This window comes from Metabacillus litoralis (assembly GCF_020524045.1).
Classification (GTDB): Bacteria; Bacillota; Bacilli; order Bacillales; family Bacillaceae; genus Metabacillus; species Metabacillus litoralis_C.
Window position 1 is genome coordinate 57672 of record NZ_JAIVKL010000009.1, and the last position, 57671, is coordinate 115342.

The 57671-nt window shown below is 34.5% G+C and carries 51 protein-coding genes and 1 pseudogene (1 of these 52 only partly in view); 35 read left to right on the forward strand and 17 right to left on the reverse strand.

The genetic code is table 11. The annotated features are described in order from the left end of the window. The 4 genes from LC076_RS14940 to LC076_RS14955 form a co-directional block, all read left to right on the forward strand. Positions 1-731, forward strand: partial view of a basic amino acid ABC transporter substrate-binding protein gene (locus LC076_RS14940; RefSeq protein WP_226669906.1) — the 3' portion only. Its footprint begins 94 nt before the window's first position; 731 of the gene's 825 nt are visible here — the last part of the coding sequence; its start codon lies off the left edge, out of view; its stop codon occupies positions 729-731. A 151-nt stretch (positions 732-882) separates the two neighbouring features. Next, complete coding sequence (locus LC076_RS14945) at positions 883-1539, forward strand: amino acid ABC transporter permease (protein WP_226669907.1); 657 nt, start codon at positions 883-885, stop codon at positions 1537-1539. After that, positions 1536-2258 (forward strand): amino acid ABC transporter ATP-binding protein, encoded by a 723-nt coding sequence (locus tag LC076_RS14950; protein ID WP_226669908.1) that lies wholly within the window; start codon positions 1536-1538, stop codon positions 2256-2258. Before LC076_RS14945 ends, LC076_RS14950 begins: the two co-directional genes overlap by 4 nt. 725 nt (positions 2259-2983) lie before the next feature. Beyond that, positions 2984-4345 (forward strand): aspartate kinase, encoded by a 1362-nt coding sequence (locus LC076_RS14955; protein WP_226669909.1) that lies wholly within the window; start codon positions 2984-2986, stop codon positions 4343-4345. A gap of 253 nt (positions 4346-4598) precedes the next feature. Here LC076_RS14955 and LC076_RS14960 read toward each other — a convergent pair whose 3' ends face one another. Then, complete coding sequence (locus LC076_RS14960) at positions 4599-5315, reverse strand: hypothetical protein (RefSeq protein ID WP_226669910.1); 717 nt, start codon at positions 5313-5315, stop codon at positions 4599-4601. Beyond that, complete coding sequence (locus LC076_RS14965) at positions 5308-6060, reverse strand: hypothetical protein (protein WP_226669911.1); 753 nt, start codon at positions 6058-6060, stop codon at positions 5308-5310. Before LC076_RS14965 ends, LC076_RS14960 begins: the two co-directional genes overlap by 8 nt. Positions 6061-6544: 484 nt before the next feature. On the opposite strand from LC076_RS14965, the gene LC076_RS14970 reads away from it, so the two are divergent. The 5 genes from LC076_RS14970 to LC076_RS14990 all read left to right on the forward strand — a co-directional run bounded on the left by LC076_RS14970 (position 6545) and on the right by LC076_RS14990 (position 13724). Further along, a complete protein-coding gene (locus LC076_RS14970; RefSeq protein ID WP_226669912.1) occupies positions 6545-7531 on the forward strand; it encodes a LacI family DNA-binding transcriptional regulator in 987 nt (328 codons plus the stop codon). Positions 7532-7675: 144 nt separating this feature from the next. Next, entirely contained in the window at positions 7676-9103 is a 1428-nt protein-coding gene (locus LC076_RS14975) for a sucrose-specific PTS transporter subunit IIBC (protein WP_226669913.1), read from the forward strand. Between the two features lie 106 nt (positions 9104-9209). Continuing rightward, positions 9210-10673, forward strand: a complete 1464-nt coding sequence (locus tag LC076_RS14980; RefSeq protein ID WP_226669914.1) for a sucrose-6-phosphate hydrolase — start codon at positions 9210-9212, stop codon at positions 10671-10673. A 17-nt stretch (positions 10674-10690) separates the two neighbouring features. Next, positions 10691-11665, forward strand: coding sequence for a carbohydrate kinase family protein (locus tag LC076_RS14985; RefSeq protein ID WP_226669915.1), 975 nt, complete (start codon positions 10691-10693; stop codon positions 11663-11665). Between the two features lie 286 nt (positions 11666-11951). Continuing rightward, complete coding sequence (locus LC076_RS14990) at positions 11952-13724, forward strand: diguanylate cyclase (protein ID WP_226669916.1); 1773 nt, start codon at positions 11952-11954, stop codon at positions 13722-13724. Between the two features lie 388 nt (positions 13725-14112). On the opposite strand, the gene LC076_RS14995 is transcribed toward LC076_RS14990, so the two are convergent. Together LC076_RS14995 and LC076_RS15000 are read right to left on the reverse strand one after the other, a co-directional pair. Continuing rightward, entirely contained in the window at positions 14113-14250 is a 138-nt protein-coding gene (locus LC076_RS14995) for a hypothetical protein (protein ID WP_226669917.1), read from the reverse strand. Between the two features lie 18 nt (positions 14251-14268). Next, positions 14269-14493 carry a hypothetical protein gene (locus LC076_RS15000; protein WP_226669918.1) on the reverse strand — a complete coding sequence of 75 codons (225 nt, stop codon included), beginning with the start codon at positions 14491-14493 and terminating at the stop codon, positions 14269-14271. A 585-nt stretch (positions 14494-15078) separates the two neighbouring features. On the opposite strand from LC076_RS15000, the gene LC076_RS15005 reads away from it, so the two are divergent. The 3 genes from LC076_RS15005 (at position 15079) to LC076_RS15015 (ending at position 17619) form a co-directional block, all read left to right on the forward strand. Next, positions 15079-15777, forward strand: coding sequence for a Na-translocating system protein MpsC family protein (locus LC076_RS15005; protein ID WP_226669919.1), 699 nt, complete (start codon positions 15079-15081; stop codon positions 15775-15777). Positions 15778-16072: 295 nt separating this feature from the next. Beyond that, positions 16073-16489, forward strand: coding sequence for a hypothetical protein (locus LC076_RS15010; protein ID WP_226669920.1), 417 nt, complete (start codon positions 16073-16075; stop codon positions 16487-16489). Positions 16490-16938: 449 nt separating this feature from the next. Then, positions 16939-17619, forward strand: coding sequence for a Na-translocating system protein MpsC family protein (locus tag LC076_RS15015; RefSeq protein ID WP_226669921.1), 681 nt, complete (start codon positions 16939-16941; stop codon positions 17617-17619). 242 nt (positions 17620-17861) lie between these two features. On the opposite strand, the gene LC076_RS15020 is transcribed toward LC076_RS15015, so the two are convergent. After that, positions 17862-19031, reverse strand: a complete 1170-nt coding sequence (locus tag LC076_RS15020) for a 3D domain-containing protein (protein WP_226669922.1) — start codon at positions 19029-19031, stop codon at positions 17862-17864. Between the two features lie 101 nt (positions 19032-19132). Beyond that, a complete protein-coding gene (locus LC076_RS15025; RefSeq protein ID WP_226669923.1) occupies positions 19133-20380 on the reverse strand; it encodes an MFS transporter in 1248 nt (415 codons plus the stop codon). A gap of 184 nt (positions 20381-20564) precedes the next feature. On the opposite strand from LC076_RS15025, the gene LC076_RS15030 reads away from it, so the two are divergent. The 5 genes from LC076_RS15030 to LC076_RS15050 all read left to right on the forward strand — a co-directional run bounded on the left by LC076_RS15030 (position 20565) and on the right by LC076_RS15050 (position 25953). Then, positions 20565-21029, forward strand: a complete 465-nt coding sequence (locus LC076_RS15030) for a hypothetical protein (RefSeq protein WP_226669924.1) — start codon at positions 20565-20567, stop codon at positions 21027-21029. Positions 21030-21621: 592 nt separating this feature from the next. Further along, positions 21622-23298, forward strand: a complete 1677-nt coding sequence (gene ilvD, locus LC076_RS15035) for a dihydroxy-acid dehydratase (protein WP_226669925.1) — start codon at positions 21622-21624, stop codon at positions 23296-23298. Between the two features lie 325 nt (positions 23299-23623). Continuing rightward, complete coding sequence (locus tag LC076_RS15040) at positions 23624-24502, forward strand: sulfite exporter TauE/SafE family protein (RefSeq protein ID WP_226669926.1); 879 nt, start codon at positions 23624-23626, stop codon at positions 24500-24502. 354 nt (positions 24503-24856) lie between these two features. Further along, the gene (locus LC076_RS15045) at positions 24857-25147 is read left to right on the forward strand and encodes a CD3324 family protein (RefSeq protein ID WP_413465996.1); all 291 of its coding nucleotides are present in this window, start codon (positions 24857-24859) and stop codon (positions 25145-25147) included. A gap of 155 nt (positions 25148-25302) precedes the next feature. Continuing rightward, a complete protein-coding gene (locus LC076_RS15050) occupies positions 25303-25953 on the forward strand; it encodes a FusB/FusC family EF-G-binding protein (RefSeq protein WP_226669928.1) in 651 nt (216 codons plus the stop codon). A gap of 355 nt (positions 25954-26308) precedes the next feature. Here LC076_RS15050 and LC076_RS15055 read toward each other — a convergent pair whose 3' ends face one another. Continuing rightward, complete coding sequence (locus LC076_RS15055; protein WP_226669929.1) at positions 26309-27475, reverse strand: ABC transporter permease; 1167 nt, start codon at positions 27473-27475, stop codon at positions 26309-26311. Next, positions 27472-28215 carry an ATP-binding cassette domain-containing protein gene (locus tag LC076_RS15060; RefSeq protein ID WP_226669930.1) on the reverse strand — a complete coding sequence of 248 codons (744 nt, stop codon included), beginning with the start codon at positions 28213-28215 and terminating at the stop codon, positions 27472-27474. Before LC076_RS15060 ends, LC076_RS15055 begins: the two co-directional genes overlap by 4 nt. Before the next feature lie 165 nt (positions 28216-28380). Between LC076_RS15060 and LC076_RS15065 the strand changes: the two genes are divergently transcribed. Beyond that, positions 28381-29082, forward strand: coding sequence for a LytR/AlgR family response regulator transcription factor (locus tag LC076_RS15065; RefSeq protein ID WP_226669931.1), 702 nt, complete (start codon positions 28381-28383; stop codon positions 29080-29082). A 12-nt stretch (positions 29083-29094) separates the two neighbouring features. Continuing rightward, on the forward strand, positions 29095-30090 hold the full coding sequence (locus LC076_RS24395; protein WP_226669932.1) for a sensor histidine kinase: 996 nt from the start codon (positions 29095-29097) through the stop codon (positions 30088-30090). Between the two features lie 228 nt (positions 30091-30318). Here the strand turns inward: LC076_RS24395 and LC076_RS15075 are convergent, their stop codons facing one another. The 3 genes from LC076_RS15075 to LC076_RS15085 form a co-directional block, all read right to left on the reverse strand. Next, positions 30319-30867 carry a CBO0543 family protein gene (locus tag LC076_RS15075; RefSeq protein ID WP_226669933.1) on the reverse strand — a complete coding sequence of 183 codons (549 nt, stop codon included), beginning with the start codon at positions 30865-30867 and terminating at the stop codon, positions 30319-30321. Positions 30868-30964: 97 nt separating this feature from the next. After that, positions 30965-32152, reverse strand: coding sequence for a chromate transporter (locus LC076_RS15080; protein ID WP_226669934.1), 1188 nt, complete (start codon positions 32150-32152; stop codon positions 30965-30967). Between the two features lie 12 nt (positions 32153-32164). Continuing rightward, positions 32165-32473, reverse strand: coding sequence for a PadR family transcriptional regulator (locus LC076_RS15085; protein ID WP_146949947.1), 309 nt, complete (start codon positions 32471-32473; stop codon positions 32165-32167). 232 nt (positions 32474-32705) lie between these two features. Between LC076_RS15085 and LC076_RS15090 the strand changes: the two genes are divergently transcribed. From LC076_RS15090 to LC076_RS15140, 11 genes are all read left to right on the forward strand, one after another. Then, the gene (locus LC076_RS15090) at positions 32706-33155 is read left to right on the forward strand and encodes an EbsA family protein (protein WP_226669935.1); all 450 of its coding nucleotides are present in this window, start codon (positions 32706-32708) and stop codon (positions 33153-33155) included. A gap of 1111 nt (positions 33156-34266) precedes the next feature. After that, positions 34267-35118, forward strand: coding sequence for an aldose epimerase (locus tag LC076_RS15095; RefSeq protein ID WP_226669936.1), 852 nt, complete (start codon positions 34267-34269; stop codon positions 35116-35118). 36 nt (positions 35119-35154) lie between these two features. Next, the gene (locus LC076_RS15100) at positions 35155-36882 is read left to right on the forward strand and encodes an ABC transporter ATP-binding protein (RefSeq protein ID WP_226669937.1); all 1728 of its coding nucleotides are present in this window, start codon (positions 35155-35157) and stop codon (positions 36880-36882) included. After that, positions 36863-38674, forward strand: coding sequence for an ABC transporter ATP-binding protein (locus LC076_RS15105; RefSeq protein WP_226669938.1), 1812 nt, complete (start codon positions 36863-36865; stop codon positions 38672-38674). Before LC076_RS15100 ends, LC076_RS15105 begins: the two co-directional genes overlap by 20 nt. Before the next feature lie 496 nt (positions 38675-39170). Then, complete coding sequence (locus tag LC076_RS15110; RefSeq protein WP_226669939.1) at positions 39171-39779, forward strand: glycerol-3-phosphate responsive antiterminator; 609 nt, start codon at positions 39171-39173, stop codon at positions 39777-39779. A 40-nt stretch (positions 39780-39819) separates the two neighbouring features. After that, a complete protein-coding gene (locus LC076_RS15115) occupies positions 39820-40944 on the forward strand; it encodes an ABC transporter ATP-binding protein (RefSeq protein ID WP_226669940.1) in 1125 nt (374 codons plus the stop codon). Then, positions 40941-41879 carry a carbohydrate ABC transporter permease gene (locus LC076_RS15120; RefSeq protein ID WP_226669941.1) on the forward strand — a complete coding sequence of 313 codons (939 nt, stop codon included), beginning with the start codon at positions 40941-40943 and terminating at the stop codon, positions 41877-41879. The genes LC076_RS15115 and LC076_RS15120 overlap by 4 nt, the downstream gene beginning before the upstream one ends. After that, entirely contained in the window at positions 41876-42688 is an 813-nt protein-coding gene (locus LC076_RS15125) for a carbohydrate ABC transporter permease (RefSeq protein WP_226669942.1), read from the forward strand. The genes LC076_RS15120 and LC076_RS15125 overlap by 4 nt, the downstream gene beginning before the upstream one ends. A gap of 56 nt (positions 42689-42744) precedes the next feature. Next, positions 42745-44121, forward strand: coding sequence for an ABC transporter substrate-binding protein (locus LC076_RS15130; RefSeq protein ID WP_226669943.1), 1377 nt, complete (start codon positions 42745-42747; stop codon positions 44119-44121). 410 nt (positions 44122-44531) lie between these two features. Beyond that, positions 44532-45260: a glycerophosphodiester phosphodiesterase gene (locus LC076_RS15135; RefSeq protein ID WP_226669944.1), complete on the forward strand. Its 729-nt coding sequence runs from the start codon at positions 44532-44534 to the stop codon at positions 45258-45260. 156 nt (positions 45261-45416) lie between these two features. Further along, the gene (locus LC076_RS15140) at positions 45417-46871 is read left to right on the forward strand and encodes an alanine/glycine:cation symporter family protein (RefSeq protein WP_226669945.1); all 1455 of its coding nucleotides are present in this window, start codon (positions 45417-45419) and stop codon (positions 46869-46871) included. An 89-nt stretch (positions 46872-46960) separates the two neighbouring features. Here the strand turns inward: LC076_RS15140 and LC076_RS15145 are convergent, their stop codons facing one another. Continuing rightward, positions 46961-47239 (reverse strand): hypothetical protein, encoded by a 279-nt coding sequence (locus LC076_RS15145; protein ID WP_413465995.1) that lies wholly within the window; start codon positions 47237-47239, stop codon positions 46961-46963. 169 nt (positions 47240-47408) lie between these two features. On the opposite strand from LC076_RS15145, the gene LC076_RS15150 reads away from it, so the two are divergent. After that, on the forward strand, positions 47409-47564 hold the full coding sequence (locus tag LC076_RS15150; RefSeq protein ID WP_226669946.1) for a hypothetical protein: 156 nt from the start codon (positions 47409-47411) through the stop codon (positions 47562-47564). Positions 47565-47586: 22 nt separating this feature from the next. Here the strand turns inward: LC076_RS15150 and LC076_RS15155 are convergent, their stop codons facing one another. From LC076_RS15155 to LC076_RS15165, 3 genes are read right to left on the reverse strand one after another with little or no spacing between them, the layout of a single operon-like run. Beyond that, a complete protein-coding gene (locus tag LC076_RS15155) occupies positions 47587-49614 on the reverse strand; it encodes a hypothetical protein (RefSeq protein WP_226669947.1) in 2028 nt (675 codons plus the stop codon). Further along, positions 49589-50491 (reverse strand): ABC transporter ATP-binding protein, encoded by a 903-nt coding sequence (locus LC076_RS15160; protein WP_226669948.1) that lies wholly within the window; start codon positions 50489-50491, stop codon positions 49589-49591. The genes LC076_RS15155 and LC076_RS15160 overlap by 26 nt, the downstream gene beginning before the upstream one ends. Then, positions 50488-50874, reverse strand: coding sequence for a GntR family transcriptional regulator (locus tag LC076_RS15165; RefSeq protein ID WP_226669949.1), 387 nt, complete (start codon positions 50872-50874; stop codon positions 50488-50490). Before LC076_RS15165 ends, LC076_RS15160 begins: the two co-directional genes overlap by 4 nt. A 610-nt stretch (positions 50875-51484) precedes the next feature. Between LC076_RS15165 and LC076_RS15170 the strand changes: the two are divergent. Then, positions 51485-52690: pseudogene (locus LC076_RS15170) on the forward strand (methyl-accepting chemotaxis protein); the annotation flags it as partial. A gap of 377 nt (positions 52691-53067) precedes the next feature. On the opposite strand, the gene LC076_RS15175 reads toward LC076_RS15170, so the two are convergent. Then, positions 53068-53271 (reverse strand): hypothetical protein, encoded by a 204-nt coding sequence (locus tag LC076_RS15175; RefSeq protein ID WP_264191573.1) that lies wholly within the window; start codon positions 53269-53271, stop codon positions 53068-53070. A 142-nt stretch (positions 53272-53413) separates the two neighbouring features. Between LC076_RS15175 and LC076_RS15180 the strand changes: the two genes are divergently transcribed. From LC076_RS15180 to LC076_RS15190, 3 genes are all read left to right on the forward strand, one after another. Continuing rightward, positions 53414-55303: an ABC-F family ATP-binding cassette domain-containing protein gene (locus LC076_RS15180; protein ID WP_226669952.1), complete on the forward strand. Its 1890-nt coding sequence runs from the start codon at positions 53414-53416 to the stop codon at positions 55301-55303. Positions 55304-55503: 200 nt separating this feature from the next. Beyond that, on the forward strand, positions 55504-56223 hold the full coding sequence (locus tag LC076_RS15185) for a 5-formyltetrahydrofolate cyclo-ligase (protein ID WP_226669953.1): 720 nt from the start codon (positions 55504-55506) through the stop codon (positions 56221-56223). An 85-nt stretch (positions 56224-56308) separates the two neighbouring features. After that, a complete protein-coding gene (locus tag LC076_RS15190; protein ID WP_226669954.1) occupies positions 56309-57406 on the forward strand; it encodes a nitric oxide synthase oxygenase in 1098 nt (365 codons plus the stop codon). 54 nt (positions 57407-57460) lie between these two features. Here LC076_RS15190 and LC076_RS15195 read toward each other — a convergent pair whose 3' ends face one another. Beyond that, complete coding sequence (locus tag LC076_RS15195) at positions 57461-57592, reverse strand: YflJ family protein (protein WP_146949925.1); 132 nt, start codon at positions 57590-57592, stop codon at positions 57461-57463. Between the last annotated feature and the right edge of the window lie 79 nt (positions 57593-57671).

Here is a 57671-nt window from a genome sequence, read left to right on the forward strand (position 1 = left end):
ATGGAGCTGCAGATACTGAGAAAAAGGAAAAATTACGAGTTGTGACAGATGCTGCTTATGCACCTTTTGAGTACATGGACAAGGGTGAAATTGTTGGGTTTGATGTTGATTTCGTTGAAGCTGTTGCAAAAGAAGCTGGCTATGAAGTTGAGATTGTCAATGTTGGTTGGGATCCAATTTTCGTAGAAATTAAAGATGAAATTGCTGACTTTGCTGTGTCAGCTATAACAATCAATGACGATCGTAAGCAAACGTACGATTTTACTTCTCCATATTTCTTATCTACGAATAAGATTCTTGTACCAGAGGGTAGTGATATTAAAACGGCAGAGGATTTAAAAGATAAAGTTGTTGCCGTTCAAGCTGGTACAACAGGTCAAGAAGCAGTTGATGCATTATTAGGTAAAAACAGCTCAAATATTAAAAAGTTTGAGAATAATAATTTAGCAATTATGGAGCTTACTAGTGGTGGAGCAGATGCAGTAGTAGCTGATAACACAGTTGTTGAAGAATATGTAAAAAATAATCCAGATCAAAAATTAGTGGTTATTGAAGACGCGGACAGCTTTGATGCTGAATATTATGGTTTGATGTTTCCTAAAGGCAGCGAACTGAAAGCTGATTTTGATGAAGCAATTAATACAGTATTAGATAATGGTAAATATGCTGATATATATAATGAATGGTTTGGTTCAGATCCAGATGTTGAGAATTTAAAAGCACAACAATAAAAGAAAACTTTGCGTACCACTAAATAAATAGTGATACGCAATTTTTCCTTTTTAGAGAAATTGTTTGATAAAATCACTTAGTAAAAGCAGTCGTATTAAGCAAATGATGCTACCCTAGGTTGTATACGCTTTTGTTTAGGAGGAAAAATAAATGGATTTTAGGTTTGATATTATTGTTGAATACGCGCCGTTTTTATTGAAAGGAACTCTACTAACAATTGGTCTATCCTTCGCTGGTATTCTTTTAGGTACAATTTTGGGCCTGGGAATTGGTCTGGGAAAAATGCTCAATAACAAATTGCTAGCGCTTCCTTTTAGGATGTACATTACATTCTTTAGAGGGACACCTTTGTTTGTGCAAATCCTTTTAATCCATTTTGGCATTGTTCCACTTTTTACTGGTGAAACGAATGGAATTGCTGCAGCTATTATTGCGCTTTCGTTAAATGCTGCTGCGTATATTGCTGAAATCTTTAGAGGTGGTATTCAATCCATTGATCGTGGACAAATGGAAGCTGCTAGGTCTTTAGGAATGAATCATGTGCAAGCAATGACACATGTGATTTTGCCGCAGGCCTTTAAACGAATGATTCCTCCATTTGGAAATGAGTTTATTGTGTTAATAAAAGAATCTTCTTTAGCAGCTGTAGTAGCAGCACCTGAAATCATGTATTGGGGAAGAGCCATGTCCACTCAATATTATCGTGTGTGGGAGCCATACTTAACTGTTGCTGTCATTTATTTAATCTTAACTGTATCGCTAAGCTTCCTACTTAATAAACTAGAAAGAAGGCTGACGACAGAATGATTACCGTAAAACAATTAAAGAAATCGTTTGGAGACAATCAAGTTCTTAAGGATATTAATGTAACAATACAGCCTCAGGAAGTTGTCGTTGTTATCGGACCATCAGGATCTGGAAAATCAACGTTTTTACGCTGTTTAAACTTACTTGAATCAACTTCTGGTGGACAAGTTTTGATTGATGGTGTTGATTTAACAGCGAAGAAAACAGATCTTAATAAAATTCGTGAAGATGTTGGAATGGTTTTTCAACAATTTAACTTATTTCCACATAAAACAGTACTTGAAAATATTACTCTAGCTCCAATGAAAGTGAAAAAGCTAAGTGAAGAACAAGCTAAAGATCGAGGAATGAAGTTGCTTCAAAAAGTTGGCTTAGCGGAAAAGGCTCAAGCTTATCCTAGTTCATTGTCTGGTGGACAAAAGCAAAGGGTAGCCATTGCTCGAGCACTTGCTATGGAACCGAAAATTATGCTTTTTGATGAACCCACATCAGCTCTTGATCCAGAAATGGTCGGAGAAGTTCTTGAAGTAATGAAGCAGCTAGCAAAAGAGGGAATGACAATGGTTGTTGTTACTCATGAAATGGGCTTTGCAAAAGAAGTAGGTGATCGAGTTCTTTTCATGGATGGTGGATATATAGTAGAAGAAAACGTCCCAAGCGAGTTATTTGATCACCCTCAGCAAGAACGAACAAAGGCCTTTTTAAGTAAAGTTCTTTAAAACAAGACTCTTTTGAGAAAAATCCCTAATTTTTTACAGTTGATCATTGTTTTTTTGCATACTAATCTTTGAAGTAAACTTGAGAAAGTGTTGTTTACTTGGAATGGCAAAAACAACAAAGTATACGAAATCAGTCTTAAACAAACGCTTGATTCAACTATTGAGTGGAAATTTGGAATAGTTGAACTGAAAACGTAAAAAATACCTATAGCAATAGAAAAAAGAGACAATATCCTGTCTCTTTTTTACGTAAGGCTTTTTTCATAAACTCTGTTGCTTTTGGTCATATGAAAAATTATGCACTGTATAAAGTATAGTGGCATCTTTTCTTCTTAGATTTGTACATTTTTTTTATTAAAACAATGTTTTTAATGAATAGATAGGTTATTTAGCAACAATCTTTCAGAAAAGAGCCTTACGTAAGGTTTTTTTCGTAAGCTCTGTTGCTTTTCGTCATATCAAAAATTCTGCTCTGTATAATATATAGTCGCATTTTTTCTTCTTAGATTTGTACATTTTTTGTTGTCAAAACAATGTTTTTAATGAATAGATAGGTTATTCAGCAACAATCTTTCAGAAAAGAGCCTTACGTGAAAATGTTTTATTGTCCTTACAAAAAACACAAATGTTCTTTCCGGGAAGAAAACTCTTGATTATTCATGAAAAAAAGGTGATAATAAGGATTAAAATTTGACAGAAAATTTTAAATAATAGGAGTTGTAGAAATGAAGGTTGTAAAGTTCGGAGGATCCTCCTTAGCATCAGGTGAACAATTAAAAAAGGTTTTACAAATTGTTGTCGCAGATTCATCTCGAAAAGTGGTTGTTGTGTCTGCTCCTGGGAAACGTTATTCAGATGATATCAAGGTGACAGACATGCTTATTGAATGTGCTGAAAAGCATCTAGAAAATGAAGATGCTGAAGCTACTTTTCAAGCGATTATTGGGCGGTATGAAAGCATTGTAAAGGAATTAGAAATTTCCTCCGATATCATAAAAACAATTACAAAGGATTTAAGAGAATTATTAGCAAGTGATAAAAGTAAACCAGAAAGCTACTTAGATGCTGTAAAAGCAAGTGGAGAAGATAATAATGCAAAACTGATTGCTGCTTATTTTCAACATAGTGGTGTTGATGCACAATATGTTAACCCTAAGGATGCGGGATTATTAGTTTCAGATGAACCAGGTAATGCACAAGTTCTTCCTGAGTCATATGAAAATTTATATAAACTTCGTGAACGTAAAGGTATCATCATTTTTCCAGGTTTTTTTGGTTATAGCAAAAGTGGAGAAGTTCTTACCTTTTCTAGAAGTGGCTCTGATATCACTGGCTCTATTCTTGCAAATGGTATTAAAGCTGATTTATATGAAAACTTTACAGATGTTGATGCTGTATACTCTGTTAATCCAACAATTGTTCAAAATCCAAAAGAAATTATTGAGTTAACGTATCGAGAAATGCGTGAACTTTCATATGCTGGTTTTTCGGTTTTCCATGATGAAGCACTAATTCCAGCTTTTCGTGCAGGAATTCCTGTTAATGTAAAGAACACAAATAACCCATCAGCTCCAGGAACAAAAATTGTTAATGAGCGTGCGAATTCAAATGGTCCTGTTATTGGAATTGCCAGTGACAAAGGCTTTTGTAGCATCTACATTAGCAAATACTTAATGAATAGAGAAATTGGATTTGGACGAAAGCTTCTACAAATTTTAGAGGATTATGGTCTAACATATGAACATGTCCCATCTGGGATTGATGATGTAACAGTTATTTTAAGACAAAAGCAAATGAGTATAGAGGTAGAAAAGCAAATTACAGAACGGATTATGACAGAGCTACAAGCTGACGAAGTCATCATTGAGCATGACCTTGTGTTAATTATGGTTGTTGGTGAAGGAATGCGTCACAATGTAGGTACGACAGCTCGTGCGTCTAAAGCTTTAGCAGATGCCGGTGTGAATATTGAGATGATCAACCAAGGGTCATCAGAGGTAAGTATGATGTTCGGAGTAAAAGAACCACAAGAAAAACGAGCAGTTCAGGCACTTTATAACGAATTTTTCGTTGCGGTTCCTGTATAAATAGAAAGTCATGGTGTATAGAAGTGGGTGCGATCCTAATTTTGGATCGCACTCCCTCTTTTTTGAGGGAAATGTTTTTTATTTGTAACTTCTACACAATTATATATTATGAAAAATAACAGCACCTCGTTTGTTTTGAAATATAATCTAAACAATTGGAGGTGCTATTTATAGGCTAATTCTTATAACGGAGCTTTAAATAAATCTCCAGCAAAAAAGGGATTATTTAAGTGAGAAAAGAAGATAAGATTACCTATTCTAGTTCCTCAGAAATCACCTGTTGCATCTGTTGAATATAATCTCCTGTGTAAGTGCCACCGCCACCGTTACGAAACGTATGCTCAAGATCAACAGCTTTTTGTTTATCATTATAAGCTTGATACTGGAACATGTAGTAATGACTAGAAGGTAATAGTCCTGATTGGGCAGGGTTTAAATCAGAGGATCCAATAATTTCCTTCCATTTAGAAGGTAGCTCAACATAGCCATAGCTTTCTTTTCCTAACGTAATCGTATGTTTCACTTGAATTTTTGGAAAATATACCTCCAACCGGTTTTCACTGTTGGCTTCAGTTACAGAGTAATTTCTCTCAGATGTTAAATAGATTTGCCACTCATGAACTTTATCATGAGGATGGACGTTCCAATAAACATAGGAGTTTCCGTTATTTGATAGGATACTAGGACCAGAAGCAGAATCTGTACCAACACATTCCCATTTTCCAGTATTCCATACCCAAATACTTGATCCATAAGAGTCATCAGCTGATAAGAAAGGAACAAAATAGGTTTCTTCATCAATTTGTATGATATCTTGAATTTCTTTCTTTGGTGTCATAAGTGGAATTTTCTCTAAAAGCTCTTCCTCTGTATAAAAGTCTTTTGGAATACTAATTATGTACATTGCATATGCACCTACAGCCAAAAGACTCGCAATAAATAGTAGAAGCAGTAACTTCTTTTTACTCATTTGCACTCCCCCTTTCTTTCAAGAAGGTAGCATTGTTAGAGCGAAAATAGTATTGGTTGTCTTTTGTGGTAACAAGTAATCCTTTTCCGTCATATTCCACATAAACTCGAACCTTTTTTCCTGCTTTTGCTTTCACATCAGTTAACAGATAGGGAAACTTCTCTTGTACGTTTTTCTGTTCCTTGTCTTCTTCATTCGACCACATTTGCTCTCTAATTTCTTCGTACCACTGAGTAACATTCGACTGTTCCCATGTAAAAGAAGATAAGGATTCTTCTAGTTTCATCACGTTAAGGTGAACTTCTTTTCCTGAAGGATGGATAGAAAGTAGCTCTGCTTTAGAAACATCATCAAGATATGTTTCCACTTCATGCTTAGGATAAATAACTCCTGATACTCCGATTGCCAAGAGAGCAGCTCCTAAAAAGAAGTAATTCCAAAGAAAGCCCAACCAAGCATATTTTCGATAAGAATCCCACCTATTTTTCCCCTTTAGCATGGCATATAAAATCCAAACTCCAAGTGGAAGAATAGCTATAGAAAAAACACCTTCAAATAATGGAAGATTAATAGAAAAAGAAAAGAGTCCAATCAACACAGCGATTATTAATTTCCAAAGCACTGGTCGTTCTGCGATATTCTGGGTTTGATAGATACGCCAAACCCCATAAGCAAGGAAACCCCAAGCAAGTAACATGAACATCACCTGAATAAGATTCCATTCAAAATACCAATTAAATACCAAACGCTACACCCCAATTTCTAGATAGATTTTCGCCTGATTTCTTTCACTACGATATTTTACCTATTCTAAATAAATTTAAATGACCTACATATAGTAAGTTAATTCTAGAAATGCACGTAGTTACCTCAAAATAACAAATAATGTATATAATTAATCATACAAACAAACTTGTAATAATTATACAACAGTCTATATTTTATCAGTACAAAAACTACCATCACTCTTAAGCGTAAGTTTAAAAGTTGGAGGTGTTTGTGATTATCAACTGAACTATTTAATCAGCTGAACCTTCACTCAAAAACTTATTATCTAGCAACAAAGTTTACAAAATTAAGGTACAGAACGACGACCCTTAAAAATTAATTAAATCAAATTGTTTTTTAGATAAAATTGAACATACACAAACAAACTCAATAATCCTTATTTTAATTACCCCAACCATTTGGTGTATACTATAAAGCAAAGTACATGAATGTGGAGTTGTATGAATATGACAATTGGTGAAATTGCCAAGCTTGCAGGAGTTGCGAAAAGTACTGTTTCTAGATTTCTTAATGGGGGGTCTGTTGGGAAAGAAACACGTTTGAAAATAGAACGAGTGATAAGTGAAACTGGCTATGTTCCTAATACGTTTGCCCGAAGTTTAAAGGCAAAGAAGACAAATATCATTGGGACGATTGTGCCAAGGTTAAATTCGTATGCGACAGCAGAAACGTTAATTGGAATAGATGAAAGACTTCGAGAAGAAAACTATCAATTACTTATATCAAATACAAGTCAGGATTTAGAACGAGAAATTGAGAGCATTTATAATCTAGCGAATCAAAAGATAGCTGGTATTATTTTGCTTGCAACACAAATAACGGATCAGCATCTAGAAGCCTTTGCAAAAGTGGATGTGCCTGTGTTACTCGTTGGACAGGAAAGTGAGCATTGCTATAGCTTAATTCATAATGATGAAGAAGCAGGTATTTTACTTGGTAAATATATTTTAGCTAAAGGTCACAAAAAGATAGCCTATTTAGGTGTAACAGAGAAGGATATAGCGGTTGGTGTGAAACGAAAACGAGGGTTTCAGCAGGCGATAAAGGAAGAGAGCAATAGTGATGTGATGTATTATGAAACAAGCTTTAGTGTAAAAGATGCAACAGAGAAATTTTCTGAAATTATGGATCACCATGCACCAACAATTATTGTATGTGCGACAGATAATATTGCGCTTGGTATTTTAAAAGCAGCTCAAATTCGAGGGTTATCTATACCATTTGATTTGTCGATTACAGGCTTCGGTGGTTATGAAGTAACGGAGATTATTCATCCTAGTATCACAACTGTTAAGTTCTTTTATAAAGATGCTGGAGAGCTTGCTGCAGAAAAAATGATTCGTCTAATTAACGGAGAATCTGTAGAAAAATTAACTGTTTCTCATGTTAAAATGATTGAACGAGAAAGTGTTGACAATCGTATGTAAGCGATATATAATTTATTCGAAACCGGTTCCATTACATCGGTTTTTATTTTAATTATAAGTGGAACCGGTACCAAGTATATTTTTTTATTCGTTTAAGGAACCGGTTCCACACAACATACTAAAACTAGTAAAGGGTGAGTATACATGAACTATCCACAAATAGCACAAGAAATTTTAGCTGCAATAGGCGGAAAAGAAAATGTTTCTGCTGCAGCACACTGTGCAACAAGATTACGACTTGTTTTGCATGATGAAGAAAAAGTAGATCAAAAAAAGCTAGATGAAATGGATATTGTTAAAGGAACATTTTCAACAGGAGGACAATATCAAATTATCATAGGATCAGGTACTGTGAACAATGTTTATAATGAGCTTTCAAAGCTTACTGGAATGGAAGAAATGTCAACAAAGGAAGTTAGCAGTGCAGGCTCAAAGAAAATGAATCCATTACAGCGTTTTGTTAAGATGCTATCTGATATATTTGTCCCAATTATCCCAGCAATTGTTGCCGGTGGTTTGTTAATGGGACTTAACAATTTATTAACGGCTTCTGATTTATTTGTTGATGACATGTCACTTGTAGAAGCTAATCCAGGAATCGCAGATTTAGCAGCACTTATTAATACATTTGCAAATGCGGCTTTTGTCTTTTTACCAATTTTGATTGGATTTTCAGCTACAAAGCGTTTTGGAGGTAATCCATACTTAGGTGCAACACTTGGTATGTTAATGGTTCATCCAGATTTATTAAATGGATATAATTACGGCGCAGCTTTAACAAGTGGAGAAATTCCATATTGGAATATACTAGGTTACGAAATTGCCAAGATCGGCTATCAAGGAACCGTTTTACCAGTGCTAGTAGCATCATTTATTTTAGCTAAAATTGAAACGAATTTACGTAAAATTACACCATCTTCATTAGACAATTTATTAACACCGTTATTATCAATTTTTATTACAGGATTATTAACTTTTACAATAGTAGGTCCACTGACAAGAACAGCAGGAAATCTTTTATCAGATGGATTGATTTGGTTATACGATACAACTGGCTTTATCGGAACAGCTCTATTTGGTTTAGCATATGCACCGGTTGTTATTACAGGAATGCATCATAGCTTTATTGCTGTTGAAACCCAGTTACTTGCTGATATTGCCAAAACAGGTGGTTCATTTATTTTCCCTGTTGCAGCGATGTCAAATGTTGCCCAAGGTGCAGCAACTTTAGCTGTTTTATTACTCACTCGTGATGCGAAAATTAAAGGTATTGCATCAGCAGCTGGTATTTCTTCGTTACTGGGAATTACTGAGCCAGCAATGTTTGGGGTTAACTTAAAGCTTCGTTATCCATTTATTGGTGCAATCGTTGGTGCGGCTGTCGCGTCAGGATTTATCGGGCTTTTCAAAGTAAAAGCCATTGCATTAGGAGCAGCAGGACTTCCTGGGATTATCTCTATTAAAACAGGTTCGATTACATTTTACGTAATTGGTATGGTAATCTCATGTGCGGTAGCCTTTACTGTAACGTTTATCTTAGGAAAAAGAGCAGCAAAAAAAGAACAGAATTAATCAAATAGTTTAGGAGAATCCATCATATAGACGATTCTCCTATGTTAATTTTTAGAGACTTAAATAAATTATTCATGATATTTTCAATTTGAGGGGAACGAGCTTTATGGAATGGACAAAAGAGATGAGATATCGTCGACTTGAAGAGATAAATATAAATGAAATGGATGAATTGAAAAAGAAAGTGGAGAATAGTGAGTGGAGACAGAGCTTTCATATTCAACCTGAGACAGGATTATTAAATGACCCGAATGGATTTTGTTTTTTTAATGGTGAATATCATTTGTTTTATCAATGGTTTCCATTAGGTCCAGTTCATGGATTGAAATATTGGTATCATACAAAGTCTAGTGATCTTGTTACTTGGGAAAATGTAGGTGTTGGAATAAAGCCGGAACAATATTATGACAGTCATGGTGCCTATTCAGGTAGTGCTATTGAGCATAATGATACGTTATACTTAATGTATACAGGAAATACTCGTGATGAAAACTGGGAACGACATCCTTATCAAGTTGTTGCGTTAATGAACAAACAAGGTAGAATGACAAAACCACAGCAAGCGAATATTACTGAAATACCTTCTGGATATACTGACCATTTTAGAGATCCTAAAGTATGGAAATCAGGGGATTTATTTTATGCAATTATTGGAGCACAAAGAGAAAATCTAACAGGCTGTGCAGTATTATATAAATCGGACAATCTTCTTGACTGGACATTTTTAGGGGAAATGAAAACGGGTTTACAGGGATTTGGATATATGTGGGAATGCCCTGACTATTTTGAAGATCATGATCATGGGGTATTCATTTTTTCTCCTCAAGGAATTGAGAAATCGGGTGATGAGTTTCAAAATATCTATCAATCAGGATATTTGGTTGGACAGAAGTTGGATTTAGAAACGAAGGAGTTTGCTCATGGGCGATTTCATGAGCTTGATCGCGGCTTTGATTTTTATGCACCACAAACAACATTAGCTCACGATGGTCGTCGAATTTTAGTTGGTTGGATGGGTTTACCAGAAATTGAGTATCCTACAGATCAGGATGGTTGGGCACACTGTTTAACATTGCCAAGAGAGTTAACGATTAAAAATGAGAAATTGATTCAAAAACCTGTAGTAGAATTACAAAAGCTTCGAAAATCAAAACAAGTTGTTGAAGCAACACTGACAAATGAAACAAGAAAGTTCTTTAATGGAGTATCTTTCGAGTTAATTTGTGAATTAAAAGAATGTGATAGTACTCAATTCGGAATTGAAATACGGGCTAGTGATGATGAACATACAAGCATTATGTATGATAGCATAGAAAAAAAGATCATATTAGATCGTAGTCAATCTGGACAACCTGTAGCAAAGAAGTATGGTGAACAAAGAAAATGTACAATTACAGATGATCAAATTAAGTTTCATTTATTTGTTGATGTTTCATCTGTTGAAGTATTTATAAATGATGGTGAAGAGGTATTTACTAGTAGAATTTTTCCTAAAAAAGAAAGTGATGAAATTCGTCTTTTTGCTAGGGGTGGATCTACTACATTTTATGCTGAGAAATGGGATATTTAATAAGGAGTGATGAATTCATGGGTCGTTTGTTTTCGATTGGTGAAGTGTTAATAGATTTTATTCCAGCCCAAAAAGGGAAGGCACTAAAAGATGTGATTTCATTTGAAAGAGCACCAGGTGGCGCGCCTGCAAATGTAGCAGCTGCCGTTGCTAAGTCAGGAGCAAAGGCATCAATGATTACTAAGCTAGGCGAGGATGCATTTGGTGATTTCCTTATTGAAACATTAACACAAGTTGGTGTGAACACAGACCATGTATTTAGAACAAATGAAGCTAATACAGCTTTAGCTTTTGTTTCTTTAAAAGAAGATGGTGAACGAGATTTTTCTTTTTATCGAAATCCTTCTGCCGATTTGCTATTAACAGAGGATGAAATTGAGGCAAGTTGGTTTAAAGAGGGAGATATTCTTCACTTTTGCTCGGTTGATTTAGTTGAAAGCCCGATGAAACGAGCACATCAAAGAGCGATAGAATATGCGAAAGAAAAGGGTGGAATAATTAGCTTTGATCCTAATGTGCGATTGCCTTTGTGGAAGACTCCTGAAGATTGTCGTGAAACAATTTTATCTTTTATACCAAAAGCTCATATCCTAAAGATATCAGATGAAGAGCTTGAATTTATTACAGGGATATCTAATGAGGACGAAGCAATATCTTCATTATTTACCGGAGATGTTAAGGCTGTTATTTATACTCGTGGTGCAAAAGGTGCTGAACTATATGTTCAAGAACAATGCTATCAGTCGAGTGGTTATAAAGTTGAAGTACAAGATACAACAGGAGCTGGCGATGCCTTTATCGGCGGATTTTTATATAAGCTTTTAGAGAAGAAAGTATCGCTTTCTGAATTAGAATCAATCTTACATTCAGATCATCGTGATATATTATCTTATGCTAATGCAAGTGGTGCTTTAACAACAACAGGTAAAGGTGCAATTTCTGCTTTACCAACAAAAGCAGAAATTCATGAGTTTATTTCAAAGCATGAATAATAGAATGGTGATTACACGATATAGAGATGTAAACCCTCTAAGAATAATAATCATATCAGAGAAAGTTGTTGAATTTGAATTCAACAGCTTTTTTTAGTTTCGCGCAATGTTATTCTTTACGAACCCTTATTAATAATGTAGTTAATTAATCGTTCTATATTGTTGATCAGATTTATTGAACGGACACCATAAGATTTAATACCCAAGTTTTTAGGCACCGTATTTATAAAAATAGTATAATCATAGTATGGAAGAATATGAGAGACTAGGAAGAAAGGGCTAAACTATGATTTGGAACAATAAATCAAAGCTACTACATCAAACGAATAGAATAGCTGTATTCATGATCATCATGTTGTTTGTGATTATTATTGCAATAAAGGGATCTTCATCTTTTGAAGTAAGCCGTATCATACTTGGGCCTCACTACGATGTATTTCATGATTCATCTAATAAAGTGACGGTGGAAGACTTAATTGATGGGATGTATGATCAATACTTTACACCAAGCACTCAAAAATATCCTTTTTTTTGGCATACAACTGATAAGATCTGGCTTCGTCTATCTCTGGATGACTTGATACAAGGAAACACGAGTGGCTACGTGATAGAAGGCATAGACAAACAAGATCACGTCGATATGTATTTTGTCCAACAAGATGGATCTTACACCGTTCAAAAGGGTGGCATTGCAGAAAACGATAGTCAATCTCTCCGATACTTTTCTAACTTATTTACAGTTGAAGAACCAGATGTAACAGAAGTGTATATTGCTCTTTACGGGGAATTGCCACTTATGTTCAGTTCTTTTTTATATACAGATAACGGTTTTCTTGAAAACGTGATAACTTATAAATTTTCAACTGGTTTATTTTATGGCTTTCTTCTGGGGCTTATGCTATATAACCTGTTCTTGTTTTTTTCACTTAAAGAAAAAGCGTATATTTTCTATGTTTTATATATGTTTAGCTTTATAGCTTATCAGGCCACGATGAATGCATTTGACCTTGAACTTGTTGGTCATGCTTTGCCTGATTGGTTACTGTTTCGAACATTACCAATAAGTTGCACATTACTAGTTTGTTTTATGATTTTATTTGGCAAAGAATTTCTAGAACTTAAAACACATTTACCAAAACATAACCGGGTGCTTAAAATCTTTTTATTTCTGACTATGTTGTCGTTGTTATCAGTCTTTACAGTGCCAAACCTTGAAGCCGTAAATAATGTGATAACCCTTCTTACGGTGATTGTCTTAGCATTTCTTTGGGTCTCTGGTTTAACGATGCTACTGAAAGGTTTTAAAATGGCTCGTTTCTACATGGTCGGCTGGACAGTTTTACTTGGATCGATGCTTATTCAAGGCTTCGGCTTTTTAAAATGGATCCCGTTTCATCCTGGTCTCTATGAAATTGTACCTGCAACCGCCGCTTGCTTTGAAGCTATTTTCCTCTCATTAGCACTTGGCGATAAGATTAACTTAATGAAAAAAGAAATGAACGACAAACTAGAAGAAAAAGTACAAGAGCGTACAAAGCAACTCGAAGAAGCAAAACAAAAGCTTGAACAGCTCGCCAATACAGACCGCCTCACTATGATAGCTAACCGAATGCGGCTGGATGCTGAGTTAGATAAACAGCTTCAGACAGTTAAAACAAACGGCACTTCGTTATCACTTATTATGCTAGATGTTGATCATTTCAAAGCCGTCAATGACAAATATGGTCATCAAGTCGGCGATAACATACTTAGGGAAACAGCACACCTTTTAAAAGAAAAAGTTCGTAAAACCGATCTGGCTGGACGCTGGGGTGGTGAGGAATTCTTAGTAATTTCCCCTAATACAGGAACTGTTAAAGCATTGGAACTTGCGGAGGAGCTGAGGCAGCATCTAGAGAATCATTCATTTAAAGAAGTTGGCAAAACAACTGCTAGCTTTGGCGTAGCCACATACTTGGAAGGGGATACCCCTAGTTCCTTATTGTCCCGCTGTGATAATGCATTGTATGTTGCAAAAGAAGAGGGACGAAATCAGGTTGCTTTCCAGGGGGCCGTATAGGCTCACAAGTTGTTAGACGATACACTTCGAATAAACGAGAAAACTTTTAAAGTCAACATAATAAAGCACCCAACATTGTTGTTAAAGCAAAATAGGTACTATCCTATGAAGAAAAGATGCCATTATGCTTTATATAGTGCTGTTTACTTGGAGTTGTTAAAGCAACAAAGTTTACGAAAACAGCCTTCAGAAAAAAGCTTACTTGTTTTTCAATGACACACTGAAAAATTTGTTTGTAAATTGGTATGAGAATTTTTTTCAAAAAATCAAATGTTGAATGCTCAGCAACAATAAAAGCGTGGATTCAGTTTAGTTGTGAATTCACGCTTTTATTGTGATTGAATTTTTGCAACTCTATACAGAGGCCCGATAGTTTTAAGTTAGCTTTTTAATCTTTTTGTTGGGAGCGTTGTTTAGAAGATCTACTTTTAAAAGAGCTTTCTTTATTTAATCTTCCATTAAGAGCACGGAGGTTTTTAACTGGTAGATTATTGTTGGGTGCTGCTTGTTCATTCCAATCTGACATTTTATTTTCACACCTCGTTTATTCTTCGACTTTTTTTCCGCGCATGAGTTTTTCGAATTCAACCATTGAAGGGTCAGTGACGATCGGATGATGAAACGGATTGCTTTCTTGTTGAAATTCATTCTCCTTATCCATTATAATTCCCATCGAAGTGCCGGCAGTTGATAATGAGTCATTTATAATTGATTCTCTTTTCCCATCTGGATGTGGTGTCACTTCAGAATTTTGGTTTCGTCTATCCACTATTTCATCTCCTTTTACAGGGTTCATCTTAAGATGAGTTAGTTTGAAGAAAAATATTCTCTATAAAAGTATTAGTGTATTAATTAGCCAAGGTTGTTCACGAAATTTTGTTGCTTTGACATTCTTGAAAAATACAGCACTGTATAAGTCTAGTGGCATCTTTTCTTCTGCTAGAAAAGTACCTTTTATGCGATAAAAAAGAATGTTTTAACAGATAATTAATTCAATTAGCACCAATCTTTCAGAAATAATATTAGCCAAAGAAGGAATATTGTAAAGGAGTATTAATTATGCTATTATATTTATTGACTAATTTCTAGCTGTTATTAGTTATTTAGAGAATTAACGCATGTTATGAAATGTAAATATATGATGAACTTATGATAATACGGTAAATGGAAGAAACTATTTTTATAGCTCGTCTATCCATGGCCTAACTTCTATATAGGGAGTTAGGCCTTTTTGTTTTTCCATAATTAGGTTTATCTTTTAAAAAAGAAAGGAAAATAGATATTACTTAGTATGTTCTTTCTGAATACCAAAATTACTACAAAATAGAATGATATATGAAAGGGGGAATTGTGTTTGAAAAAAATTGATAGCTACTACCAAGAAGACCTCCTCCTACTTAGTAGTTCGTTTAGTAAAATGCTCAAAAAAAAATTTGGTAAAGGCCCTGAAGCTTGCTTTATTACCTATCACTCAAATAAATTGCTTGTGCATATTCGAAATTTCGTTACTCCTGCTGAGGATGTTCTCGTAAAAAGTGATCAATTAAAATTAGCTTATTCATTTCGTACATCTGTAATGGAAATCGTTTTTAAAGAATTTCTGGAAGAAGCTTCAGAATTGTTAGGAATATCATTTGATTCATATTATGAAGATTGGAATTATGAAGATAATAGCGGACTGATTTTATTTGAGAACACTAGCTCATTGATGTGGGAAGAAACAAAGCTCAATCCGATTTGGAAGGATGAGATTTTTGATCAAGTGATACAAATCTGCTCTGAAATTCATAAAGTTCCAAATACACTTGAAATTGTTAAGATCAAACCTACGCTATATGTGATTGAATGTCAGCGGATTTTGTTAAAGGTTGAGAAAATTCTCTTTCAGAAAGGTCAGTTAAATATTATCCATGAACGATCTTTTGAAATTAGAAAATGTTATATGGAACAGAGAGAAACATTACAACATATATTTGGCTCGAAAATTGATCATTTGTATTTAATGTGGGATTATAAAAAAGATCGAAGTCTTTTATTTGTTCATCTTGCGTAGTTATAGCTAACTCACAATCTCTCTTTCATTTGTAAATTCCAATTTTATAGTAAAGGTAAAAGGAGTAAACCTTTATAAAAACCTCATTTACATTATTTCTATTTTTTACTATTATTAGATAAAGTAATATAATAGACAAGTAACTACTAATGTTTCTATGTAAATAAGTTTTTGAAAAAGTCATGATCCTTGAAACCTATCCTTATGCCAAAATAGCAGGAGTATCGTATTCATCTTGCTGTTTTGGCTTTTTATATAGTAATTATAGGAATGAAAATGAATAAAGGGTGTTCAAATGAAAAGGTCTGAGGAAAATTACATGAATCTAGCATATGAGTACTCATATTCATTAAAGATATTAAACAGTATAACATCACAAATAATGGAAGATATCAATATAACTTTGGGTAGTATTAGTGAATTGATACATGTAAAAGAGAATGAATTAAATATAGACCAAATAGAGACTTCATATCAAGATCTATTAACATTAAAACAACAAAGTATGGAGATCATTTGTAGCGAACATGTTGATAGGCAATTAATTATTAATATGATAGCAAGTATAGTATTGATTATATGTGAAATGATAAATAATTTAGAACAAGTGAAATCAGTCTTAAAAAGGATGAACATGACAAAAAGCGATAAGGTAATAATAAGTTATGAATTGGAATATTTGGATTTTTTATTAACAGAATTAATAAAGTAAGTAAATAACTGGGCAAATAATTAGGTATATTTCTACTGAAATATGCTTTTTTTGTGTTTTTAGTGGAATGATAGAACATACTAAGTTATCAATAGAAAATGACAGAGCATTAAATCATGACGAATCTACAGTATCATGTTAGAATAATTCAATATTTTTTACTTTGTGAGTATCAATTCAACAATTGCTTTTTTAAAAAAAGTTTGATTTTGTAAACTTTGTTAATTGTAGAATACTGTTGGAAACAACTCTGTATAAGTGTAGTGGCATCTCAAATCGTAGCTTTTAGGAGGTAAAACACTGGTTCCAACAAAAATAAAAACATCAATTCCAACAAACTTTCAGAAAAGAGTCTTATAAAAACACAGATAGTATAAAATATCCAAATTTCAGGAAAGATGTGCTTTTATTACAATCAATCAAGAATTTATGTTAAAGGTGGATTCATCATGGACCAGGATAAATTAAACTCAATTAGCAGCTTAACAAGTAAATTGCTAAGAAAAAATTTCGGTAAGGGTCCCAAGTCTTGTCAATCAACTATATGTAAACAGCACTTAGTTATTTATGTACAAGGGTTTATTTCACCAATGGAAGAAGTTTTGATACAGCAAGGACAACAAAAGCAGGTAGAAAAGGCGCGAGCTGTTATTATCGAACATGTGTTAGAGGAATTAAAGGGTATTATAAAAGTATCACTGGATCGTGAAGTGGAAGAGAGTTATCATGATTGGAACTTTCCTAATAATTCTGGCTTAATCTTTTTTGTTTTAAATGAAGAAATAGATCAATCATGTGATGATAACGGGATTTATTTAAAGAAACTAGAAAATGAAATAGCGAGAATTAGTGAGTTGGTTCAAAAAGTACCTAATTCAATAAGAGTTTTCCCTTTATCACAATCAATTTATTTAGTCGAACGGGAGGGGATTTTAATTCCGATTGAAAAAGCACTCATTGCAAAAGGGTTTGCTGAGGAGTTAAGGATAACAAAAGATGAATTAGAAAAAAGCTATTTCCATCGCTATGGAAACTTTGATGAAATTTTTAAGAACAGTATTAAGGATATCTTTATTGACTGGAACTTCAAAAAAGATAAATCATTAATGGCGTTTGTTTTTAATACGTAGTAGGTTTGATTATATATAAATTCTGTTTTCTTAAAATCTGTTACTTTTAACAACTCAAAATCCAGCACTTTACCAAGCATGGTGGCTTCTTTTCTTAAGATAATAGTACTTATTATGCAATAAGAACAATGTTTAAACTGCAATATGAGGGGAATTAACAACAATCTTTCAGAAAAGAGTCTAAATAAAAAAGGATAGATACAATCGTAGGCACGATTGTATCTATCCTTCCTCATGAGTTTTTAGTCTAAAATCACAATCTTAACTGTTTTACGTCCCCACTGAATAGCGCGAGCGCTTGAAGGCATTAAAACATCAATTTTGTGACCGATAATGGCTCCACCAGTATCACCAGCAATGGCTTCACCATAGCCTTCAACCCATACCTTTGATCCTAGTGGGATAACTCCTGGATCAACAGCAATTAGCTTCATATTAGGGTTCTTTTTAATATTATAACCTAAGTAGGTAACATCATTTTTAGTATCTTCATGGCTATAAGCAGTTGCTGTGACATACATTTCTTTCCCAGCTGTTTTGCCTGAAGTTGTTTTACTAGGTGTAGAAGGTTTTGGGGCAACCGCATGTTGAACAGTTGCTTCTGCTGCTTTTTTTGCTTTTGCTAGTTCAACGGCTCTTGCTTTAGCTGCAGCTTCTTCTTTTTTAATTTCAGCTGTAATCGAGTTTATTTGAGTTTGTATCTTTGATTTTTCTTGTTCTGCATTCGTTATTTCAGCTGCAATTTTTGTGTATTTATCCTGCATGGCAACAAGTGCTTGATTTCTTTTGAGGCGATTTTCCTCAAGGTTTGCTTTCTTTACTTCAAGATCAGCTTGTTGACTAATTAGCAGTTGTTCTTGTTTATCGATTTCTTTTTTATCTTCTTCAATTTGCTTTAAATCTGCTTCTTGTTCATCAAGAATTTTTTTATCGGCATTTAGTAGAGTACTAACGGCACCTATACGTTCGAAGAAGTTACCTACACTTTCTGAATTGATTAGTGTCTCAATAACTAGTGTTGTTTGATCACTATGTTGTAGAGCAACTAAACGTTTTTCCATGATCCCTTCACGAGCATAAACCTTGTCCTGTAGTAGAACAATTTCTTCTTTTTTCTGTTCAATCATTTGTTGAATATCAGTTATTTTAATTTCAACTTGAGCTAGACTTTCCTGGTTTTTTGTAATTTCAGCATCCATTGCTTGTATATTTTTTTGGATGTTATCAACTTCTAGATGAATGGACTGCTGTTCTTTTTCCTTTTGAAGAATGGTTTGTTGTTTTTGCTCTAGCTGTTCATTGGCACTATTTAAAGTGTTTTTAGTAGATTCAGCATTTGCCACGTGAGAAATAGAAATAGATAATAGTAGAACACTAAGTGTTGTGGCAAATATTCTCTTAAAAGCTCGCATAAAGCAACCCCTTTCTATACTTAAATAGTTATAACATAGAAAAGGGGTCTCTTAGGTTACAATTAGATTAAAGTTTTCGGTAATTTTTTCCTCTAAAGTTATTATCTATTATATTGCCATTCTCTTAAAGTATGATCAGTTGGTAATAAAAATGCTAGAAAACCGAGAAGTGGTAAAAATGCGACACTAATCATTGTAGGTGTTAACCCTACAATATCAATCAATCCTCCTAGTGCAACTGATCCAATTGCACCCATCCCAAAGGCAAGCCCAACGGTTAAACCAGACATTGTGCCAATTTTTCCTGGAACAAGCTCTTGCGCATAAACGACGGTAACAGAAAAGCTTGACATAAGAATGATCCCAATAAAAGCCAATACAACTAAAGAAACAGTAGGACCTGTAAAAGGTAGTAATAATGTGAGTGGAGCAGTTGCCAGTAAAGAAGTGATAATCACATTGCGTTTCCCAAAACGATCAGCTAAAGGACCACCAATAAATGTACCAACTGCACCCATTACTAAAAAGACGAAAATATACATCTGTGACTCTGCGATGGTTAAATTGAATTTTTCAATTGCGTAAAATGTGTAAAAGTTAGAGATAGCACTTCCGTACCAAGTACGAGCAAAAATAAGGAATATGATGATAAGAATGGCATTGCGAACACCTTTAGAAATAGCTGGTTGTTGTTGTTTCGTATTTGTTGGTTTTGTCACTATTGTGATTGGTGTTGTTGCTTGAATTTTTCTAGAATACCACCCAGCAATATAAAAAAGGAAAACAACTGCTACACCAGCTACAGCAGTAAACCAAATTGCGCCAAATTGACCTAAAGGAACAAGAATTAATGCAGTTATAATAGGTGCAAGTGCCTGACCGCTATTTCCTCCAACCTGATAAATTGATTGTGCAAGTCCCCGACGATTTCCAGCAGCTAAATAGGCAACACGTGAGCCTTCTGGATGAAAAATTGCTGAACCTAATCCAATAAAGATAACGGAAAGTAAAATTGTGATAAATGATGGGGCAAACGCTAAACCAAGTACACCAAGCATAGAGCTTGTTAATCCAATAGGTAATGCATATGGAATAGGTCGTTTGTCTGTATAAAGGCCAACAACAGGTTGCATAACAGATGAAACCATATTAAGTGAAAATCCAATCAGACCAAGCTGTGTAAAAGTTAACCCCATCGATTTTTCTAAAATTGGAAACATCGCTGGAATAACTGACTGAATACTGTCATTTAAAAGGTGACAAAAACCAATAATAAATAAAATATTATAAGCTGTTTTTGTTTGTTGTTCAGATGGTATGGATTGTTTTGAAATAGAAGCAGTTGACATGATTATTTCTCCCTATGATGTAATTGTTACTCGAATAGTAAAGACTCCAATATTTATATTATTGTCAGTCACCTGGATAAATTCAAGTTATATATCAATTGAATTTACGGTAAGCGATCAGATCAAATTAAAAGAATATCTTAATAAGTATAGGTAAATCTAAAGATAGAAAGGAGTTGTAAAGGTGTCAACGAAAAATCAATGGTTACTTAATATAGGTGTGGTACTTGTGTCATTTTTAACATTACCCGCATTAGGATTACGAAACTTAAAGAGATTTCTTCCAGCATCAATCCTTATTTTGCTGATTGAAATGCTTCATCAACGGTACGGAAAAAAACAAAGATGGTGGGTTTTTTATAATAAACCCAATTCATCTTTATTTGGGGAATTCCCTTTTCAACTTGGTCCTTTTTTAATGGTAGCATTGTGGACACTTAAACTGGCATACGGAAATTTTAATCGGTTTATTTTACTCAATTCATTAGCACATGCCTTTATTGCATTTCCATTCTCATTTTTGGCAAAGAAATTAAAGTACTATTCTTTAGTTCGTATGAACAATCTCCAATTTTTTCTTTATTTCTTATCTAAGGCACCTATATTATATGTGTTTCAAACCTTATTTTTGAAAATAAGAAGGAATTAATATTCGGTATGAGAACCTGGGCTTGCTAACCAACAATTGAGTCACTTAACTCATGACAACATTAGTAAAAGCTCCTTCTTGATTGGAGTCAGAGGCATAATAGGATGCTCCTTTAAAACATGTTCATGTGCCACTTTTCGAGCTAAATCATGCCTCTGAACGCTCTATGTGAAGATGTTATCGGAAGACGATTGGTATTATAAAATGTACTGATTTCTAAAATGAAGGCTATGTTAAAGTTTAAAGGTGATTTTTAGCGCTTTGTGATAGGAGTGGAAGACATGAAACTCCTGTGGGAGGACGTTTTTGATTGGGAGACCCACAGGCGCTTGTAATGGAAATCAACAACAAGTCTAACAGAGCCTAAAGATTAGTAACATGTGTTAAAGAAATCGTACTTTGCATTTTCAATTAGTGTGACTACCTCTAACTTTTACCCCAATTTACTATGTTCATAAAGTTCTTAACATTCCCATATGATTACATTAATTCTAACTCTATTCAAACAAGAAAGAATATATTGATTATTTAGACATTTAGAAGTAACCTTATAATATCATTCTTGAATAATGTTTAGTGAAGGGAGATTAGAATGATGAAATTACGTAGTGATATGATTAAAAAAGGCTTTGACCGTGCACCTCATCGTAGCTTACTTCGTGCTGCAGGTGTAAAAGAAGAGGATTTTGGTAAACCGTTTATTGCGGTTTGTAATTCATATATTGATATTGTACCTGGTCACGTACATTTACAAGAGTTTGGTAAAATCGTAAAAGATGCTATTCGTGAAGCTGGCGGAGTTCCGTTTGAGTTTAATACAATCGGTGTAGACGATGGGATTGCAATGGGCCATATTGGGATGCGCTATTCATTACCAAGTCGTGAAATCATTGCTGATTCAGTTGAAACAGTTGTATCTGCACACTGGTTTGATGGAATGGTGTGTATTCCTAACTGTGACAAAATCACTCCAGGTATGATGATGGCTGCATTACGTATTAACATTCCAACATTGTTTGTAAGTGGAGGCCCAATGAAGGCCGGTGTAACAAGTGATGGAAAGAAAATCTCGTTATCTTCTGTTTTTGAAGGAGTAGGTGCCTTTCAATCTGGTAATCTTGATGAAAAAGGTTTAACAGAGCTTGAGCAATTTGGTTGTCCAACTTGTGGATCATGCTCAGGTATGTTTACAGCAAACTCGATGAACTGTTTAGCAGAAGCACTTGGTTTAGCAATGCCTGGTAACGGAACAATTTTGGCTGTAGATCCAAAACGTAAAGAATTCGTTAGAGATTCTGCGAAACAATTAATGAATTTAATCAAAGATGACATTAAGCCAAGAGATATCGTTACAGAAAAAGCGATTGATAATGCATTTGCTCTTGATATGGCTCTAGGTGGCTCTACTAATACAGTTTTACACACATTAGCTTTAGCACATGAAGCTGAAATTGAGTACCCAATTCAACGGATAAATGAAGTAGCAGCTCGTGTGCCTCATTTATCAAAGCTAGCACCAGCATCAGATCATCATATTGAGGATTTACATGAAGCGGGTGGAGTATCAGCTGCACTGTATGAATTATCAAAAAAAGAAGGAGCTCTTCATCTTGATACATTAACAGTTACAGGCAAAACATTAGGTGAAAACATTGCCGGCTGTGAGATACAAGATTATGAAGTTATCCGACCTATTGATAATCCTCATACTGAAAAAGGTGGACTAGCTGTTTTATTCGGTAATCTTGCTCCTGATGGTGCGATTATTAAAACAGGTGGAGTGCAAAACGGAATTACGAGCCATGAAGGTCCAGCGATTGTATTTGAATCACAAGAAGAAGCGATCAGCGGTATTGCAAATGGAAAAGTAAAAGAAGGACATGTTGTGATTATCCGTTATGAAGGACCAAAAGGTGGTCCAGGTATGCCGGAAATGCTTTCTCCAACTTCAATGATTGTTGGTATGGGATTAGGACCAAAAGTAGCACTTGTGACTGACGGTCGTTTTTCAGGTGCATCTCGTGGTTTATCAATTGGACATGCTTCACCTGAAGCTGCTGAAGGAGGTCCACTTGCATTCGTTGAAAATGGAGATCACGTTGTTATCGATATCGAAAATCGCACAATGGATGTACAGGTAGCCCAGGAAGATTGGGAAAAACGTAAAGCAAGCTGGAAAGGCTTTGAGCCAAAAGTGAAAAAAGGATATTTAGCTCGTTATTCTAAGCTTGTTACATCAGCAAGTACAGGCGGAGTAATGAAGATCTAAGGTTTACTTATAGAAATATACCCATTCGAAACACATTTGATGGTTTCAGAGGCTAACTCGATAAAGTCGTGAAACAACGACTTTTTGAGTTAGCCTTTTTGCTTAGATAAGCGCTTGGACATTTCACTTCAGTGCCTCGTTGAGATCAAGGCAAACATCCATGACCGTTTGATTTTAATAGAGAACTAAGGCAGAAAGCAATCTAAATTAGGTTGCTTTTTTTTACTACAAAAAAATTTTGATTTTTAAAAATATTTATATTTACAAGTACAAGATCTTTACCTTATAATCCTCATAAGAATACTAGGGATTGAGGTATGTGGAAATGAATAAATTAATTATCTTTTCGATTATTGGATTTTTGGCACAGCTTGTTGATGGTTCATTAGGTATGGGATTTGGTGCAACGTCCGCTTCATTGTTATTAATGTTTGGTATTGCTCCTGCAGTTGCTTCAGCATCAATTCATATGGCGGAAATTGTTACTTCGGCAGCTTCAGGTGCATCACATTTGTGGTATAGAAATGTTGATAAAAATATATTGATTAAATTAACTATACCTGGAGCAATAAGTGCCTTTGTAGGAGCAGCATTTCTTAGCAACATTCCAGGTGATATAATCAAACCATTTATATCCATTTTCTTAATTATTTTAGGGTTTTATATCATCATCCGTTTCCTTTTCTTTAATCATGTGTCATCATCAATAAAGCAATCGCCAACCCTTTCGAAAAGATTTTTAACTCCACTTGGTATGATAGGTGGATTTTTCGATGCAGTAGGAGGTGGAGGGTGGGGACCTATTACGACTCCAATATTGATTGCTCGAAAAGGAATTTCACCTAAAAAGGTGATAGGGACAGTTAGCACAAGTGAATTCGCAGTTGCTGTTTCTGCTACACTAGGTTTTATATTATTTCTTGGTTTGGAACAATTAAATTGGCAATGGGTAATAGCTTTTATGATAGGTGGGGTAGTTGCAGCACCAATAGCAGCTTGGCTTGTACGTATCGTTCCTACTTACTTATTAGGAGTTTTAGTTGGTGGATTAATTATCCTTACCAATTCAATGACGATTATTAAATCACTCTCATTGTCAGTTTCATTGTCATTGTTCACCTATGCTTTAATTATTGTTCTATGGATGGTTTCAATCTGGTATCAAATAAAAAACAGAAAACGGTTTATTGCTGTTGAAGAATAAACTACACAACTGTTAAAACGACATCTTACTTATAAATTTAATAACATTTCTTCATAGAAAGATAGAACAAGCAAGAAAATGACATCTCCCATTGGATATTTATGTTAAAATATTATAAGGTTTTTATAAGAGAAACAATTAAAAAACAAATTAAAACTAAGATAAGTCATTTAATGATCATACTTAAAGGGGGTGCTTACATTATGGAGAATCACATAAGATTGTCTGGTACTTCTTCCACTCATGCAAAGCCTATTATTAGAAAGGCGATCCTTTGCATGGGGCGAATGATTTAATATGTATCGCTGAACGAACTTTTCTAATATTTTGGCTTTGCACCTTATTTTTCAAAATATAAATAAGGAGCGAGCAAAAGTGAAATATATGAATGCGAATAAAGTTTTACCAGGAAAGCTACTCATGGAAATTCAAAAATATGTCCAAGGTGAAACCATTTACATCCCCAAAACAGAAACACAGTATCAAAAGTGGGGAACTTCAAGTGGTGGACGACAGTTGCTTGATTTGCGTAATGCTACGATCCGAAATTCTTTTATAAGTGGCAGTAGTATTCAACAACTTGCTGAGGAATATCACCTTTCAACTGAAACAATTAAGAAAATTGTTTATACATCAAAAAAGTAAAAAACACTGGTGGAATTTTTCCATCAGTGTTTTTTTTGTAAAGGCTTATGTTATGTAAAAAACGTTTCTAACTCATTCTTTCCCTTTTAGAAACGAGTGATATTTCTTAAAATATGGATAAAGAAATATCATCAAAGTAATAGGAGAGACATGGGATGGTTGAAAAATTTATTAAAAATGAAGAATTGAATTTTATAAAAAAGCAAATTTTTTTAATTAAAGACAGCTCGAAAAAGAATGTACCCCAAAATGTCATGCATTCTGTAATAGACTTGGCTAATGCTAATATTTTGGCTCTCTTTCCAAAGGCTTCTGTTAATCAACAAGAGTTATTGGACCTATCAAGGCTTAAAACAGATGACGAATATGATCAATATCTCGAGCATCTTTCAAATTTTGTCCAGCCATTTCCAACAATCACTGAGCAGCAACTTAAAAAAATGTTTCCAAAAAATAAAAAGCTAAAGCTGCCAGATTTATCGAAAGTAGATCACACTCTGTTAACTTATTTAAGTTGGACTGATATAAGGTCAAATAAAAAATTCATTGTATATGAGTTGGAAGGAAAAATGGTTGGCATTGAATGTACATTTTCACCGAATAGCAAAAAAAATATATGTTCCTTCTGCAATAGTTTTGGTGAGGTTTCCTTCTTTTCTGTTGTAACAAAAGCGAAAAATTCGAAGAATCCTGACTATTATAAGTCAATTGGAAACCTTATTTGTAAAGATAGCAGTGAATGCAATAAAAAAATAACCAATGTTGATTATTTAAGAACAGTTATAAAAGATTCACTAGGAAGATAAAGTCATTTTAAAGGAGATTTTTAAGATTCAATGAAGAGTTGAAAGAGGAAGAGGAGTACATCTAACTTAACGTGAGTGATTGTTAATGTAATTATTAGTTCGTTCCATTGCGCTACAGACACTCGCTTTCCTCTACCTCCCGTAGGTGCCCTAGTGTCTTCCGCTCCATTCCACTAGCTCTTAAAATAGTTTACAAAATCAATAATCTATTGAAGACAGCAAATAAAAACCCGAATTATTAGGCAAATGATTAATTGAAATAATCACCTAATAATTCGGGTTTAACATTAGCTTAACTACTTATGTCCCAGCCTCTTCAATAAATAAATTCGGAAATTGATTTTTACAAAACGTATTACGACTTCCCAAGAACCCATTTGCTTTTCATAAACATTGCATAAGCAACAACGAAAGTAATAATGATGAATACAATTGAGCTTCCTACTACGAGGAGAATACTAGTCACATCATAAATGCCATAAATCAATTGCTTAATAAGCGCATAAATGTTTAAGAAAGGAATCATGAAGTGTGTTGAATTTAGTTCTGTTACTGATACGCCAATTAGTACAAAGTAAGGAACCATCGCTAAAGTAGTAATTGGTGAAATATAATTTTGTGCTTCTTTTAAGTTGTTTGCTAAAAGGCTAATGATCATCTGGATGCTTGAGATGAGTAGTGCAAAGAAAATAATTCCGACTAATAAACTTACTGTGAAAAAGCCAATATTTTTATCTAATTGTAGAGCGTCAGCAAGACGTTCTGTAAATAAATTAACGCCAACAATAAATGTGATACAAGAGAAGATCCCGCTTATCATACTTAATGTGGAAATCGTCATCCATTTACCTACAATGATATGAAAGCGATTGACTGGTGTCATTAACAAAGCTTCCATTGTTTTTCGTTCCTTTTCACCAGCAAATAAATCATTTGCTGCAGGTAAACCTCCCATTAATACTGCCAAAACAATAATTAATTGTGCGAATATAGAGATCATATAAAGGGACATATCGTCGCCTTCGCTAATACTTTCTATGTTGATTTGAAATGGTTCAATTGTTAATGGATCAATATTGTTATCAGCTAAACGCTGAGCTATATAGTCTTGCTTTTTAATTGTTAATACATTCGAAATCAAGTCTTGAGTTGTTCCTCCTTTTGTACTTGTCGGATCTGCTAAAACACGAATGCTTGGCATTTGGTTGTTTTCTAACTTGTTAATAAAATCAGCATCTGCGATAAAGGCAACAAGAGCTTCTCCATCTTTAACTACTTTAACAGGATCTTCAACAAGCTCAACCTCAAGCTCCTTCAATTCCTGTAACCAGCTAATGACTACTGGATCTGAGTTACTATCAACTGCAACCGTTACTTGCTCCACTTGATCATTCATCATTACGTTTTCTAAGAAAAACAATAAACCAACATTGAATAAAATCGGTAATAATACACTTAGAAAAATGGTTTTACGATCACGTACAGAATCTTTTAGCTCTTTAATGAATACCTGCCATGTCATGATAAATTCCCCCTAACAATACGAGACATAAAGATATAATTTAAATCATCACTTTCTTCTTGACGATATAATTCTTCAGTTGAGCCATTATAGATCATTTCTCCTTTATGGATCATAATGATCGACTCACAAAGCTGTTTCACTTCCTCCATAATGTGACTGGAGAAAATGATTGTTTTTCCTTCTTTACGAAGCTGATGAATGAGTTCACGAAACATATTTGCTGACGTAATATCTAACCCTGTTGTTGGTTCATCTAATAAGATAATCTCTGGATTGTGAATAAGGGTTCTAGCAATGGTGACCTTTTGGCGCATTCCTTTTGAAAAGCCTCCGACTCTACGGTCCAAGTAATCTTTCATTCCAAAACGAACAGCTAAATAGTCAATTCTCGTTTTTGTTTCATGTTTGCTTATTCCATGAAGCTTAGCAAAATAACTAAGGTTTTCACGAGCAGTCAATCTGTCATAAAGACCTGTTTCACTTCCAAATAACACACCAATTCTTCCTTTTATTTTCATAGGCTCTTGATGAATATTAATTCCATCTATGAAAATATTACCTGCTGAAGGCTCTAATATAGTTGATATCATTCTTAACAATGTTGTTTTCCCAGCGCCATTTTCTCCTAAAAGACCAACAACCTCACCTTTTTTGATTTGAAACGAAACATCTTTCACTGCTTCAATTGTCTTCTTTTTATCTTGAAAGGATCTTGAAACATGTTGAATATCAATCATCCTAATTCCTCCTTTTAGTTTGCTTCTGAATTAATCATAAGTAATTTTTGGTATGAAAACACCGAAGTTGTCGTGAAACATCCTTTTTTTGTCGCGAAAATGCCAAATAGGATCATGAACATGATAGAATATTGGTAAATTATTCAATGGAATGAGTGCGAAGGTATGATAAAGATCGGGATTGTAGATGATCAGAAATATGATTTAGAAAAGCTTCACATTTCGCTCGAAAAGGAACCTCATATTCATATTGTTTTTTCGACGAACAGTTCTGAGGAAGCATATAAATTAATAAAAGAACAAAACATTGATCTGCTTATTACAGATATTGAGATGCCAAATTTATCTGGATATGAATTAGCAGATTTCATTCACAGCTATGCGATGGCCATTAAAGTTATTTTTGTTACAGGACATAGTGGGTACGCAGTTCATGCATTTGAACTTGATGTGCTCGACTACATAATGAAGCCCTACTCAAAAGAGCGTTTATTAAAGGGAATAAATCGTCTTCAAAAAAATACAGAGGTGCTTGATAAAACAAAGCTCGTCTTAAAAAACAAATCTGAAATTTTTTTCATAGATAAAAAGAAAATTATATATATAGAAAGAACAGGCAGATCTACAACGATTTATACAGATGAAGGTGAGTATTCAACATATCAAACGTTAAATGAGTTGGAGGTTGAATTATTAGGCTCACATTTTGTTCGTTCACATAGAGGGTTTATTATTAATATTCACTTTGTGAAGAATTTTTCTTTATATACAAAAAATTCATATACTGTGCATTTTCAAGGGACGAAAAACACAGCTATTATTACAAAAGCTCATCTTGATAAACTTCAAGATCAGTTTTATAACTAGGGGAATGGAAAAGTGAAGCATAATCTTTCATTTGTTTTTATCATACTGAGTCATTTACTTGCTATAAGTAAAGTTATATACGATCAATCATTACTAATGACATCATTATTTTTAATTACCTATTTTGCTTTGTTCATTTTTCTTCGCAAAGATATAAAGTTACTTGCTGATTCTTTTTCATCATTATATGTGAAGAAGAAATTAAGTTTTTCTTTTCTCACACAATTGATTTTTTTGGTGATTATTATGACAACAACGCAAATCACTTCGCAAATTTTAGCGTTAGTAGGAATAATCGTATGTGAAGTTACGCGAATGAAACAACTACCAGTAAAAATAAGTGAAAAAAATGCAAATAAACATTTAATTGCCAAGATTGAAGAAATGGACCAGCATTTTCTAAAGATCAGAGCACAACGACACGACTTTCTAAAGCATGTTCATGTGTTAGATCATTTACTTCAGAAAGATACAAATGCCAAAGCACAACAGTATTTTAATGAGCTATTAAGTGAGTATGAGGAAGTGAATAGTACGATAAAAGGGGAAGAACTGCATGTTTCCTCGCTTCTGATGAGACAAAAAATAATAGCAGAACGCAATGGGGTAAACATTGCATATCGTTTAGATACACCTATTTCATTCATCCCAATGAGTATGACAGCACAAGTACAATTGATAACGAATTTGCTAGAAAATGCGATAGAAGCAGCAATGAGCTATCAATCTCGTTTCGGTCAGTCAACGGTTATTCTTGAAACAGAAACACATGGCGGAATTTATTTATTAAAGCTTACAAATAGTGCATTTTTTGATGATAAAAAACAGTTAGATACACTTTTTGAACAATTTGGTCACACAACGAAAAAAGGAAATCATCAAGGTATTGGAACATATATTATTAAAAATTTAGTTGAAAATCATCGTGGAAGGCTTAATTTTCACTATGATAAAGATAAACTGACAATTAAGATTAAATTACCTATAGTAAAGAGCGCTGCGAACTAGGGTTTCGGTGTATATTCCACTCTGTGACAGTTTAGGTGATTTTTATTAAGGCTGTTTTCACAAACTTTGTTGCTTATAAATACCCGAAGAAATCAGCATTATATTAAGTCAAGTTGCATTTTTTCTTCATAAAACAGTAGCCTTTATGCGATAATACACTGTTTCTCCTACATATTTTTGTAACATATGAGCTTTAACTAAAACCACAAAAAACAACAAATTGAAATCTTAATACCCTGTTGTTTTTTGTGTTTTTAGTAGCTTGTCTACGCAAAATTTGATACAAACAGCTAATAAAATATAAATGGGGAAAGAATAAAAATGAGACCAATGAATTGGTAAATAGATATCTAAATAAGTAGCGATGGGTTCCATTACAAATGAAAAAACAGCGGATAAACAAAAAGTAGCTAAAATATAGATCTTCCAAGTATGAAAAAATTGATAAAGAAGCATCAAAAAAATCGTTATCATCAAATCAATCGTAACAATTCTTGGTCCCCAAGGTAAAATCATTTTTGGGTATTCCCAAAGCTGCATCTCTCCCCCTAATGTGTCTAAAATTGACACGATACTAAACGTGATAAATCCAAATAAAAAGATGCTTACCAATCTTGTTTTATCAAGAATTACTAACCACACTAAAAATAAAATGATAAAAGATATAAGAAGAAACCACCATTGTGGTGTAAAGACAACCTCGGTTTCCCAATATTCCCAACGCATGATTGACAGTTCTTTCTGTTTTTCCATGATTTCTGTTATTTTTAAGTTCATTCGTTTACCTCAATGGAAATTTTTATTTTTTATTATGTGGAATTGTGAGGAATTTATGATTGAAGGAAATAAAAAAAGACGGGTATACTAACCCGCCCTACAAATAAGAAATTAACCAACCACCAATTGCACCAGTTAAAACAATAATCCATGGTGGAAGCTTCCAAAATACTAGCATACTAAAAAGAATCGCTGCAAAGGCAAAGTCGATAGCATCTAAGATAGAGCTGGTCCAAATAGGATGATAAAAAGCAGCAATTAAAATTCCTACAACTGCAGCATTCACACCCATAAGTGCTCCTTTAACTTTCGCGTTGCTTCTAAGTTGATGCCAAAAAGGTAATGTCCCTAATATGAGTAAAAATGCTGGGAGGAAAATTGCCAAAGTCGCGAGCAGTCCTCCTTGCCAGCCGTTAATGACAGCCCCTATATAAGCAGCAAATGTAAACAAAGGACCCGGAACTGCTTGTGCTGCACCATAACCTGTTAGAAATTGCTCTTCTGTTAACAAGCCAGTTGGAACAAATTCTCGCTCTAATAAAGGTAATACAACATGACCTCCACCAAATACAAGTGAGCCAGATCGATAAAAACTATCAAAAAGCGCAATCCAACTAATAGATGTAGCTTGGTTAATTATAGGTAACACAATAAGTAAACCAAAGAAAAGTGTTAAACAAATAACGGCAAATCTACGTGAGATTGGAAAGGATAAAGAAGACGGATTATCCTCTTTTTGTTGTTTGAACATTAGAAAACCTAAAAAACCAGAAAGGAGAATAATAGCTATTTGTGTGTAAGCTGTTTGCCAAAGTAGTGTTCCAACTAAAGCTAGTAAAGCAATCGCTTTTCTTTTTAAATCGGGTGTTAATTTTTGAGCCATTCCTAAAATAGCGTGAGCAACTACTGCAACTGCAACAATTTTTAGACCGTGTAACCAACCGGCATCTGCAACATCAAGTCCTTGTAAAATGATTGCAAATACTATAAGCGCTATGACAGATGGAAGGGTAAATCCAATAAAAGAAGTAATCCCACCTAATACTCCAGCTCTCATCACACCTATACCGATTCCAACCTGGCTACTAGCTGGGCCAGGAAGGAACTGACATAGCGCCACCAAATCAGCATAGCTTTTCTCATCCATCCATTTTCTTCTTCTAACATATTCTTCATGGAAATAACCTAAATGAGCAACAGGTCCACCAAATGAAGTGAAGCCGAGCCTTGTTGAAACAATGAGTATTTCTAGTAAAGTCTTGAACACTGAGTTGTTTTTGTTCATTTTCGGTCTCCTTTATTCATTGATTTCTTTAAATAGTTCATATGCTTTTTTTCTAGCTTCCCCTAAAATGGAAATTCCTTTTTCTGTTATGGAATAGTACTTTCTAATTTTTCCCTCAACATTTTTGTCTTCTCTCATTAAAAGACCATCTGCTTCCATTGTGTGAAGAATAGGGTATAGAGTACCCGCGCTTAAGTTATAGCCATGTTCCTTAAGTTCATCAAGCATCCACACTCCAAAAATTGGTTGTTCCTTTGCATGATGAAGGATATGAATGTGAATAAATCCAAGAAAAAGCTTTCGTAAAACTTTATCTTCCAATATATATCCCTCCTAAATACCTTTATCGAAAATCAATAACGAATTTCGATATCATAGGTACAAAATTATCACAGAATGATTAGTGGAAGCAAGGTGTTTGAGTGTTTTTACAAAATTGTAATAAAGTTTTTATTTTAAATATCTTTTAGGTGTAAAAATGCTAATTAGTATTAGAACAAGCAATCGTGGGTAATCGTGTATAACTTTAGAAAAATAAGGTGAACCTAAATATATGAAATCAAATCAAAAATTACTTTATAAAGCACGTACACAAGGAATCATAAAGTTTATGTTAGGGATTTATCTTCTTACATTTTCAGTAGGAACCATTACCTTTTATTTAAGAGAAGAGTTAACACAACAAAATTTCCGTTTTTTCACAAAAACAAGTCTGCTCTATCTTATTTTTTGTTTTCTTTTGTACTTGGCAATTAAAAGTCAAAGATTAATACTAAAAGAAGATCATTTGATTCTTACCATTTTTGGATGGACCCGTTATAAAATATCGGTTTATGACATCGAGAAGTGCGAGTTTGGAAAATTAAATGGAGAAATTGTTATACATATCACGTTAAACAAAAAAATAAAATGTGCTTTTCCATATTATCCGTTTCAAAAAGCATGGGAAGAAATAAGCGATTTATTAAAAGAAAAAAACAAAAGCATCCAGATTTACTTTTAAACAAAGTCTTAGAAGGGCTTTGTTTTTTTCGTTCTTTCACAAGGATTTGCGATCTTGATATGCAGACTAACGTGAATTTTAATTGAAACTTTAGGTTGTATTTTTCAAAATATGTGAGTTCCTTCTTGATTTGATGTATGTACTACGAAAATCTCTTATTTATTGGTCATGTATAAGTAACCAAGCCTGATTGATTAAACTACTAGTTAACTAGCATTGATTTTTTGACAATTGAAGCAGAAATATTGGGGCAATTAATCTTATTTTCCACTCACGCATTGATGAAGCCCAAAAGTGTGAGAATTTGTTGTGAAAAGGTCGTCATCCCCGTTATAAAGGACTTAAGTGAGGGAATGAGTGATTGAAAAGTCCGTCATCGCCGTTATGAAGGACAAAAGCAAGTACAAGTCCGATTGAAAAGTCCGTCATCTACCAGATGAAGGACAAAAGCAAGCGCAAGTCCGATTAAAAAGTCCGTCATCGCCCAGATGAAGGACAAAAGCAAGTGCAAGCCAGATTGAAAAGTCCGTCATCGCCGTTATGAAGGACAAAAGCAAGCGCAAGTCCGATTAAAAAGTCCGTCATCGCCGTTATGAAGGACAAAAGCAAGCGCAAGCCCGGTTAAAAAGTCCGTCATCACCGCTATGAAGGACAAAAGCAAGCGCAAGCCCGGTTAAAAAGTCCGTCATCGCCGTTATGAAGGACAAAAGCAAGCGCAAGCCCGGTTAAAAAGTCCGTCATCATCGCTATGAAGGACAAAAGCAAGTGCAAGCCGATTGAAAAGTCCGTCATCACCACTGAAGGACAAAAGCGTGAGAATGAGTAAGTATAAAGGTCGTCATCGCTGTTATGAAGCCCAAAAGTTAGAAATGAGAATATGCAAAGGTGTCATAATGCATTTCGAATGCCCTTAAACGATAATTTGTGCAGAGTAATGTTCATAAATATAAGTATTAACAAAACCGAAATGAAAACCAAGCATTATTTCACATGATCATTATTCAAAGCAACATTTCATCACCACATTTGTAAGAAGTTCATCTCACTAGATAAGTCATTAAAACATCTGTATAGTAAAATTTAGGAATCAATAAATAGGAGCTGATACATTTTGTATACATATAAGGAGTATAAAGAAGGCGAGTTAACGGTTGTTGAGTTGAGTAATCATAATAGCTGGTTAAAGGTAGTACCAGAGCGTGGTGGTATTATTACTAGTCTTGGTTTTGCAGAAGAAGAACTTTTATTTTTAAATGAGGAAACACTGCATGATAAGGAAAAAAATATTCGTGGTGGCATTCCTATTTTGTTCCCGATTTCGGGTCAGCTTACTAATGGCGAATATGAATGGGAAGGGCAAATATATCAAATGGAAAATCATGGCTTTGCCCGAGATTTGCCGTGGGAGGTTGTGACAACAGATGTAGCGGAGAATGAGGCTTCGATTACATTAAAACTAGAAAGTAATAAAGAAACATTAAGCAGCTATCCGTTTGAATTCTCTGTTTTATATACATATAAATTACGCCCCAACGAATTAATAATTGAACAATTCTATGAAAATCATTCAACATCAGATATGCCGATATATCCTGGCTTTCATCCGTATTTTAAGACAAAATCCAAACAGTTGAAAATTACTGCAGATAGTGATGAATATCTTGATTATAATGATTTATTGGTCAAGAAATATGAAAATGTTATTAATGTTGACCAAAAAGAAGCATATGTATTGAAGAGTAAAGCTGGTCATGTCGAATTTTTACTTGAAGAGTTAAATAAACAAGTGAAGCTTCAGTATGATGATGAGTTTTCATATATTGTTTTATGGTCTGAGGAGGGTCAAGAATTTGTTTGTGTTGAGCCTTGGATGGCGAAAACAGATGAATTGAATCGTAAAGAGGAATTAACAATGATCAATCCTGGAAAAACACTACATACAAAGGTTAGCATTTCAATATAATTGTTTATTGTTGTTTTTTGCAAGGGGGACACATATATGCTTAAGTTTCGTTCTTATCTTACTCCATACCGAGTGTCTGTTTCAATTGCACTAATTTTAATGTTAACAGAATTAGCTGTTGAGCTTGCACTTCCATTGTTAATGGCAAAGATAATTGATGAGGGAATACTACAAGAAGATCTTTCTCTTGTTATGAAATGGGGAGGGATCATGGTTGGGTTGTCTTTCCTTGCCTTTGCTTCTGGTATGATCAACTCATTTTATGCCGCACATGTTAGCCAAAGCTTTGGCTTTGATATAAGGAAGGACATATTTGTGAAGGTACAAAGTTTTTCATTTGAAAGCTTAGCGAAATTTCCAGCTGCCTCTCTTGTGACGAGAATGACAAATGATATTACGCAGCTGCAGAACACGCTTTTTATGGGACTTAGAATTATGTTAAGAGCACCTCTTTTAGTTTTAGGGTCCGTAGTTATGTCGTTCTTTGTTAATCCTGTGTTAGCAAGTATATTTGCTATTGTTATTCCGCTGGTTATTGTTTTTCTTATTATGATCATGAAGCGAGGAAGTAAACTATTTCAAATTGTTCAAGCTAAGCTGGATACAGTCAATGATGTGCTTAGGGAAAATTTGATTGGTATGAAATTAATTAAAGCTTATGTAAGAAGAAATCATGAAATAAACCGTTTTTCAGAATCAACGAATTCGTTGAAAAATGCAACAGTTACTGGTTTGCGGATGATCGAAGCATCTATGCCAATTTTGTTATTTGTAATGAATATTGCAATATTATTTATTTTATGGAATGGGCAAACACAGGTAATGAACGGAAATGCCCAAGTAGGGGAAGTTGTTGCCATCGTTAATTATGGATTAAGAACAACAGCAGCTTTATCAATGTTTTCGTTTATTGTTATGTTCCTATCGCGGTCTCGTGCTTCTTCTCTAAGAATATCAGAGGTTTTAGATACGAAGGAGAAAGTTGAAATAGAAGGAACACAGAATGGCTTTCAACGTGGAGAAATAGTATTTGAGGATGTTTCTTTTTCCTATCCTGATGTTGATGAGCTAGTGTTAAAGAATGTATCATTTACTATTACTGCAGGAGAAACGGTTGCTGTAATGGGTGGGACGGGTTCAGGTAAATCTTCTTTATTTCAATTGATTCCAAGACTTTATGAAGTGGACTCTGGAAAAATATATATCGATCATCATGATATAACGTCTATTGATTTAGCTGTTTTACGAAATCAAATTGGATATGTACCACAAGAAGCTGTTTTATTTTCCGGTACGGTAAAGGAAAATATTGAATGGGGAAAATCGGATGCGTCAATGGGTGAAATTGAAAGAGCTGCAAAAGCTGCACAAATTGAGGAAACAATCCAGAAGCTTCCTGACAAATATGAAACGAGAATAGGGCAAAAAGGTGTGAATTTATCAGGTGGACAAAAGCAGCGTCTTTCTATAGCTAGAGCTTTAGTTCGAAAACCTAAACTTTTACTATTGGATGATAGTACGAGTGCCTTGGACGTCAAAACGGAAAAGAGTCTATTAAAGGCATTAGAAGGATATTCTTCAACAACCTTAGTTATTACACAGAAAATATCTACTGCACAGCAGGTAGATCGAATTTTCCTATTAGATGATGGAGAACTGATTGCAGAAGGAAGTCATGAAGAATTGCGGAAGATATCTCCTCTATATGAAAAAATCTTTCAATCTCAAATGGAGGAGGAAGCAAATGTTCAAAGAGCTAATTAGTCCTTTTAAATATGAAAGAATAGGAAATAAAGATAAAAGTTCTCCTTCAAAAAAGAAGCAAAAGATAAGTTTTAAAGAGGCTTTTATAACATTAAAGAAATTGTGGAACTATTTATCGAATAAGCGTCTTTTATTCACAATGGTTTTGATTATGGTTGTGGTAAGTTCGGTTTTAGGCTTATTAGGTCCATATTTAATTGGAACAACGATCGATGAATATTTCGTCACAAAAGACGAACAAGGCTTACTTTTTGTGTTAGGAGTATTAGTTCTTGTTTTCGTTTTTTATTCGTTATCACTTTTTTTGCAAAATTATTGGATGATAGGTATTGCTCAATATACAGTTAACAAAATGCGTGAGGATTTATTTCAGCATTTACATCAGCTGCCTATTTCCTTTTTTGATAAAAGACAGCATGGAGAATTAATGAGCCGTGTAACGAACGATATTGAAAATGTTAGTTCTACATTAAATAGCTCAGTGATTCAAGTTGTTTCAAGTGTACTGACATTAGTTGGGACCATTACTGTGATGCTTCTGCTAAGTCCGCTTTTAACTGCGATCACCTTAATCATTGTGCCATTAATGGTGTTGGGATTGAAATGGATCACAAGTAGAACTGGGATATTATTTAAACAACAGCAGCAGCATATTGGTGAATTAAATGGTTATATTGAAGAAATCGTTTCTGGGCAAAAATTAATTAAAGCATACTCTCAGGAAGACCGAGTGATTGACACGTTTACTGAGAAAAGTAATAAGCTTAAATTATCAGGATTCTGGGCACAAACCATTACGGGCTTTATTCCTAAAGTGATGAATATGTTAAACAACCTTAGCTTTGCTGTTATAGCTGGTGTGGGTGGTATTCTTGCTTTAAATGGATTAGTAACAATTGGGATGATTGTGATTTTTGCTGAATATGCGAGACAATTCACGCGTCCATTGAATGATTTGGCCAATCAATTTAATACGTTATTATCAGCCATAGCTGGTGCTGAACGAGTATTTGATATTCTCGATGAACAAGAAGAGGAAAAATCATACTCGAAAAATGATCTATCCTCTATAGATGGTAAAGTTGTTTTTTTAGATGTTTCTTTTTCATATGAAGAAGGAGAAGAAAAACAGACAATTGAACATGTGAGCTTTACGGCTCAAGCGGGTGAGACGATCGCTTTAGTCGGACCTACTGGCGCAGGGAAAACAACATTAATTAATCTTATCTCAAGGTTTTATGAAACAAATCAAGGTTTCATTTCTATTGATGGAATAGACATTAAAGAAGTTAGCCGTGATAGTTTACGAAAACAAATGGCTTTTGTTTTACAGGATACCTTCTTATTTCATGGAACGATTATGGAAAATATCAGATATGGTAGATTAGATGCTTCTGATGAGGATGTGGAGAAAGCAGCTAGTTTTGCAAATGCCGATTACTTTATCCGAAAGCTACCCAATCAATATCAAACAGAAATCAATCATGATGGAAATGGCATTAGCCATGGACAAAAACAGTTACTCGCAATCGCAAGAGCTATGCTTGCTAATCCGAGAATCCTCATTCTAGATGAAGCAACTAGTAGTATTGATACGATAACAGAGCTAAAAATTCAAGAAGCATTAGCGCGATTGATGGAAGGGCGAACAACCTTTGTCATCGCCCATCGCCTAAACACGATCCGAAACGCAGATCAAATTCTAGTACTAAAAGACGGCAAAATCCTTGAAAAAGGAACACACGAAGAACTCGTGGATATAAAAGGATACTACGCGGGAATGGTAGGCTAGGTGCCTGTCACGCCCCGGGTTTTGTAGAAATATGTCAGAGAATAGGGTCAGATCCTGAAAGGGGGTCTGACCCCTTTTTTAAAAAAGATAAGAAAGGATAAAATTCTGCACGTAGTTTTGGTGTCTAGCTCCAGCGCCTAGCCCCTCGAGGTCATAAGCCAATTAGGAATTGAAGGTAAAGAGCACCTTCTATTCCTAATCGTCTTATGCTTGTCGGGGCTGACCAAGGCGCTTACGCTTTTCTTATTTACAAGAAGTAAACGCTAGATTTACAAATTAATACAATTTCTTCATATTAGCTTAAAGTTTTGATAGTAAGATGATAGTAATGAAGGACAAGTGAATAAATAGTAGGTTGTGAAAATGAGAAACCATAAAAAGAAATAGGCGTATTACGAAAACGTAGCTCCTGTGTTTTTTTATGGTTTTTTGTTTTGGTTATTATGACTAATCACAGCTTAAGCTTTTACTAGAATTAGTAAGGAAGTGAATAAGTGTGGATATTCAGGATGTTCAAAAGGAATTTACAAAACGATTAAGTGAAGATCGCTTAATCTCCTCTATTAAAGACCCAAAAAGCTTAGATCAATTTTTAGAATCTAGCATACAATCTGCTTTTCTTTTAACAGGAAATATTAGTGTGATCAAACGTTATGTTGATTTGCTAAAAAAACATAATCGGTTCGTCTTTTTACATATTGAAAAAATCCCTGGCATTAGTTATGACCGTGAAGGACTCAAGTTTATTGCAAAATACGTAAAGCCAACTGGCATTGTTACGACTAAAAGCACACTGATCCAGCTTGCTAAAAAAGAAGGGTTGTTAACAATTCAACGATTATTTTTAGTTGATACAGATGCGGTGAAAAATGGCCTTCAGACAGTTAATGATATTCAGCCACATGCACTTGAAATTATGCCAGCACTAATTCCTGAAATGATTGGAAAGCTTAAAAAAGAAACAAATCTCCCAATTATTACAGGAGGTTTAATAAGAAATCAGCAGCACATAGATTGTGCACTTGATAGTGGTGCAATTGCTGTTTCAACCGGAAAACCATGGCTTTGGAAAGTGCAAGTGTGTGAAAGTAGCACAAAATCCTAAGTAAGTTTCTAAGCGTTATACGAAAAAAGGGAGTGCAATGATGAAAAAAGTTGAATTGAAAAATGTTTCAAAATCCTATGATGGACAAACAAACGTAATAAAAGGTATTGATGTTTCAATTGAGCCGGGTGAATTTTTTGTTTTAGTAGGTCCTTCTGGTTGTGGAAAAAGTACAATGCTTCGAATGATCGCAGGTCTAGAGGAAATTAGCAGTGGTGACCTTTATATTGGAGACTTACTTTCAACGAAAAGACCTCCTAGTCAGCGTGATTTATCAATGGTTTTTCAAAACTATGCCTTATATCCGCATCTGAATGTCGAACAAAATATCACATTTGGGCTTCATACGAAAAAAGTAACAAAAGCTGAACAAAAGAAACGATGTCTAGAGACTGCTAGTATGCTGGGTTTATCTGAACTATTAAGTCGTAAACCAAGGCAGCTATCTGGTGGACAAAGACAAAGGGTAGCACTTGCTAGAGCCATTGTGACACAATCTCCTATTTGCTTAATGGATGAGCCACTATCAAATTTAGATGCTAAGCTACGTGCGAAAATGAGATCTGAGATTAGGCAAATTCAACGAAAATTAGGAATCACCATGATTTATGTTACTCATGACCAAACAGAAGCAATGACGATGGCTGATCGAATGATGATTTTACATAACGGAGATGTTCAACAAATCGGTCATCCTCTAGATATCTACAACAATCCAGCAAATACATTTGTTGCATCCTTTATTGGCGCACCTCCAATGAATCTATTAAATGGGCAAATCGGAGATCATGCACTCATTTTAGGAGATAATCGCTCCATTTCAATTAGTAAAGAGATGATGGGTGAATTACCTATGAATGCCTCTAATCTAACGATCGGCATTAGACCTGAAAGTGTTCAGTTAGCAAAGGAAGGAAAAATGAGCTTTTTTGCAGATGCAATCAATGTGGAGGTACTAGGAACTGAAACATTGGTAACCTTTGAAGTTGGTTCGAAGCAATGGATCGCGAAATGGAACGGACAATGGAATATCGACATTGGAGAAAGAATGCCGCTTTATATAAAAGAAGATGATTTGCTACTTTTTGATGCTGATAGTGGTGAATGTATATGGCATAAAGAAAAGGTTGAGGATAAGCGGACGCTTAAGGAGGCTATGTTATGAGTAGTACTCCATCTCTATCCACTGAACAAATTAACGTTAACCAAACGGAATTTAAAGGGAAAAGAGAGCTTCCAAACTTTGTAGTAGGCTTACTGTATTTATTACCATCAATCCTTTTATTTAGCATCTTTCTATTTTATCCAATGTTACGCACATTGTATTTAAGCTTTTTTTTAACAGATGGACAAGGTGTGCCAATTACGTTTGTAGGATTTGAGAATTTCACTTATCTTTTACAATCAACAAGCTTTCAAAAAAGTATAAAAGCAACCATTTTATTTGTGATTTATACAGTGCCCGTTGGTGTAATATTGGCCTTATTTTTAGCTGTCATTTCAAATGAAAAGGTAAAAGGAATTGGATTTTTTCGAACAATGTTTTCTTCAACAATGGGAATGAGTGTTGCAGCATCATCAGTGATTTGGATGTTCATGTATAACCCAGCAATCGGTATTTTTAATAAAATCCTAGTTGCAATAGGTGGATCTGAAACTCAATGGCTGTTAGATCCAAAGTATGCTCTACTATCAGTTGCTGTCTCTACAGTATGGATGAACACTGGTTTTGCTTTTCTTATCCTTTTAGGAGGATTGCAAAATATTGATGAGCATTTATATGAAAATGCAGATATAGCAGGAGTTAGTTATTGGTATAAGTTAAGGAAGATAACGATTCCGATGCTATCACCCACATTGTTCTTTATTATTACGGTTTCATTAATCAATTCATTTCAGACGTTTGGGCAAATTGACATCTTAACAAAGGGTGGGCCTGTGGAATCTACAAATGTCATTGTTTATTCCATCTATAAAGAAGCATTTATTAACTACAATGTTGGATCAGCTAGCGCTCAAGCGACAATATTATTTTTCTGTATTTTACTTGTCACGATTCTTCAATTCAAAATTGGGGAACGGAAGGTGCATTATCAATGAATATAACAAAGAAAATTGTCATTTATAGTTTATTAATACTATCATTTTTAATCATGATGTTTCCGATTTTTTATGCATTAATGATTAGCTTTATGCAGGGTGGAGAGGTTTTAAGAGGAAATATTATCCCTGAAACATTAACACTAGAAAACTATCAATCTGCTTTTGAAAAGGTTCCACTTATTCAATATTTATGGAATAGCTTGTATGTGTCATCAGTTGTCATGCTTGGTCAAATCATTGTCTCAAGTTTAGCTGCATTTGCTTTTGTGTTTGTTAGCTTTAAAGGAAGAGACTTCATATTCTTTCTTTTTATCTCAACCATGATGATTCCGTGGGAAGCAACAATGGTGCCTAACTTCTTAACCATTCAGAAGCTAGGTTGGCTAAATTCTTATTCAAGCTTAACCATTCCATTTTTCGCTTTAGCTTTTGGAACCTTTCTATTAAGACAGCAATTTAAAACAATTCCAAAAGAATTATATGAAGCATCTCAAGTTGCTGGAATTAGTCGTTTTCGTTTTTTCTGGAATGTTGTTTTACCAGTTTCTAAAACTAGCTTGATTACTTTAGGAATTTATAGTTTTTTAACAACTTGGAATATGTATCTGTGGCCACTGCTTGTAACAAACAATGAAAGCGTTCGTACTGTACAAATTGGTTTGAAACAGCTGCAATCTCAAGAAATTTCAACAGAATGGGGGGTGGTGATGGCAGCAGTAGTTGTAGTGATACTTCCGACGCTCATTCTTTTGTTCTTAGGTCAAAAACGCTTGCAAAAAGGATTAACACAAGGTGCTCTGAAATAATCTTTCACAATACATAAGCTGAAGACAGATTAATGAAAAACAAGGAGGAATTACAAATGAAGAATAAATTTCTAATTATTTTATCTGCGCTTTTATTATTAGTATTAGGTGCATGCTCTAGCTCCCAATCAAATTCAAAAGGATCTGAAGAAGGAGAAGGAACAGAAGGTGCAAAAACAGAAGAAGCTGCTGGCAAACAAGAGGTAGTCTTTTGGCATGCCATGAGTGGAGATCTTGAAACAGTTTTAAAGGATATTGTTGCAGATTTTAACGCATCACAAGAAGATATCGAAGTTACCCCTGTTTTCCAAGGTACTTATGAAGAAGCACTAACAAAATTCAACACAGTTGCTGGAACAAAGGATGCACCGACGATTATGCAAACATTTGAAGTTGGTACGAAATATATGATCGACAGTGGACATGTGCAACCCGTTCAAAAATTTATTGATGAAGATAATTATGATACATCACAATGGGAATCGAACATTTCTAATTACTACACAGTTGATGGTGAACAATATTCAATGCCTTTCAACTCTTCAACACCAGTATTAATTTATAATAAAGACGCATTTAAAGAAGCTGGTTTAGATCCTGAAAAAGCACCAATGACTTATAGTGAACTAAAAGAAGCTTCTAAAAAGTTAACAAAAGCTGATGGTGGAGAAACAAGTCAATATGGATTTTCTATTTTGAATTATGGTTGGTTCTTTGAAGAGATGTTAGCTGGACAAGGTGGTCATTATGTTGATAATGAAAATGGACGTAATGGTAATGCGACAAAAGCTACGTTTAATGATGAGCTTGGTTTAAATGTATTTAATTTAATTAGTGACATGTACAATGAAGGAACTTTCTATAATGTAGGTCAAAACTGGGATGATATGCGCGCTGCATTCCAATCAGGGAAAATGGCGATGTATTTAGATTCATCAGCAGGTGTTAAAACAATTGTAGATAATGCAGAATTTGAAGTAGGTGTTTCATATTTACCAATTCCTGATGAAGCAGACAGACAAGGTGTTATCATCGGTGGTGCATCCGTATGGATGTCAAGTGGAATTGAAGAAGAAAAGCAAAAAGCTGCATGGGAATTTATGAAGTATTTAACAACTCCTGAGGTTCAAGCAGATTGGCACGTGAAAACAGGATATTTTGCGATTAATCCTGCAGCATATGATCAGGATATCGTGAAAGAAGAATGGGAAAAGTATCCTCAATTAAAGGTAACAGTTGATCAACTTAGTGAAACAAAACCAGGAACTGCTACTCAAGGAGCATTGATCTCTGTTTTCCCTGAATCACGTCAAAAAGTTGTAACTGCTATGGAAAATTTATATCAAGGAATGGATCCTCAAGAAGCACTTGATCAAGCAGCTGAGGAAACAAATCGTGCCTTAGAGGTTGCTAATAAAAAGCAAGGAAAGTAAAAGACTCAGATCATAACAAACAAAGCAAGGAATAACCTATTTACTAGCATGAAGATAGAAGATTGATAGATAGTCTCTACTTAATTAAAATCTAATTTCACAGTGACCCTTGAAGGAGTTTGCTTCTAGGGTCTTTTTCATAAGGTGAATTTCATTTCGGTATCCTCCAAGCGCCGAGTTGCTCAACAAGGGGATAAAAATGTCACCACTTTTTAAAAAATGAAATAGCTCAAGTGCTAGTCTATCGCTACAATTTTTGTAGAACATAAGCAACACAGGAATTGAATTCAAATAGTATTCAATTCCTGTGCGTCTTATATATGACTGGAGCTGATCCAGGTGTTAGAGTTTTCTTATTCATATAATAATGATTTATGATTTATAACAAACGAGGAAATGAGGGATGTGTAATGGAAGGAACTACACAATTTTTCGCTCATCGAGGTGTTAGTGGTGAGTATCCTGAAAATACGATGATTAGCTTTCGAGCAGCTGCATTAAGCACAGCTCATGGTATTGAGTTAGATGTACAAATGACAAAAGATGGTGAAGTTGTTGTTATTCATGATGAAACGATCGATCGAACCACAAATGGCATTGGATATGTAAAGGATTTTGTTTGGAAGCAGTTAAAAAAATATGATGCAGGAAGCTGGTTTGATTCTAAATTCGCTGGAGAATCCATCCCATTACTTGAAGAGGTTTTGCAATGGGTAAAAACATTAGATTATCCATTGTTAATTAATATTGAGCTCAAAAATGATGTCATTGAGTATCTAGGTTTGGAAGAAAAGGTGCTAGAACTCATTAATAAATATAATATGAGAAATCAATGCATTATCTCTTCCTTTAATAAAAACAGTTTAAAAAAGATCTATGATTTAGATTCTCTAATAGAAACAGCATATCTAATCGAGGGAGTTCCAGTAGACGTTTTAAAAGAGGTAGAAAACCTACATGTTAATGCCGTTCATTGTGAAGCTATTTTTGCACAATCTATTATTGGAAAAAAGGTCAATGAGCGTGGAATTCCATTGAGAGTTTTTACGATCAACTCAATAAAAGAGTATAAACAGTTAAGCGATTCCAGTATTAATGCTATAATAACTGACTATCCACATCGGTTTATAGAAAAATAACAAAAGGATTAATATGTTAAAAATACAAGTTAAATATTTTACTAGAATAAAAATAAAATGTGAGAATATCTCACATTTTTGTTGTTTTATCCAAGTAGATTGATTATAATTTTCCTAGAATGAAAATTCTGTCTTTTCAAAAAAGGGGGTAGTGTTTTGGAGAATTTTGTGAATGCATTAAATGGGGTGCTTTGGAGTACACCTGTGATCTACATCTGTTTAGGGGTAGGTTTACTATTTTCAATTCTTACACGTTTTTTACAGGTAAGGCATATTAAAGAAATGGTTAAATTAATGTTTGAAGGAAAGAGTTCGAAAGCTGGAGTATCTTCCTTTCAGGCCCTTGCTATTGCTTTATCAGGTCGTGTAGGAACAGGTAATATTGCTGGTACAGCAACTGCTATTGCTTTTGGTGGACCAGGTGCAGTGTTTTGGATGTGGATGATCGCATTTATTGGGGCATCAAGTGCATTCATAGAATCAACTCTTGCTCAAATTTATAAAGTAAAACAGGATGGCGAATATCGTGGTGGACCTGCTTACTATATTGAAAAGGGAATTGGTTGGAAGTGGTTTGCGGTTACGTTTGCCATTGCTGCAATCTTAGCGATGAGCTTACTAATGCCGGGAATTCAATCAAATTCAATTGCTGTAGGATTAGAAAACGCATTTAATATGAATACAACGGTTACTGGAATTATACTTATTGCTTTAATTGGTGTGATTATTTTTGGTGGAGTAAAGCGTATTGCATCTGTTGCTCAATATGTGGTACCTTTCATGGCTATCGGATATATTCTTGTATCATTAATTATTGTATTTGCAAATATTGGTGAATTACCAGGGGTTCTTAGTCTTATTTTTAGAAGTGCATTTGCACTAGATTCTGCATTTGGTGGAATTGTCGGTGCTGCGATTGCTTGGGGAGTAAAACGTGGTATCTACTCAAATGAAGCAGGACAAGGAACAGGTCCTCATGCTGCTGCAGCTGCTGAAGTATCACATCCTGCTAAGCAAGGGTTAGTTCAATCTTTTTCTGTATATATCGATACTTTATTTGTTTGTTCAGCAACAGCATTTATGATTTTATTTACAGGTATGTATAATACAGAAGCGCCTGATGGTACGATGATTGCGAATAACTTACAAGGTGTAGAGCCAGGTCCTGGATATACACAAGCTGCAATTGAGTCAGTACTTCCTGGATTTGGAGCTGGATTTGTGGCAGTTTCATTATTCTTCTTTGCTTTCACAACAATTATGGCTTATTACTATATTGCTGAAACAAATGTTGCATATTTAACTCGTGTCACGAATAGTAAATGGGCAATGTTTGCTTTAAAGATTATTCTGTTAGGAGCAACTTTCTATGGTGCAACAAACGAAGCTAAATTAGCTTGGGCACTTGGTGACGTTGGTTTGGGGCTAATGGTATGGTTGAATTTAATTGCCATTCTTCTATTAGCGAAGCCAGCTCTAACAGCATTAAAAGATTACGAGCAACAAAGGAAGCAAGGCGTTGATCCTGTATTCGATCCTAAAGCTCTTGGCATTAAAAATGCGGATTATTGGGAAACGGAATATAAAAAGGATAAAGATCAAGCTTCTTAATCATAAAGAAACGAAAAGACCGACTAAACAGTCTTCCTGTTTAGTCGGTTTTTTCATACATTCACGAAAATCGCTACACTTTATCTCGTTTAGAAATGACGAAAATATTCATTCAATTCCCATGACTCGACCGTTTTGTAAGCGGTTTGTGGCTCATAACCTTTACCCATTAAATAAGCGATCGCAGCAACTTCTCTTAATGTGTGTTGATATGATGTAGCTTGAGCTTCCTTTAAACCATACTGAACTAGAGGTTCTACTTGTTGTAATGTATAGTGTTTTAATTGAGCGTTCATTGGCTGACTATATTGTTGATGTGCAGCTTGTTCAGAGTATGGAAATTGTGGATATTGATAGTGTTGATACATTGAGCATCCGTCCTTTCGAAATTTTCTTTTTCATCGTATGTCGATTTAATAAATAGGGAATTTGTCCAGAATTTCTTTCTGTTTTTTGGGGGAATTCACATATTTTTTTAGGATAAAAAGTGATTTTTTGTGCATAGTATGAAAAGCACTAAAGAAGGAGGAATGGAATATGTCGAAGCAAGGAATGCAAAATAAAGAACAAACTGGAAAACAAATTAGCAAGCAACAAGGAGAAAATGAAGTAGAATTAGGTAGCGATTTTCAAATAGGTAATAGCCAGCATCAAAGCCAAAAGAAAAGTGGCAAGCAAGCGAACAAAAAATAAGATGGGGTCAGACCCCATCTTACTAAAGTTCATTTTTTATTTCTTCTGGAAGGTGTGTTTCTTCAATGAATCCATACCAATTCTGCCCGTTCTTTAATGTGAGTTTAAGATAATAAGATTGAACATTTGTGTAGTCAACAAAGTTGTTTATGATACTAGGGAAAAGTTCTTTATTTGATATGGTTAAGACATTTTCACTAATCGTTCCCTCTGTATGAAAAATTTCTTCAGGACTATCTTTTTCAAATTTGTTAGAGTTATCTGTTGGTATGGGTTGTCTCATTAATTCAATTTTAGTAATATCTTCTTCACTAATTGTTAAATCCTCTAAATACTCATGATCTTCTAACCATTTCGATATTGCAGCATACGATTTCTTCCATTCAATATTAACAGTATCCATATATTGATGTTCCATATTAGTAGTATTTTCAACATTTTGACCGTAGGAGAGCTCGATATATCCCAAAGAACTTGTTGAATAAAACAATGAATCAACTGTTTGTGAAGAAATGTCTTTCTCTATCGCTGCTTTAAAACTTTCAATATCCTCTTTGCTTGAAATGGTAACAGCATTCAAGCCAGGAGCATTTGGGAAAATTCGTATATTAATAGGATCTTCTTTGCTTTGTAATTGTAGAAACTCTGGTCGTGTTATTTGATAATCCTTAGCTTCCAATATAGGTGTTAAAACCTTGTTCATCATGTCAATTGGAATTTGGTATTCTCTTTTGATCGTCCTTCCATTCTTTAATTTGTAAATGAGAATGCCTTGCATATAGTTTATGTCATCACTAACAATATCCTCTATTACTTCTTTTTCATCAAGAATGTACTCATGAAGATTTCGAACATCTTGAATATAAAGCTTAGAGTCTGAAAACTGCAGTTCATTGTTAGTTCCTGCATCTTCCACCGCATATTTATCACCAAAGTAGACTTCATCAATTTGATCCATTTTTGGAAGCTTGCTTTCATACTGAAATAAATCAGCACTTATGCTAAGAAGAATAACAAAGAAAATAACACTATATACAGCAAAGCCGATAAAAGCTTTCATTTGAAAGATTCGCCATGTTTTTTGTAAAATCATCTCAGCAGCTGTGTAGCCTATTAATGCCCCAACGATGTACCCAAAAACAATCCAATTCCAATTAAGAGTAGCTGTTGCAGAAAAATAGGAGCCGCCAAGAGTCATACTACAAAACGTCACACCATACTTGAAAATTGGCGTGATAAAAGGAAAGGTAATCACTTCTGTTGCTTTTTCAAGTTGTCTTGCTTTATATAAACCAAGTCCAATTAAGATCAATAGAATCGTTAATATTGTGTAAGCAATGATTTCAAAACCAGTATACGGATTAAATTGGCCATAGGTACCGATGAATCGAAAAAATGGTGATAAGTTTCCAGTTGTTTCCTCTGTGATTGAAGACGAGTAGCCAAACAATAAAAACGATAGGTTATAGTTAACCAATGTGACCACACCTAGAGGTAAAAAGAGAAAGATATAGGTTAAAATAGCTTGTGCTGTTGACATACCTGTAATCATACCTACAGTAGTAGTGATGACAAAAAGAAAGCAGGTTAACAACATAAAAAGTAATGTCCATGACACCAAGTCAGTGATTGTCAGGATTCCGGTAAGTTCTTCAACACTTCTTGTGACGAAAAACGTAATAAATGAAGTTAGCAATAATGGGATAAGAAGTAAAAGTAAACCACTTATCAAATGACTATAATATAAGGTTGCTCTTCGAATAGGCAAACTGTGAGTCATATCTACAGCAGCTTCTGTTTGTAAGTATCTAAAAAGTAACACACCTGCAGCTATAGGTAGTGAAAATAGTATTAACACCTGCATAGAAGGATTTAACAAAAAATAGTTTCTATAATCTGAAAAAATAACATATTCTCTATCTGCAAGTTGCAGAATTTCTAATGGTATGGCAAATAGTAGTAGGAGGAAATAAACAATACCGATCCATCCATGCTGCCTTATATCTTGTTTGATAACAACACTCTTAAAGAAGGATTTTTTCGATTTCATATCCGATATCCTCCATTTCATAAATAAAAATTTCTTCGAGAGTTAATGGTAATAAATCATATAGGATAATCTCTGTTGAATGGATAATCTTATTAATTTCCTCTTCATCTCCTCTGACGATAAGTAAAGAAACACTCCCTCTTTTTTCATAATGGAGAATCGTTAATTTACTTAATAGATGTTCTTCATGAGTAGGATCTGCTAGTGCCAGTTGAATTTTATGTGTGTCACATTTTAAATCATCAATTTCTTTCTCAATAATGATTTTGCCGTTATGCATAATTCCAACATGATCACATAGATCTTCTATTTCTCGAAGATTGTGTGATGAAATAATGATTGTCATTTCTCGCTCTGCAACATCTTGGAATAGTAGATTTTTTACCTTTTGTCTCATAACAGGGTCAAGACCATCAATTGGTTCATCTAAAATTAATACATCTGGCATAGCTGATAATGCAAGCCAAAAGGCAACTTGTCGCTTCATTCCTTTTGAAAGGCGATGAACCTTTTTATTTAAGTCAATTTTAAAAGCACTTTTTAACTGATCAAATCGTTGTTGATTCCAATTTGGATAATATTCTCGATATTGTGCAGCCATGTTCGCGATTGTTGCTTGCGGAAAAAAATATAAAACATCAGGAATAAATACAACACGTTCTTTTACGGCAACATTTTCATATGCAGGTAACTCATCTATGAATATATTGCCTTTGTCAGGTTTATTGATTCCAGCAATTATTTTAAGAAGAGATGTTTTTCCAGCTCCGTTTGATCCTAAGAGACCATAAATTGAGCCTTTTTTAACAGAGAGGGATAGCTCGTTTACTGCCTTGTGGTTATTATATTTTTTACTAATGGAATGAACTGTTATCATGAATGTTTATCCCCTTTTGTTTGTTGATGTGCTTCATCAAAAAGCACGTATAAATCTGCTTTTGTTAAGCCAAGATAGATTGCTTCAGCAATTAGTTTTTGAATATCTGTTTTTAATTCAGCTAATTTATTATCAGTCGGCATTTGCTCAATTGCAGCAACAAAATTTCCTTTTCCTTTAACTGAATAAAGATATCCCTGACTTTCAAGCTCACGATAGGCTCGTTGAATCGTATTAGGATTAACGGTTAATTGGCTAGACAGCACTCGTACTGAAGGTAATTGTTCATCAGGCTTAAGAATTCTGTTAATGATTAATTCTTTAATTTTATCTACCAGTTGCTCGTATATGGGTTTCCTGCTTCTAACATCAAGCTGAAACATAAGTAACCCCCTTCTTGTGTTAACTGTATTAATATTGTTAGTACAGTTATTGTATAATTTTGTTAAAGTAAATACAATACGTTTTTGTGAATTTATTTTATTTAGGGTTGGTTTCGTAAACTTTGTTGTTTTTAAATACCCCGAAGTAATCAGCACTGTATTTTGTTTTAGTACCATTTTTTCTTCATAAATTATTACCCTTAGAGTGAAATAAACTGTTTTTACTCTATATTCGGTTACATAGAAACAATTGTTCAGAAAAGAGCTTAATTAAATAGTAATAGTTCTTTATGTTCATAAGGAAAAGGCTCATAATATAGAAGAGTGATAGTAGCGATCAGAAGTTTCATTACTGCTAATGAAAAGATAATGCATAAAATGAGCTTTGAAATTGGCTTTCCTTATTAATAGAATAAGATATTTGGCGAATTGTGTACCTTTATGTATACAATAGTAGTACAAATGTTATACAATGTGATTAGTGATAACTGGGAGGATGGGAAATATGCTAGGATTTGGGAAAAAGGACCGTGTAGCTATAGAGGAATTTATACCTAAAGTAGAATTTCCAGAAGCGAATAATCTTGCTGTTGTTGATGATCGAAATATAGCAGCTCGGTTAGAATATATGGGTGTAACAAAGGAGCATCTTGCATTATTACAAGAAGCTCAACCATTTTTACTTGAAATTATTGATGATATTTTACAAAAAGTATTAAATCAGTTGTACAAGCAACCGATTTTAAAAGGAATCGCAACGGAACACTCATCAAGAGAACGTTTATATCGTGTTTTTGTTATGTATTTCCAAAGTTTGTTAAGTGGACAACTTGATGATAATTTTTTTGAAATGAGAAAAAGAATAGGTGGCACACATAATGGTGCGAATTTACCAGCAGCTTGGTTTATTGCTACTTACTCAGCTATTAATACATTGTTAATACCTCAACTTGTGAAGAAATTTGAGAAAGAACCAGAAAAATTATCAAAAATCTTATTGGCAGTCACTCATATTACAAATTTAGATTCACAATTAGTTGTTGAAAATTACATCCAAGCAAGAATGAACGAGCTTGAGGAATTAAATGCTTCTAAAGAATTACTTCAAAAAGAATTAACGGCTATTAGCCAAGAGGTAGCAGCATCCGTTGAGGAAACAGAAGCAACAGTCTATGAAACTAGTACAAAAGCAGACCAAATTCGTCAAGAAACAGAAACTACACAAAAAAGCAGTAAAAACCTTGTGAATTTGACGAACGAAAATGAAACGCAAATGGCTTCGATGATTTCAACATTTGGAGATGTCATCGAAAAGGTCAATACATCGATTAGTGGAATTTTCGAATTAAAAGATAACTCAGAGAAAATCTTTGAAATGACAAAAAGCATCGAGGATATTGCAGATCAAACAAATTTACTTGCACTAAATGCATCAATAGAAGCAGCTAGAGCGGGTGAAGAAGGACGTGGATTTGCAGTTGTTGCCTCAGAGGTGCGTAATCTTGCTGAAAACTCTAAAATGATGAGTAATAAAATTAAATCACTAGTTGAGAAAAATAACAACTCTACGAATGATCTGGTAGAAAACATGAAAACGATGAATGAATCAACACAGCAATCACAGACAAAAATTGAACAAGTAAAAGGTGGACTTGCAACAGTTAAGATGGAAATGGAAAACTATTTAACGATGTTCGATCGTAATAAAGAAGATCTTGATTCAATAGTGTTATCAATCAAAGAAATTAACAATACAACAAGCAATCTTTCAGTTTTAGCAAATTCTCTTTTGGAAAAAGCTGAGGATGCACAATAATAGATGAAAAAGCTACTTCTGATGAGGTAGCTTTTTTTATGTTGTTTCACGGTGTGTGGGTGAGCTTGAAATTATATATGTGCGGATGCGAGTGGTGTCGAAAGTTGTCGGATGATGGATTGTGTGGCAAAGTTGACGGATTAACACAAGAAGTTGATGGAATCACACAAGAAGTTGACGAATTAACTAGTTAAAACATGGACTCAAAGTAGAGTTGAACGAATAATTGCTAAAGTTGAATGATTAACTAGCAAAGTTGAACGATTAATGTGAAAAGTTGAATGATTATAGGCCAAAGTTGAACGATTCAACATGTTACTGTTCAAATTTAAAGAAAAAAGAGCAAATCTATAGCTTAGATTTGCTCTTTTTGATAGTTACTTATATTTATCTTCACTAGCAGACTCATCTTTTGTTTTATGCTTCTGTTTTTCCTCGCGTTTTTCTTTTTTTAGGTCTTCCATTGGGATTGGATCTACATGTTGTTCACTTTCAAAGCGGTCAAATAGTGTTTCTTTATCTGTTTCGTATTGTTCTGGATGATCTCGTTTTTTTCTTTGGTTATTTTCCTCTGAATTCACAATACTCACCACTTTCTACTGTTTGTACTACTCATTACCACAAAGTGACAGAAGGAAAACCTTTTCAAGTTTGCTTTTCTTCGCATTGAGTGCCTATTATGCTGTACAATAGAGGCATACTGTTTAGAAGGATTGGATAATTATGAGCATATTACAAGCTGAAAATTTATATAAAACATATGGAGAAAAGGTCTTATTTGACCATATTTCTTTTAGCATTGCAGCAAAACAAAGAATCGGTTTAATCGGTGTGAATGGAACAGGAAAGTCTACCTTATTAAAGGTGATTTCAGGTATGGAAACAGCTGATTCTGGTGAGATTACCCATTCTAATTCATTGAGAATTGAATATTTACCACAACAGCCAGAGCTTGTGGAGGGTTTAACAATACTTGAACAGATTTATTATGGTGATGCTCCGATTATGCAGGTAATGAGAGAGTATGAACTTGCGTTAAGCGAGCTAGAAATAGATCCAGAAAATGAAACAAAGCTTAAGCATCTTATGAATATGCAGCAAAAAATGGATCAGCATGATGCGTGGGAAGCGAATACTGTTGCGAAAACAGTGTTAACAAAGCTAGGAATTACAGATTTTCAAAAGCAAGTAACGTATTTATCAGGTGGGCAGAAAAAACGAGTGGCTATTGCTAAAGCACTTATTCAGCCTGCTGATATTTTAATATTAGATGAACCAACAAACCATTTAGACAATGAAACAATAGAGTGGCTTGAAGGATTTTTAGCGGGTTATAGTGGATCGATTGTTTTGATTACACATGATCGTTATTTCTTGAATCGCGTTTCAAATCAGATCTTTGAGCTTGATCAAGGACAGCTTTATACCTACTCAGGAAATTATGAAGTGTTTTTAGAAAAAAAGGCTGAAAGAGAAATCAATGCCGAGCATGCCGAAGAAAAAAGGCAAAATCTATTAAGACGTGAGCTAGCATGGCTTAGACGTGGTGCAAAGGCGAGAACAACTAAGCAAAAAGCACGTATTGGTCGCGTGGAGGATCTACAAGATCAACAAGGTCCTGCTGCTAAAAAGGATTTGGACTTTGCAATTGGATCGACTAGATTAGGAAAAAAAGTACTAGAGCTTGAAAATATCTCAAAGTCATATGATGGTAAACAGCTGATTAAAGATTTTAACTATTTAATTACTCCAGGTGAAAGACTTGGAATTATTGGTCCGAACGGTACTGGAAAATCAACCCTTTTAAACATTATGGCTGGCAGAATACAAGCTGACCAAGGGGTAATTGAGGTTGGTACAACAGTTAAAATTGGTTTTTATACACAAGAGCAGGAAGAGATGGACGAAAATCTTCGTGTTGTCGAGTATATTAAAGAAACAGCTGAAGTTGTCTATACAATAGATAATCAAGTGATTACGGCTGAACAAATGCTTGAGAGATTTTTATTCCCACGATCTGCTCAGTGGACATATATCCGAAAGTTATCAGGTGGAGAAAGACGCCGACTTTACTTATTGAAGGTTTTGATGGAGGAGCCTAATGTTCTCTTTTTAGATGAGCCGACAAATGATCTTGATACACAAACATTAGGTGTATTAGAAGATTATTTAGATCAATTTCCAGGTGTTGTTTTAACTGTATCACATGATCGTTACTTTTTAGATCGTGTTGTTGATCATCTTGTTGTTTTTGAAAGTAATGGAAATATTTCGCGCTTTCAAGGAAGCTATTCTGATTATATGGAAGAAAAAAAGCTTCAGGAAATGATTCAAGAAAAAGAGCCAGCATCAGAGAAAGCTGGTTATAAAAAAGAAAAGAAAAAGCGTCTTTCCTATAAAGAACAGCAAGAGTGGGAAGGAATTGAAGATAAGATTGCAAATCTTGAAGAACGAAAAGAACAACTTGAACAAGAAATTGCCGCAGCTGGCAGTGATTTAGGCAAGGTACAAGAGTTATACAAAGAACAAGAAAAGATCGATAAACAGCTTGATGAAACAATGGAAAGATGGGAAGAATTATCTTTACTTGTTGAAGAAATAGAAAATAGTTGATTATGTAAAAAAGTAACAATCTTTCATTAATAAAATGAACTTGAGCTTAAAGTGTTTTGATTACTTTAAGTTCTTTTTAATAGGGTTTATTTGAACTTGGTTGGATTCTGTTAGCATTCGGAAAAATGAAATTCTTGCTTCGAGCTTAACAAAACATTTTCACCAGTATTTAACACATAATAGAAAGACGGAGAAAAATGATGAAAACAAAAGACGAGATAAGGCAAAAGGTTTGGAAGCAGCTAACAGAAGAAAAAAATGGTCGATTTCCATTTCCTTTAATTAATCGAATTCCGAATTTTAGAGGTGCTGAAAAAGCTGCGGCCCAAATTACAACATTACCTGAATACAAGGCAGCAAAAGTGATAAAAGTAAATCCTGATTCACCACAGCTACCTCTTCGAAAGCAGATTTTACTTGATGGTAAAACATTATTAGTTCCTACTCCACGCTTAAAAGCTGGCTTTATTATTGTTAAGCCTGAATGGGTTCCAGCGGGTGAGGAAAGACGTGCTGCAAGCTTAAGTCATATCAAATCATATGGAAAAGAAATCCCTTTAACTGAAATTCCGCAAATTGATTTAATGGTTGTTGGTTCTGTGGCAATTCATCAAGATGGAAGAAGAATTGGCAAAGGTGAAGGATATGCTGACCGAGAATATGCGCTTTTAATGGAGCTTGGTAATCCGCCAGTTACCATTGTGACATCCATTCATAGCACACAATTAGTACATGATGATATCCCACGAGATACATATGATTTAACTGTAGATTGGATCGCAACTGAAGAGGGGTTAGTGAAGACAAACTCTCCATATGAAAAGCCAGCTGGTATTGAGTGGAATCATGTTTCCGAAGAAGAAATGGAAGAAATGCCAGTATTGCAGCAGCTTTGGGAATTAAAATATAAACAAACCTAAATCTTAGATTGTTATAATTGGACGACCTGGGCATGTAGGAGTAAGATAGATACCGAAACAAGTATAACTACAAGAGGTGACCAAATTGGTTGCAAGCACACAACTGTTAAAAGAAGCAGAACAGTTTATTCGCACTGCCTATAACGAACTTGGCAAATCAGAGGTTGAAATAGAAAGCAGATTAAGTGAGATCAAATTAGAGATAGAGAGTAAAGGTATATATGAGCATACAAATGAAGAATTAACATATGGGGCAAAAATGGCTTGGAGAAATAGTAATAAGTGTATTGGACGCTTATTTTGGAATACGTTAACTGTGTTTGATGAGCGAAAAGCTGATACAGAGCCTGCTGTTTTTGAGGCATTAGAAAACCACATTGCTTTTGCTACAAATGGTGGAAAAATTAGGCCAGCTATCACGATTTTCAAACCTGACAATGGTGAGGGAAATCGAATTCGCATATGGAATCATCAGCTTATTCGGTATGCAGGATATGAAACAGAGTACGGGTATTTAGGTGATCCAGCATCAATTGAGTTTACAAAGCAATGTGAACAATTAGGCTGGAACGGAGAAGGAACGAACTTTGATATTCTACCACTCGTTATCCAAAAAAATAACAATAATCCCCAGTGTTTTTCATTAAAAGAAAAACAAGTGTTAGAAGTTGAAATCACTCACCCTGACATTGAAGGTATAGCAGATTTACATATGAAATGGTATGGAGTTCCAATCATCTCTGATATGAAATTAGACATTGGAGGAATTGTCTATTCTGCTGCACCATTTAATGGATGGTATATGGAGACAGAAATAGGCGCGAGAAATTTAGCGGATTCCTTTCGATATAATCTTTTACCTAAGGTCGCTTCGATCATGAATTTGGATACGAAAACTCATGCGAATTTGTGGAAAGATCGAGCTTTGCTTGAACTAAATGTGGCTGTGCTACACTCTTTTAAAAAAGCTGGAGTAAGTATTGTTGACCACCATACAGCTGCACAGCAATTTAAACGGTTTGAGCAAAATGAAACAGATAGCTCTAGACAAATAATGGGGAATTGGACTTGGTTAATCCCACCTGTATCACCAGCAACAACTCATGTTTTTCATAATAGCTATGAAAATAAGATATTGAAACCAAACTACTTTTACCAAGAGCCACCTTATGGACAAGAGTAGCACATTAACCTAAGGACAGACCCCATAATTTTATAGGGGTCTGACTCCATATTATTACCTACTATGTTTATCGAGTAAGTTAGCTAGAAAATGTTTTTTGTAGCTTTCGAGTTTTTTCTCTTCATGACGGCGAACACCCATCTTTTTTAATTCGTTTACGTACCAACCTTTGCTTCCGTTATGCATCAAAAACACCCTTTCAAATTTAATTCTTAGAAACTCCGTCAAAAAGACGGGACAAAAATAGCCACTAATCCTTTAGGAA

Coding starts and splice junctions, on each gene's coding strand:
- LC076_RS15080 (WP_226669934.1), bottom strand. CDS start 32,152: ATGAACAAAAACAACTCAGTGTTCAAGACTTTACTAGAAATACTCATT.
- LC076_RS15195 (WP_146949925.1), bottom strand. CDS start 57,592: ATGCATAACGGAAGCAAAGGTTGGTACGTAAACGAATTAAAAAAGATG.
- LC076_RS15145 (WP_413465995.1), bottom strand. CDS start 47,239: ATGTATCAACACTATCAATATCCACAATTTCCATACTCTGAACAAGCT.
- LC076_RS15160 (WP_226669948.1), bottom strand. CDS start 50,491: ATGATAACAGTTCATTCCATTAGTAAAAAATATAATAACCACAAGGCA.
- LC076_RS15020 (WP_226669922.1), bottom strand. CDS start 19,031: ATGCGAGCTTTTAAGAGAATATTTGCCACAACACTTAGTGTTCTACTA.
- LC076_RS15065 (WP_226669931.1), top strand. CDS start 28,381: ATGATAAAGATCGGGATTGTAGATGATCAGAAATATGATTTAGAAAAG.
- LC076_RS15155 (WP_226669947.1), bottom strand. CDS start 49,614: ATGAAATCGAAAAAATCCTTCTTTAAGAGTGTTGTTATCAAACAAGAT.
- LC076_RS14990 (WP_226669916.1), top strand. CDS start 11,952: ATGATTTGGAACAATAAATCAAAGCTACTACATCAAACGAATAGAATA.
- LC076_RS15100 (WP_226669937.1), top strand. CDS start 35,155: ATGCTTAAGTTTCGTTCTTATCTTACTCCATACCGAGTGTCTGTTTCA.
- LC076_RS15125 (WP_226669942.1), top strand. CDS start 41,876: ATGAATATAACAAAGAAAATTGTCATTTATAGTTTATTAATACTATCA.
- LC076_RS14995 (WP_226669917.1), bottom strand. CDS start 14,250: ATGTCAGATTGGAATGAACAAGCAGCACCCAACAATAATCTACCAGTT.
- LC076_RS14960 (WP_226669910.1), bottom strand. CDS start 5,315: ATGAGTAAAAAGAAGTTACTGCTTCTACTATTTATTGCGAGTCTTTTG.
- LC076_RS14950 (WP_226669908.1), top strand. CDS start 1,536: ATGATTACCGTAAAACAATTAAAGAAATCGTTTGGAGACAATCAAGTT.
- LC076_RS15060 (WP_226669930.1), bottom strand. CDS start 28,215: ATGATTGATATTCAACATGTTTCAAGATCCTTTCAAGATAAAAAGAAG.
- LC076_RS15090 (WP_226669935.1), top strand. CDS start 32,706: ATGAAATCAAATCAAAAATTACTTTATAAAGCACGTACACAAGGAATC.
- LC076_RS15075 (WP_226669933.1), bottom strand. CDS start 30,867: ATGAACTTAAAAATAACAGAAATCATGGAAAAACAGAAAGAACTGTCA.
- LC076_RS15105 (WP_226669938.1), top strand. CDS start 36,863: ATGTTCAAAGAGCTAATTAGTCCTTTTAAATATGAAAGAATAGGAAAT.
- LC076_RS15055 (WP_226669929.1), bottom strand. CDS start 27,475: ATGACATGGCAGGTATTCATTAAAGAGCTAAAAGATTCTGTACGTGAT.
- LC076_RS15180 (WP_226669952.1), top strand. CDS start 53,414: ATGAGCATATTACAAGCTGAAAATTTATATAAAACATATGGAGAAAAG.
- LC076_RS15120 (WP_226669941.1), top strand. CDS start 40,941: ATGAGTAGTACTCCATCTCTATCCACTGAACAAATTAACGTTAACCAA.
- LC076_RS14980 (WP_226669914.1), top strand. CDS start 9,210: ATGGAATGGACAAAAGAGATGAGATATCGTCGACTTGAAGAGATAAAT.
- LC076_RS15115 (WP_226669940.1), top strand. CDS start 39,820: ATGAAAAAAGTTGAATTGAAAAATGTTTCAAAATCCTATGATGGACAA.
- LC076_RS15050 (WP_226669928.1), top strand. CDS start 25,303: ATGGTTGAAAAATTTATTAAAAATGAAGAATTGAATTTTATAAAAAAG.
- LC076_RS15025 (WP_226669923.1), bottom strand. CDS start 20,380: ATGTCAACTGCTTCTATTTCAAAACAATCCATACCATCTGAACAACAA.
- LC076_RS14955 (WP_226669909.1), top strand. CDS start 2,984: ATGAAGGTTGTAAAGTTCGGAGGATCCTCCTTAGCATCAGGTGAACAA.
- LC076_RS15150 (WP_226669946.1), top strand. CDS start 47,409: ATGTCGAAGCAAGGAATGCAAAATAAAGAACAAACTGGAAAACAAATT.
- LC076_RS15130 (WP_226669943.1), top strand. CDS start 42,745: ATGAAGAATAAATTTCTAATTATTTTATCTGCGCTTTTATTATTAGTA.
- LC076_RS15165 (WP_226669949.1), bottom strand. CDS start 50,874: ATGTTTCAGCTTGATGTTAGAAGCAGGAAACCCATATACGAGCAACTG.
- ilvD (WP_226669925.1), top strand. CDS start 21,622: ATGATGAAATTACGTAGTGATATGATTAAAAAAGGCTTTGACCGTGCA.
- LC076_RS14970 (WP_226669912.1), top strand. CDS start 6,545: ATGAATATGACAATTGGTGAAATTGCCAAGCTTGCAGGAGTTGCGAAA.
- LC076_RS15015 (WP_226669921.1), top strand. CDS start 16,939: ATGGACCAGGATAAATTAAACTCAATTAGCAGCTTAACAAGTAAATTG.
- LC076_RS14945 (WP_226669907.1), top strand. CDS start 883: ATGGATTTTAGGTTTGATATTATTGTTGAATACGCGCCGTTTTTATTG.
- LC076_RS14975 (WP_226669913.1), top strand. CDS start 7,676: ATGAACTATCCACAAATAGCACAAGAAATTTTAGCTGCAATAGGCGGA.
- LC076_RS14985 (WP_226669915.1), top strand. CDS start 10,691: ATGGGTCGTTTGTTTTCGATTGGTGAAGTGTTAATAGATTTTATTCCA.
- LC076_RS15185 (WP_226669953.1), top strand. CDS start 55,504: ATGAAAACAAAAGACGAGATAAGGCAAAAGGTTTGGAAGCAGCTAACA.
- LC076_RS15040 (WP_226669926.1), top strand. CDS start 23,624: ATGAATAAATTAATTATCTTTTCGATTATTGGATTTTTGGCACAGCTT.
- LC076_RS15010 (WP_226669920.1), top strand. CDS start 16,073: ATGAAAAGGTCTGAGGAAAATTACATGAATCTAGCATATGAGTACTCA.
- LC076_RS15135 (WP_226669944.1), top strand. CDS start 44,532: ATGGAAGGAACTACACAATTTTTCGCTCATCGAGGTGTTAGTGGTGAG.